The organism is Kribbella sp. NPDC026596 (genome assembly GCF_040638415.1).
Taxonomy (GTDB): domain Bacteria; phylum Actinomycetota; class Actinomycetes; order Propionibacteriales; family Kribbellaceae; genus Kribbella.
On record NZ_JBEZYF010000038.1, the window covers coordinates 1 to 54,752 of the forward strand.

At 67.5% G+C, this 54,752-nt stretch carries 53 protein-coding genes, 1 tRNA gene and 1 pseudogene (1 of these 55 running past the window's edge); 33 read left to right on the plus strand and 22 right to left on the minus strand.

Going from position 1 to position 54,752, the window contains the following annotated elements; genetic code table 11:
• Positions 1 to 56 precede the first annotated feature (56 nt).
• The 5 genes and pseudogenes from AB0E63_RS27730 to AB0E63_RS27750 all read left to right on the plus strand — a co-directional run bounded on the left by AB0E63_RS27730 (position 57) and on the right by AB0E63_RS27750 (position 5,357).
• Positions 57 to 2,156: a penicillin acylase family protein gene (locus AB0E63_RS27730; RefSeq protein WP_360372350.1), complete on the plus strand. Its 2,100-nt coding sequence runs from the start codon at positions 57 to 59 to the stop codon at positions 2,154 to 2,156.
• 7 nt (positions 2,157 to 2,163) lie between these two features.
• Complete coding sequence (locus AB0E63_RS27735) at positions 2,164 to 2,760, plus strand: heavy metal-binding domain-containing protein (RefSeq protein WP_360372353.1); 597 nt, start codon at positions 2,164 to 2,166, stop codon at positions 2,758 to 2,760.
• On the plus strand, positions 2,750 to 3,484 hold the full coding sequence (locus AB0E63_RS27740; protein ID WP_360372356.1) for a family 1 glycosylhydrolase: 735 nt from the start codon (positions 2,750 to 2,752) through the stop codon (positions 3,482 to 3,484). Before AB0E63_RS27735 ends, AB0E63_RS27740 begins: the two co-directional genes overlap by 11 nt.
• A pseudogene (locus tag AB0E63_RS27745) lies at positions 3,403 to 4,113 on the plus strand (family 1 glycosylhydrolase). Before AB0E63_RS27740 ends, AB0E63_RS27745 begins: the two are co-directional and overlap by 82 nt.
• Entirely contained in the window at positions 4,110 to 5,357 is a 1,248-nt protein-coding gene (locus AB0E63_RS27750) for an MFS transporter (protein WP_360372359.1), read from the plus strand. Before AB0E63_RS27745 ends, AB0E63_RS27750 begins: the two are co-directional and overlap by 4 nt.
• A 187-nt stretch (positions 5,358 to 5,544) precedes the next feature.
• On the opposite strand, the gene AB0E63_RS27755 is transcribed toward AB0E63_RS27750, so the two are convergent.
• The 3 genes from AB0E63_RS27755 to AB0E63_RS27765 form a co-directional block, all read right to left on the minus strand.
• On the minus strand, positions 5,545 to 6,207 hold the full coding sequence (locus AB0E63_RS27755) for an NYN domain-containing protein (protein ID WP_360372362.1): 663 nt from the start codon (positions 6,205 to 6,207) through the stop codon (positions 5,545 to 5,547).
• Positions 6,208 to 6,469: 262 nt separating this feature from the next.
• The gene (locus AB0E63_RS27760) at positions 6,470 to 7,759 is read right to left on the minus strand and encodes a crosslink repair DNA glycosylase YcaQ family protein (RefSeq protein ID WP_360372365.1); all 1,290 of its coding nucleotides are present in this window, start codon (positions 7,757 to 7,759) and stop codon (positions 6,470 to 6,472) included.
• Between the two features lie 9 nt (positions 7,760 to 7,768).
• Positions 7,769 to 7,957 carry a hypothetical protein gene (locus AB0E63_RS27765; protein WP_360372368.1) on the minus strand — a complete coding sequence of 63 codons (189 nt, stop codon included), beginning with the start codon at positions 7,955 to 7,957 and terminating at the stop codon, positions 7,769 to 7,771.
• 89 nt (positions 7,958 to 8,046) lie between these two features.
• On the opposite strand from AB0E63_RS27765, the gene AB0E63_RS27770 reads away from it, so the two are divergent.
• On the plus strand, positions 8,047 to 8,466 hold the full coding sequence (locus AB0E63_RS27770; RefSeq protein ID WP_360372371.1) for a TetR-like C-terminal domain-containing protein: 420 nt from the start codon (positions 8,047 to 8,049) through the stop codon (positions 8,464 to 8,466).
• 24 nt (positions 8,467 to 8,490) lie between these two features.
• On the plus strand, positions 8,491 to 9,702 hold the full coding sequence (locus AB0E63_RS27775; protein WP_360372373.1) for a pyridoxal phosphate-dependent aminotransferase: 1,212 nt from the start codon (positions 8,491 to 8,493) through the stop codon (positions 9,700 to 9,702).
• Here AB0E63_RS27775 and AB0E63_RS27780 read toward each other — a convergent pair.
• From AB0E63_RS27780 to AB0E63_RS27795, 4 genes are read right to left on the minus strand one after another with little or no spacing between them, the layout of a single operon-like run.
• Positions 9,693 to 10,133 (minus strand): EVE domain-containing protein, encoded by a 441-nt coding sequence (locus AB0E63_RS27780; RefSeq protein WP_360372376.1) that lies wholly within the window; start codon positions 10,131 to 10,133, stop codon positions 9,693 to 9,695. The two genes, AB0E63_RS27775 and AB0E63_RS27780, sit on opposite strands and share 10 nt — an antisense overlap.
• Before the next feature lie 4 nt (positions 10,134 to 10,137).
• On the minus strand, positions 10,138 to 11,652 hold the full coding sequence (locus AB0E63_RS27785; protein WP_360372379.1) for a tripartite tricarboxylate transporter permease: 1,515 nt from the start codon (positions 11,650 to 11,652) through the stop codon (positions 10,138 to 10,140).
• Positions 11,652 to 12,164, minus strand: coding sequence for a tripartite tricarboxylate transporter TctB family protein (locus AB0E63_RS27790; protein WP_360372382.1), 513 nt, complete (start codon positions 12,162 to 12,164; stop codon positions 11,652 to 11,654). Before AB0E63_RS27790 ends, AB0E63_RS27785 begins: the two co-directional genes overlap by 1 nt.
• A complete protein-coding gene (locus AB0E63_RS27795) occupies positions 12,161 to 13,153 on the minus strand; it encodes a tripartite tricarboxylate transporter substrate binding protein (RefSeq protein WP_360372385.1) in 993 nt (330 codons plus the stop codon). Before AB0E63_RS27795 ends, AB0E63_RS27790 begins: the two co-directional genes overlap by 4 nt.
• A gap of 179 nt (positions 13,154 to 13,332) precedes the next feature.
• On the opposite strand from AB0E63_RS27795, the gene AB0E63_RS27800 reads away from it, so the two are divergent.
• The 6 genes from AB0E63_RS27800 to AB0E63_RS27825 all read left to right on the plus strand — a co-directional run bounded on the left by AB0E63_RS27800 (position 13,333) and on the right by AB0E63_RS27825 (position 18,449).
• On the plus strand, positions 13,333 to 14,985 hold the full coding sequence (locus AB0E63_RS27800) for an ATP-binding protein (protein WP_360372388.1): 1,653 nt from the start codon (positions 13,333 to 13,335) through the stop codon (positions 14,983 to 14,985).
• A complete protein-coding gene (locus AB0E63_RS27805) occupies positions 14,982 to 15,647 on the plus strand; it encodes a response regulator (RefSeq protein WP_360372391.1) in 666 nt (221 codons plus the stop codon). The genes AB0E63_RS27800 and AB0E63_RS27805 overlap by 4 nt, the downstream gene beginning before the upstream one ends.
• 85 nt (positions 15,648 to 15,732) lie before the next feature.
• Positions 15,733 to 16,179, plus strand: a complete 447-nt coding sequence (locus AB0E63_RS27810; RefSeq protein ID WP_360372394.1) for a gamma carbonic anhydrase family protein — start codon at positions 15,733 to 15,735, stop codon at positions 16,177 to 16,179.
• A complete protein-coding gene (locus AB0E63_RS27815; protein ID WP_360372397.1) occupies positions 16,176 to 16,904 on the plus strand; it encodes an HD domain-containing protein in 729 nt (242 codons plus the stop codon). Before AB0E63_RS27810 ends, AB0E63_RS27815 begins: the two co-directional genes overlap by 4 nt.
• A 10-nt stretch (positions 16,905 to 16,914) precedes the next feature.
• On the plus strand, positions 16,915 to 18,036 hold the full coding sequence (locus tag AB0E63_RS27820; protein ID WP_360372400.1) for an MFS transporter: 1,122 nt from the start codon (positions 16,915 to 16,917) through the stop codon (positions 18,034 to 18,036).
• Between the two features lie 50 nt (positions 18,037 to 18,086).
• Complete coding sequence (locus AB0E63_RS27825) at positions 18,087 to 18,449, plus strand: cupin domain-containing protein (RefSeq protein ID WP_360372403.1); 363 nt, start codon at positions 18,087 to 18,089, stop codon at positions 18,447 to 18,449.
• A gap of 3 nt (positions 18,450 to 18,452) precedes the next feature.
• On the opposite strand, the gene AB0E63_RS27830 is transcribed toward AB0E63_RS27825, so the two are convergent.
• Complete coding sequence (locus AB0E63_RS27830; protein ID WP_360372406.1) at positions 18,453 to 19,049, minus strand: TetR/AcrR family transcriptional regulator; 597 nt, start codon at positions 19,047 to 19,049, stop codon at positions 18,453 to 18,455.
• An 86-nt stretch (positions 19,050 to 19,135) separates the two neighbouring features.
• Here AB0E63_RS27830 and AB0E63_RS27835 point away from each other — a divergent pair, with 86 nt between their 5' ends.
• Together AB0E63_RS27835 and AB0E63_RS27840 are read left to right on the plus strand one after the other, a co-directional pair.
• Positions 19,136 to 20,515: an MFS transporter gene (locus tag AB0E63_RS27835; RefSeq protein ID WP_360372409.1), complete on the plus strand. Its 1,380-nt coding sequence runs from the start codon at positions 19,136 to 19,138 to the stop codon at positions 20,513 to 20,515.
• Positions 20,505 to 20,972, plus strand: coding sequence for a GNAT family N-acetyltransferase (locus AB0E63_RS27840; RefSeq protein WP_360372412.1), 468 nt, complete (start codon positions 20,505 to 20,507; stop codon positions 20,970 to 20,972). The genes AB0E63_RS27835 and AB0E63_RS27840 overlap by 11 nt, the downstream gene beginning before the upstream one ends.
• A gap of 9 nt (positions 20,973 to 20,981) precedes the next feature.
• On the opposite strand, the gene AB0E63_RS27845 is transcribed toward AB0E63_RS27840, so the two are convergent.
• Positions 20,982 to 21,797 (minus strand): SDR family NAD(P)-dependent oxidoreductase, encoded by an 816-nt coding sequence (locus AB0E63_RS27845; RefSeq protein WP_360372415.1) that lies wholly within the window; start codon positions 21,795 to 21,797, stop codon positions 20,982 to 20,984.
• Between the two features lie 14 nt (positions 21,798 to 21,811).
• Positions 21,812 to 23,155: an FAD-binding oxidoreductase gene (locus AB0E63_RS27850; RefSeq protein ID WP_360372418.1), complete on the minus strand. Its 1,344-nt coding sequence runs from the start codon at positions 23,153 to 23,155 to the stop codon at positions 21,812 to 21,814.
• Between the two features lie 161 nt (positions 23,156 to 23,316).
• Between AB0E63_RS27850 and AB0E63_RS27855 the strand changes: the two genes are divergently transcribed.
• On the plus strand, positions 23,317 to 24,252 hold the full coding sequence (locus AB0E63_RS27855; RefSeq protein ID WP_360372421.1) for an NAD(P)-dependent oxidoreductase: 936 nt from the start codon (positions 23,317 to 23,319) through the stop codon (positions 24,250 to 24,252).
• A 73-nt stretch (positions 24,253 to 24,325) separates the two neighbouring features.
• A complete protein-coding gene (locus tag AB0E63_RS27860; RefSeq protein ID WP_360372424.1) occupies positions 24,326 to 24,982 on the plus strand; it encodes a DUF998 domain-containing protein in 657 nt (218 codons plus the stop codon).
• Positions 24,983 to 24,989: 7 nt separating this feature from the next.
• Here the strand turns inward: AB0E63_RS27860 and AB0E63_RS27865 are convergent, their stop codons facing one another.
• Positions 24,990 to 25,994, minus strand: coding sequence for a DUF5937 family protein (locus AB0E63_RS27865; RefSeq protein ID WP_360372427.1), 1,005 nt, complete (start codon positions 25,992 to 25,994; stop codon positions 24,990 to 24,992).
• Between the two features lie 129 nt (positions 25,995 to 26,123).
• On the opposite strand from AB0E63_RS27865, the gene AB0E63_RS27870 reads away from it, so the two are divergent.
• Entirely contained in the window at positions 26,124 to 26,702 is a 579-nt protein-coding gene (locus tag AB0E63_RS27870) for a dihydrofolate reductase family protein (RefSeq protein WP_360372430.1), read from the plus strand.
• An 83-nt stretch (positions 26,703 to 26,785) separates the two neighbouring features.
• Positions 26,786 to 28,012: a DUF4142 domain-containing protein gene (locus tag AB0E63_RS27875; protein WP_360372433.1), complete on the plus strand. Its 1,227-nt coding sequence runs from the start codon at positions 26,786 to 26,788 to the stop codon at positions 28,010 to 28,012.
• On the opposite strand, the gene AB0E63_RS27880 is transcribed toward AB0E63_RS27875, so the two are convergent.
• Complete coding sequence (locus AB0E63_RS27880) at positions 27,994 to 28,548, minus strand: hypothetical protein (RefSeq protein ID WP_360372436.1); 555 nt, start codon at positions 28,546 to 28,548, stop codon at positions 27,994 to 27,996. The two genes, AB0E63_RS27875 and AB0E63_RS27880, sit on opposite strands and share 19 nt — an antisense overlap.
• Before the next feature lie 126 nt (positions 28,549 to 28,674).
• Between AB0E63_RS27880 and AB0E63_RS27885 the strand changes: the two genes are divergently transcribed.
• A complete protein-coding gene (locus tag AB0E63_RS27885; RefSeq protein WP_360372439.1) occupies positions 28,675 to 29,511 on the plus strand; it encodes a DUF1028 domain-containing protein in 837 nt (278 codons plus the stop codon).
• Position 29,512: 1 nt separating this feature from the next.
• Here AB0E63_RS27885 and AB0E63_RS27890 read toward each other — a convergent pair whose 3' ends face one another.
• On the minus strand, positions 29,513 to 30,259 hold the full coding sequence (locus AB0E63_RS27890) for an AraC family transcriptional regulator (RefSeq protein WP_360372442.1): 747 nt from the start codon (positions 30,257 to 30,259) through the stop codon (positions 29,513 to 29,515).
• Between the two features lie 86 nt (positions 30,260 to 30,345).
• Here AB0E63_RS27890 and AB0E63_RS27895 point away from each other — a divergent pair, with 86 nt between their 5' ends.
• On the plus strand, positions 30,346 to 31,113 hold the full coding sequence (locus AB0E63_RS27895; RefSeq protein WP_360372445.1) for a phytanoyl-CoA dioxygenase family protein: 768 nt from the start codon (positions 30,346 to 30,348) through the stop codon (positions 31,111 to 31,113).
• Between the two features lie 44 nt (positions 31,114 to 31,157).
• Here the strand turns inward: AB0E63_RS27895 and AB0E63_RS27900 are convergent, their stop codons facing one another.
• The 3 genes from AB0E63_RS27900 to AB0E63_RS27910 form a co-directional block, all read right to left on the minus strand.
• On the minus strand, positions 31,158 to 32,477 hold the full coding sequence (locus AB0E63_RS27900) for an esterase-like activity of phytase family protein (RefSeq protein ID WP_360372448.1): 1,320 nt from the start codon (positions 32,475 to 32,477) through the stop codon (positions 31,158 to 31,160).
• 294 nt (positions 32,478 to 32,771) lie between these two features.
• Complete coding sequence (locus AB0E63_RS27905; RefSeq protein WP_360372451.1) at positions 32,772 to 33,899, minus strand: serine hydrolase domain-containing protein; 1,128 nt, start codon at positions 33,897 to 33,899, stop codon at positions 32,772 to 32,774.
• Positions 33,900 to 33,964: 65 nt separating this feature from the next.
• Positions 33,965 to 36,988: a ricin-type beta-trefoil lectin domain protein gene (locus AB0E63_RS27910; RefSeq protein WP_360372454.1), complete on the minus strand. Its 3,024-nt coding sequence runs from the start codon at positions 36,986 to 36,988 to the stop codon at positions 33,965 to 33,967.
• 174 nt (positions 36,989 to 37,162) lie between these two features.
• Here AB0E63_RS27910 and AB0E63_RS27915 point away from each other — a divergent pair, with 174 nt between their 5' ends.
• Entirely contained in the window at positions 37,163 to 38,068 is a 906-nt protein-coding gene (locus AB0E63_RS27915; protein ID WP_360372457.1) for a GIY-YIG nuclease family protein, read from the plus strand.
• Between the two features lie 97 nt (positions 38,069 to 38,165).
• Here the strand turns inward: AB0E63_RS27915 and AB0E63_RS27920 are convergent, their stop codons facing one another.
• On the minus strand, positions 38,166 to 38,906 hold the full coding sequence (locus tag AB0E63_RS27920; protein WP_360372460.1) for an RNA methyltransferase: 741 nt from the start codon (positions 38,904 to 38,906) through the stop codon (positions 38,166 to 38,168).
• 73 nt (positions 38,907 to 38,979) lie between these two features.
• On the opposite strand from AB0E63_RS27920, the gene AB0E63_RS27925 reads away from it, so the two are divergent.
• The gene (locus AB0E63_RS27925) at positions 38,980 to 39,789 is read left to right on the plus strand and encodes an ACT domain-containing protein (RefSeq protein ID WP_360372463.1); all 810 of its coding nucleotides are present in this window, start codon (positions 38,980 to 38,982) and stop codon (positions 39,787 to 39,789) included.
• Here AB0E63_RS27925 and AB0E63_RS27930 read toward each other — a convergent pair.
• Positions 39,779 to 40,075: a DUF4287 domain-containing protein gene (locus AB0E63_RS27930; RefSeq protein ID WP_360372466.1), complete on the minus strand. Its 297-nt coding sequence runs from the start codon at positions 40,073 to 40,075 to the stop codon at positions 39,779 to 39,781. The two genes, AB0E63_RS27925 and AB0E63_RS27930, sit on opposite strands and share 11 nt — an antisense overlap.
• A gap of 94 nt (positions 40,076 to 40,169) precedes the next feature.
• Between AB0E63_RS27930 and AB0E63_RS27935 the strand changes: the two genes are divergently transcribed.
• The gene (locus AB0E63_RS27935; RefSeq protein WP_360372469.1) at positions 40,170 to 40,763 is read left to right on the plus strand and encodes a TetR/AcrR family transcriptional regulator; all 594 of its coding nucleotides are present in this window, start codon (positions 40,170 to 40,172) and stop codon (positions 40,761 to 40,763) included.
• On the opposite strand, the gene AB0E63_RS27940 is transcribed toward AB0E63_RS27935, so the two are convergent.
• Positions 40,734 to 42,125 carry an aminotransferase class V-fold PLP-dependent enzyme gene (locus AB0E63_RS27940; RefSeq protein ID WP_360372472.1) on the minus strand — a complete coding sequence of 464 codons (1,392 nt, stop codon included), beginning with the start codon at positions 42,123 to 42,125 and terminating at the stop codon, positions 40,734 to 40,736. The genes AB0E63_RS27935 and AB0E63_RS27940 overlap by 30 nt on opposite strands.
• 58 nt (positions 42,126 to 42,183) lie before the next feature.
• Here AB0E63_RS27940 and AB0E63_RS27945 point away from each other — a divergent pair, with 58 nt between their 5' ends.
• On the plus strand, positions 42,184 to 43,377 hold the full coding sequence (locus AB0E63_RS27945; protein WP_360372475.1) for an MFS transporter: 1,194 nt from the start codon (positions 42,184 to 42,186) through the stop codon (positions 43,375 to 43,377).
• On the opposite strand, the gene AB0E63_RS27950 is transcribed toward AB0E63_RS27945, so the two are convergent.
• On the minus strand, positions 43,307 to 44,515 hold the full coding sequence (locus AB0E63_RS27950) for an MFS transporter (protein WP_360372478.1): 1,209 nt from the start codon (positions 44,513 to 44,515) through the stop codon (positions 43,307 to 43,309). The two genes, AB0E63_RS27945 and AB0E63_RS27950, sit on opposite strands and share 71 nt — an antisense overlap.
• 30 nt (positions 44,516 to 44,545) lie before the next feature.
• Between AB0E63_RS27950 and AB0E63_RS27955 the strand changes: the two genes are divergently transcribed.
• The 4 genes from AB0E63_RS27955 to AB0E63_RS27970 all read left to right on the plus strand — a co-directional run bounded on the left by AB0E63_RS27955 (position 44,546) and on the right by AB0E63_RS27970 (position 48,456).
• Positions 44,546 to 44,618: transfer RNA gene (locus AB0E63_RS27955), tRNA-Thr, on the plus strand.
• 534 nt (positions 44,619 to 45,152) lie between these two features.
• Positions 45,153 to 45,650, plus strand: coding sequence for a hypothetical protein (locus AB0E63_RS27960; protein WP_360372480.1), 498 nt, complete (start codon positions 45,153 to 45,155; stop codon positions 45,648 to 45,650).
• Positions 45,631 to 46,047: a tyrosine-type recombinase/integrase gene (locus AB0E63_RS27965; protein ID WP_360372483.1), complete on the plus strand. Its 417-nt coding sequence runs from the start codon at positions 45,631 to 45,633 to the stop codon at positions 46,045 to 46,047. Before AB0E63_RS27960 ends, AB0E63_RS27965 begins: the two co-directional genes overlap by 20 nt.
• A gap of 294 nt (positions 46,048 to 46,341) precedes the next feature.
• Complete coding sequence (locus tag AB0E63_RS27970) at positions 46,342 to 48,456, plus strand: hypothetical protein (RefSeq protein ID WP_360372486.1); 2,115 nt, start codon at positions 46,342 to 46,344, stop codon at positions 48,454 to 48,456.
• A gap of 760 nt (positions 48,457 to 49,216) precedes the next feature.
• Here the strand turns inward: AB0E63_RS27970 and AB0E63_RS27975 are convergent.
• Both AB0E63_RS27975 and AB0E63_RS27980 read right to left on the minus strand, forming a co-directional pair.
• Positions 49,217 to 50,179, minus strand: a complete 963-nt coding sequence (locus AB0E63_RS27975; RefSeq protein WP_360372489.1) for an NAD(P)-dependent oxidoreductase — start codon at positions 50,177 to 50,179, stop codon at positions 49,217 to 49,219.
• Complete coding sequence (locus AB0E63_RS27980; RefSeq protein ID WP_360372492.1) at positions 50,127 to 50,978, minus strand: hypothetical protein; 852 nt, start codon at positions 50,976 to 50,978, stop codon at positions 50,127 to 50,129. Before AB0E63_RS27980 ends, AB0E63_RS27975 begins: the two co-directional genes overlap by 53 nt.
• 143 nt (positions 50,979 to 51,121) lie before the next feature.
• Here AB0E63_RS27980 and AB0E63_RS27985 point away from each other — a divergent pair, with 143 nt between their 5' ends.
• The 4 genes from AB0E63_RS27985 to AB0E63_RS28000 all read left to right on the plus strand — a co-directional run.
• Positions 51,122 to 51,496, plus strand: coding sequence for a helix-turn-helix domain-containing protein (locus AB0E63_RS27985; RefSeq protein ID WP_360372495.1), 375 nt, complete (start codon positions 51,122 to 51,124; stop codon positions 51,494 to 51,496).
• Between the two features lie 98 nt (positions 51,497 to 51,594).
• Positions 51,595 to 52,008, plus strand: a complete 414-nt coding sequence (locus AB0E63_RS27990; RefSeq protein WP_360372498.1) for a hypothetical protein — start codon at positions 51,595 to 51,597, stop codon at positions 52,006 to 52,008.
• Positions 52,005 to 52,520 carry a Pycsar system effector family protein gene (locus tag AB0E63_RS27995; RefSeq protein WP_360372501.1) on the plus strand — a complete coding sequence of 172 codons (516 nt, stop codon included), beginning with the start codon at positions 52,005 to 52,007 and terminating at the stop codon, positions 52,518 to 52,520. The genes AB0E63_RS27990 and AB0E63_RS27995 overlap by 4 nt, the downstream gene beginning before the upstream one ends.
• On the plus strand, positions 52,520 to 54,752 hold the 5' portion of the coding sequence (locus tag AB0E63_RS28000) for a type IV secretory system conjugative DNA transfer family protein (RefSeq protein WP_360372504.1). Its footprint extends 20 nt past the window's final position; only the first 2,233 of its 2,253 coding nucleotides appear in the window; the start codon lies at positions 52,520 to 52,522; its stop codon lies off the right edge, out of view. The genes AB0E63_RS27995 and AB0E63_RS28000 overlap by 1 nt, the downstream gene beginning before the upstream one ends.

Genomic DNA, 54,752 nt, shown 5'->3' on the forward strand with positions numbered 1-54,752 from the left:
CTACTCCAACGAATCGACCAGCACCAGACCGCCACACCGGCCCTCGCACAAGCCGCATGAACAACCCCGACGAACTTACGGCGCGGACCACTAAGCCAGCGCCGAGGGGCTCCGAGTCGCTGAAGGGCATCTTCGATGGCGGTCTGTTCCCCGAGGGCTTCGGCAAGAAGGGCATGTCGAACGCGCTGCTCGTCTCCGGCGCCCACACCGAGAGCGGCAACCCGGTTGCCGTCTACGGCCCGCAGACCGGGTACTTCGCTCCACAGCTGCTCATGCGGCAAGAGCTCCAGGGACCGGGCGTCAGCTCACGCGGGATCGCCTTCGCCGGACTCAACTTCTACACACTGATCGGCCGCGGCCCCGACTACTCGTGGAGCGCGACGTCGGCCGGGCAGGACATCACCGACACCTTCGCCGTACCGCTGTGTGAGCCGGGTGGCGGGACGCCGACGAAGAACTCGCAGTACTACGAGTTCCGCGGGGAATGTGTCCCGATCGAGCGGCTCGAACGGCACAACGAGTGGTACTCCAGCCTGGGTTCGTCCGAGCCGGCGGGGTCGTACACGTTGGTTGCCCTGCGCACCAAGTACGGGATCGTCACGCATCGCGGGACGGTCGGCGGAAAGCCGGTGCTGTTCACCAAGAACCGGTCAACCTACGGCAACGAGGCCGGATCGGCGCTCGGGTTCATGCAGTTCAACGACCCGGACCGGATCCACTCGGCGGCAGACTTCCAGAGGGCCGCGGCCAACATCGGCTACACGTTCAACTGGTTCTACACCGACAAGTCGTCGATCGCGTACTTCAACTCCGGTGACAACCCGGTCCGCGCGGCCGGTGCCGACCCGAACCTGCCGACCTGGAGCTCGTACGAGTGGCAGGGCTGGAACACCGACACCAACCGGGCCACCTACACGCCGGCCGCACAACATCCGCAGGTAGTGAATCAGGACTACCTGACCAGCTGGAACAACAAGCAGGCGCCCGGGTTCTCCGCGTCGGACGGGCAGTGGGGTTACAACGCGGTCTACCGCAGCCAGCCGCTCGACGACCGGATCAAGGCGGTCATCGACAGCGGGCAGAAGTTCACCCGCGGCAAGCTGGTCGAGGCGATGGAGGACGCGGCCACGGTTGACCTCCGCGGCGCTCAGGTGCTGCCGTACCTGCTCCGTGTCCTGAAGAGTGCGCCGATCACCGATCCGGCCGTGGCCGACGCCGTCGCCAAACTGACCGCGTGGCAGCAAGCCGGCGCCCATCGCAGGACACCGAACGCGTCGTCGACGACGTACGATCACGCCGACGCGATCCGGATCCTCGACGCCTGGTGGCCGCTGCTGGTGCCGGCCGAGTTCAAGGCCCTCGGCCCCGACCTGTACGCCGCACTGGTCGCGAACCTGAAGATCGACGAGCGGCCGAGTGCGCAGGGCTCCGCGTTCCAGAGCGGGTGGTGGGGCTTCGTTCAGCGCGACCTGCGCAAGGTGCTCGGCGATCCTGTCAAGACACCGCAGCCGGTCACGTTCTGCGGCGCTGGTTCGCTCGCCACCTGCCGGTCGGTACTCACGGACTCTTTGCTAGCAGCAACCAAGGTGCCGGCGGCGACGACGTACCCGGCGACCGCGGACTGCGCGGCGGGGAACCAGTTCTGCGCGGACCAGATCGTGCACCAGCCGATGGGCGGGATCACCCAGGACCGCATGGCGTGGGTCAACCGGCCGACGTACCAGCAGGTGGTCGAGTTCCCGGCGCGGCGGGGTGACGATGTCAGCAACCTCGCGGCGGGGAAGACCGCGACCGCGAGCAGCTACGAGAAAGGATGGTACAACTCGCCGCCGGCCCAGGCGGTCGACGGGAAGCTGGACACCCGATGGGCCAGCGACTGGTCCGATCCGCAGTGGCTGAAGGTTGACCTCGGCAACGAGCAGACGATCCGGCGGGTGGTGCTGAACTGGGAGACGGCGTACGGGAAGTCGTACCGGGTGGAGGTCTCGCGGGACGGGACGAACTGGCAGCAGGTGTTCGCGACGACGACCGGGAACGGGGGCGAGGATGTGGTCCGGTTCGGGGCCGTCTCGGCGCGGTATGTGCGGGTTACCGGGACTGTCCGGGCTACGTCGTACGGGTACTCCCTCTACGAACTCCGAGTCTTGAGGCAATGATTAGGGCATGACGCAGAACTATCCTCCGAACCCGAACCAGCCGTACCCGCCGCAGCAGGGTTATCAGCAGGGTCCGCCCCCGGGCTACGGGCCGCCGCCGCAGCAGGGGTACCAGCAGGGTCCGGCGCCGCAGGGCTACGCGCAGCCCGGGTACGGACAGGCTCCGGGCAACTATCAGCCGGCGCAGCAGAACGCGCCGCATGTCGCTCCGCAGGGTTCGCCGTACCCGGTGCTCGTGTCGACGATGAACGACCTGCCCGGGTACACCGCGGAGAAGGTGTTCGGCGAGGTCTTCGGGCTGACCGTGCGGAGCCGCGACTTCGGGTCGAACTTCACCGCGAGTTTCCGCTCACTGGGTGGCGGCGAGGTGCCGGAGTACACCCAGATGCTGGCGGAGTCGCGGCACGTCGCGGTGATGCGGATGTGCCAGATGGCCCAGCAGATGGGCGCCAACGCGATCCTCGCGATGCGGTTCGACTGCAACGAGATCGCGCAGACGATGAGTGAGGTGGCGGCGTACGGCACGGCCGTGATCGTGCGGAAGGTCGAGCCGCCGCGGGTCCAGGACAACAAACCCGATGAGGATGATGCGAATGGAAGCTGAGCTCTCGTTTCCGCTTGGATTTCGGTGGGGGGTCTCGACGTCGGCGTACCAGATCGAGGGAGCCGTGGCCGAAGGTGGCCGCGGTCCCTCCACCTGGGACACGTTCTGCGCCGAGCCGGGCCGGATCCTCGACGGCGACACCGGCACGGTCGCGTGCGACCACTTCCATCGGTACGCCGAGGACGTCGCGCTGATGCGTGAGCTGGGGGTGGACACCTACCGGTTCTCGTTCTCCTGGCCGCGGATCCAGCCGTCGGGGACCGGTCCAGGGAACGCCGCCGGCCTGGATTTCTACGACCGGTTGATCGACACGCTGCTCGGCGCCGGGATTCAGCCGACGCCGACGCTGTACCACTGGGACACCCCGCAGCCGCTGGAAGACGAGGGCGGCTGGCTTTCACGCTCGATTGCGGATCGTTTCGCCGACTACGCGGCACTGCTGGCTGCGCGGTTCGCGGATCGGGTGCCGCAGTGGATCACGATCAACGAGCCGATGGTGCTCACGTTGATGGGGTATTCGCTCGGTGCGCACGCGCCGGGCAAGGAACTGCTGTTCGACGCGTTGCCGGTCGCGCATCATCAACTGCTCGCCCACGGTCGCGCGGTGCAGGCGTTACGGGCGGGGGGGCGACCGAGATTGGCATCGCGTCCAACCACGCGCCGACCTGGCCGGCCAGCGACAGCGTCGAGGACAAGGAAGCGGCCGGGTTGTACGACAACCTGATCAACTGGATGTTCGCCGATCCGGTCCTGCTCGGGACTTACCCATCGGGCTTCGAAGCCGCGATGCCCGGCCCCGTCGAGGACGACCTGGCGATCATCTCGACACCGCTCGACTTCTTCGGCATCAATCACTACGCACCCGTGTCCGTCGGCGCCGCGACCGGACAGGCGGACACCGCCGCGACCGACGGCATCCAGCTGCCTCCCGGCTTGCCCTTCGAGCCCCGCCGGCTCGCGGGTTTCCCCACCACGGACTTCGGCTGGCCGGTGGTGCCCTCGGCGTTCGGCGAGATCCTGCGGATCTTCAAGGATCGGTACGGCGATCGGCTGCCGCCCCTCTACATCACCGAGAACGGGTGCGCGATCAACGACGAGCCCGTCGACGGGGTCGTCGACGATCAGCGGCGGATCGACTACCTGGACGGGTACCTGCGCTCGTTGCGCGCTGCGATGGACGACGGGATCGACGTTCGCGGGTACTAGCAGTGGTCGTTGCTGGACAACTTCGAGTGGGCCGCCGGGTACTCGCAGCGGTTCGGGTTGGTGCACGTCGACTTCGACACGCTGGTGCGGACCCCGAAAGCGTCGTACCACTGGTTCCGTGACCTGATTGCGCAGAACCGCGGATGATTCCCGAACCGGGGGTGGTGCCGGCGGCGTTCGCCGAGCCCACTGTTCGGGTCCGGCCGGGCTGGACGGCCGCCGTCGTACTGGCCAACGTCGGGGTATTCGCCGCTTGGCTCGGTCCGATCCAGGTGGTGCTCGCCAAGCAGTCCGAGGCGGTTGCTCCTGACAACAAGGAGTTCATCTACGGGTTGGTCACCGGGGTCGGCGCGGCGGTCTCGGTGTTCGCGAATCCGGCGTTCGGCGCGATCTCGGACCGGACCACGTCTCGCCGCGGTCGCCGGGCACCTTGGGTACTCGCGGGCGCGGTCGGGGGTGCCGTTGGTCTGCTGATCCTGGCCGGGGCGACCGCGGTGGCGTTGATGATTGTCGGCTGGTGCCTGATGCAACTGTTCGGCAACGCGTTGCTGGCCGCCGTGACCGCGACCGTGCCGGACCGGGTGCCGGTCGACCAGCGCGGAGTCGTCGGCGGCTGGGTCGCGATCTCACAGGTGCTGGGTGCGCTGGTCGGCACCGCGCTCGCGACTGTTGCCGGTGGCATCGGACTTGGGTACGTCGCGTGTGCCGGGTTCCTGCTGCTGTCCGTCGTACCGTATCTGCTGCGCAGTCACGACACCCCGCTGGTCACACCGCCGCCACCGCTGGTGCTGCGGGAGTTCCTTCGTGGGTTCTGGATCAGTCCGCGGCGGTATCCGGACTTCGGGTGGGCTTGGCTGACGCGGTTCCTGTTCAACGTCGGGAACGCGCTCGGCACGCTGTACCTCTTCTACTACCTGCAGGACGAGGTCGGGATCGACGACGCGGACACCGGCGTACTGATCCTGACCGCGATCTACAGCGTCTGTGTCCTGGCCACCGCGATCGGGTTCGGCCGGTGGTCGGACCGGAGCGCGCGGCGAAAGGTCTTCGTCACCTGCTCCGGCGTGGTGATGGCCGTCGCCGGCGTGATCCTCGCCCTCTGGCCGACCTGGCCCGGCGCCATCCTCGGCGCGATCGTCCTCGGCACCGGCTTCGGCGTCTACCTGTCGGTCGACTTCGCCCTCCTCACCGAAGTCCTCCCCAGCGCCCGCGACCGCGCCAAGGACCTCGGCGTCATCAACATCGCCAACTCCCTCCCCCAGGTCCTGGCCCCCGCCATCGCCGCCCCCATCGTCAAACACGCCGGCGGCTACCCCGTCCTCTACCTCCTAGCCGCCACCGTCACAGCCCTGGCCGGCCTCCTCGTCCGACAGATCAGGTCAGTCAGCTAGTAGCTTCCCCTCGCAGCCGGCACGCGCGCTCCTGCGTCGCGTGCTCCGCCGTCTGCCCCACCCACCCTGCGGGCGCGGACTCCTATCGTCGCCCGCTTGGCGACCACTCCGTGCGTACTGTCCTGCGTGCGGCTGCTGTGGTTGGGGGATGTTCGTGACAGTCGCCGCATCACGGCTCGTCGGGCGATCACTCGGCTCCACTCATGGACCAGTGGTCCGGTCGATTGAAGCCTGGATGCCTGGCATGCGGCCCTTCGATGCAGTCAGGGAGTTGGCTGCCTCTGAGGAAGGACTCCGAGATAGGGAACGCAGTGACGGCTGGGTTGAGCAATCGGGGGCTAACACGCCCGGGCGGACACGCGATGAGCACTGGGCGGTTCGGGGCGATCCGGACAGCTGCATCGATTGCGGGAGTGAAGTCGCTGTCCGTGGAGACAACCACAGACAGGTCTCTGAAGCCGGTGGCGGTGTCCTCGAGGAGGTGGCTGGCCAGTGCGACGTCGGTCAGCTTCTCCTCAAAGGTCTTGTAGCGGATCGGTGGATCGCAGCGGCAGTGCCAGGGGTGTCCGCACTTGCGGCACGGGGCTGGAGTCTTGGCCTTGAAGTGGCCGCGGTGCACCGTCACCGCTGGGCAGTGCCGAGCGAGGGCGCCGAGATACGTCTCCTGACGACGGGCGGCCTCGGGATCGCCTTTCACGATGGCAGTGAAGTAGCGGACGGCGAGAACGTCACTGTCGGCGCGCAGCTTGCCGGCAAGTGATTCCAGGTCGAGCCAGAGATAGCGGCGCCCGTACTTGCTGCGCAGGCCGTGGTACAGGTTGAACCCGTCCACGTAGAACACGGCCTGCATTCGCACTGCCTTCCTGCACTCGTCGACCTGCTGGTCACCCCAACCGACTGGGCGGACCGCCTGGATCTTGCTAACCTGTGGTTAGACAAAGTTGGTCAAGGCCAACAAGGCGGCCCCCGAAAGGGGGCCGCATTCTTTTGTCCGGGGACTTGCCAACGACGGTTCGCCAACCTTTCAGGGTTGGAGCATAATCGAACACGTGCACGAGTGCTAACTCGCTGTGAGCGAGACGTGGTTCTCGGCACCTAGGAGGCGCGATGCGTCAGGCAGACAGTGCCTGAGCTAGGGCTCGGGCGGTCGGGCTGGTGGCGGTGATCTTGATGTGTTGGAGGTTTAGCCAGTCGGCGAGGAGCTGGAGTTCGGTGGCTAGGGAGTGGGTGAAGTCGGGGGTGTTGGGTTCGGGGGTGAGGGTGGGGACTTCGAGGGTGGAGGTGGCGCGGTTGGATTTCAGGTCTACTCGGGCTGCCAGGCGATCGCCTAGGAGGAAGGGAAGGACGTAGTAGCCGTGGATGCGTTGGGGGGCGGGGGTGTAGATGCTGATGCGGTAGAAGAAGTCGAAGAGGTGGTGGGTGCGGTCGCGGTTCCAGATCAGGGGGTCGAAGGGGGAGAGGAGGGCGCGGGCGTCGACCGCGCGGTCCTTGGCCTCGTGCCAGCGGTAGCTCTGATGGGTGACGCCTTCCACGCGGACGGGGATGAGGTCGCCGGACTCGACCAGTTCGGCGAGCACCTGGCGGGCGGTTGCGGTGGGCAACGAAAAGTGGCCCTGGCCGGCGCCGCAGAGGTCGCGGGCGGTGGCGACGCCCAGACCGCGGGCGGCGATCCGGACGAGCTCGCGGCGGGCCTCGTCGGCGGGTAGTTCGGGCGCGGACAGTACGTCGGCCGGCAGGACGCGCTCGGTGAGGTCGTAGACCCGCTCGAAGTTCCGGCGTCCCGCGATCGTCACGCGACCCGCGCAGAACAGGTACTCGATCGCGATCTTCGCGTCCTGCCAGTTCCACATCCGGCCGGTGGTCGGATCCGGATCCGGGTCGGACCGCTTCCGCCGTACGCCGTCCGGACTCGCCTGACCGGCCGTGAGTGGACCCTGCTCGGTGATCATGGCGAGCACCTGGTCGACGTACCCGGGTTTCTCGGCGTTCAGCCGCCGCATCCCCGCGACGACCGACCACGGCGCGGTCACGTCCGGGCCGAGCTCCTGGTCCCAGACCTGCTGTTCCGCCGCCCGCATTCGCCAACGCAGCAACGGGTAGTAGCTCAACGGCAGCAGCGCCGCCTTGTGTCCCCAGAAGTACTCGAAGAGCTCCCGCTCATCGCCCCAGCTCAGCCGGTCGAGCGTCGTACGCGCGTAGTCCCCGACCCGCGCGTACACCGGCAGATAGTGCGACCGGCACAACACATTCACCGAATCCAGCTGCAGCACCCCCGCTGCCCCGATCGCCTTCCGCACCTGGCGAACGTCCCCCCGCCGCGGCCGCCCCTCCCCAAACCCCTGCGCATTCAGGGCAATCCGCCGCGCGACGTCCACCGAGATCTCATCGCCAACAGCCACCATGGCCCGAACCTACCGCGCGGGGACCTGCGCCGTTGCGCGTTTGCGGAGCCACAGGCCTGCGCCGGCCAGCAGGGCGAGAGCGCCGACGTGTAGCGCCGGGGAGAGGCTGGCCATGACGTTGACGGGGAGCAGGCAGATGAGTACGAGGCGGACGGCGGCGTCGGCCAGGAGGAGGCCGCCCAGCACCGCGCTGAGCAATGTGAAGCGGTGACGGAACGCGGGCTCGGTCTTCCATCGGGTGTCCCACTCAGCAGCGTGCAGCCCTCTGCATCGCCGCCTACCGTCAGATGCTGCCGACCAGTCCCGAGGACACCCCGGACAGCGGCTCACTCCGCGAGGACGCGCTCGCTCTCCTGACCCGCGCCAACGACCGCATGTCCTCCCCGGTCGGACAGATCCTCCGCGAGCTCCTCGCCGACATCATGTCGGACCGTGAACGCATGCGTGACCTCAACGACCAGATCGCCCGCGCCGGCGTCACCCCCTGGCTGACCGTCCTGGCTCGTGCGGTCGCGCGCGGTGAGGTCGCCCCCACTGTGGTGACCCCGCGCGTCGCGACTGTCGCCGTGGCCCTCCTTCGCAACGAGTACGCGCTCAACGGCGCCACCAGCGTCCCCACCGAGGTCCTGGCAGAGATCGTCGACGAGGTGTTCCTCCCGCTGACGACGCGGCGTTCCTGTACGTCGGACAGGTCCGGCGATTGTTGACAAGCCGCGGATAAGGTTTTGGGCATGTCGGTGATGCAGTCTTCGAAGCTTGCGAATGTTTGTTACGAGATCCGGGGGCCGGTGCTGGAGGAGGCCCAGCGGCTGGAGGCGGCGGGACACCGGATCCTCAAGCTGAACACGGGGAACCCGGCGCCGTTCGGGTTCGAGTGTCCGCCGGAGATCCTCGAGGACATCGTCCGTAATCTCGCCGACGCGCACGGTTACGGCGACGCGAAGGGCCTGCCGGCGGCGCGCCGGGCGATCGTGCAGCACTACCAGCCCGCGGGCGTCCACCTGGACATCGACGACATCTACATCGGCAACGGCGTCTCCGAGCTGATCCAGATGGCCGTGCAGGCCCTGCTCGAGGATGGCGACGAGGTCCTCATTCCGGCGCCCGACTACCCGTTGTGGACCGCGGCCGTCGCACTCGCGGGCGGTACGCCGGTGCACTACCGCTGCGATGAGCAATCCGACTGGATGCCCGACCCGGCCGACATCGAGGCGAAGATCACCGACCGCACCAAGGCGCTGGTGATCATCAACCCCAACAACCCGACCGGCGCGGTGTACGACCACGACCTGCTGGTGACGCTGGTCGACATCGCCCGCCGGCACGGCCTGCTGATCTACGCCGATGAGATCTACGACAAGATCCTGTACGACGACGCCGTCCACACCCCGGTCGCGTCACTGGCTCCCGACGTACTGACGCTCACCTTCAACGGACTGTCGAAGGCGTACCGGGTGGCCGGCTACCGCTGTGGATGGCTCGCGGTCAGCGGTCCCAAGCATCAGGCGTCGAGCTATCTCGAGGGCCTGACGATCCTGTCGAACATGCGGTTGTGCGCCAATATGCCCGCGCAGCACGCCATCGCGACCGCGCTCGGCGGCAAGCAGTCGATCAAGGATCTGGTGCTGCCGGGCGGGCGGTTGGTTGCTCAGCGCGACACGGCGTACGAACTGCTGACCCAGATCCCCGGGGTGACGTGTGTGAAGCCGAAGGGCGCGCTGTACGTCTTCCCGCGGCTCGACCCGAAGGTCTTCGGCATCTCCGACGACCGTCAGTTCGTGCTGGATCTGCTCCGCGCCGAGAAGATCATGATCGTCCAGGGCACCGGCTTCAACTGGCCCGAGCCGGACCACGTCCGCATCGTCACGCTGCCGCACAAGGACCAGCTCCACGATGCGGTGACCCGCATCGCGACGTTCCTGGACGGCTACCGTCAACGCTGAGCCATCGCGTTCCGCAGCAGCTGGAAGTCCTCGGCGGTGAGTGACACCAGCCCTCGGCGAAGCTGATAACCCCAATTGGGATCGTCGGTCAGCGCCAGCTCAGCGGTGATCTCGGCGAGCGGGACCGGGTGTACGGCGTCGAACTCGACCCGGCGCCGCCACGGACGAACGATGCCGTGGGCACCCATCGACATCGGCTCCGCCTGGTACGGCTCGGCATCGGCGACCACTCCGAGCGCGGTGAACGCCCGGAGCGGTGCCTTCTCGCCCAACCGCTCGGTCGGGGAGTAGATCGCGAAGCCGTCGCCGGCCCGCAGCCGGGCGACGCCGTACCGCTTGCCGTGGTTGAGCTGGATGAAGCCCCCTTCGGCAGCGCGCCGTGCGTGTTCCGCGGACACGACACCGAGCCAGGCTCGTTGCTGAGTAGTCATGTCTCTACTGTCCAGCGGTATATACGACATCTTTCGTCATGTTTTTGCGGCGGAGCCGGTTGATCAGCGGCCAGGCGAGCATGGCCAGGATGACGGCGTAGATGACGTACGCGATGGGGCCGCCGATCAGGCCGGAGGCGTCGCCGTTCGAGAGTTGCAGGGACATCCGGGCCTGGCGTTCGGCGATCGGTCCGAGGATGACGCCGATGATCAGCGGGAGCACCGGCAGACCGAAGCGGCGCATCGCGAAACCGAGCAGGCCCAGCAGCAGGAGGAGCAGGAGGTCGAGCGGCTGCGCGTTGACGGCGTACGCGCCCATCGAGGCGAAGAAGATGATCCCGGCGTACAGGTAAGGACGGGGGATCTGCAGGAGCTTCGCCCAGGCCGGCGCGAGCGGCAGGTTGAGCAGGAGCAGCATCAGGTTGCCGATGAACAGGCTGGCGATCAGCGCCCAGACCAGCTTCGGCTCGCGCTGGAACAGCAGGGGACCGGGCTGGATCCCGTACGACGTGAACGCGGCGAGCATCACCGCCGCAGTCGCGTTGGTCGGCAGCCCGAGCGCGAGCATCGGCACCAAGGTCCCCGCGGCCGACGCGTTGTTGGCGGCCTCCGGCCCGGCCACGCCCTCGATCGCACCGTGCCCGAACTCCTCCGGGTGCTTGGAGAGCTTCTTCTCCGTCGCGTAGGACAGGAACGTCGGGATCTCCGCCCCACCGGCAGGCAGTGCCCCGATCGGGAACCCGTACGCCGTCCCGCGCAGCCACGGCTTCCACGAACGACGCCAGTCCGAGCGCCCCATCCACGGCCGCCCGACCGGGATCACCGTGCCCGGGTTGCGCCGCAGGTGCGCGGCCACCCAGAGCGCCTCGCCGACCGCGAAGATGCCGACGGCAACCACCACGACATCGATGCCGTCGGCAAGCTGGGGGATTCCGAAGGTGAGTCGCTCCTGGCCGGTCACCTTGTCGATCCCGACGAGGCCGATCACGAGCCCGAGCAGCAGCGCAGCGAAACCGCGGATCCGGGAGGAGCCGAGGACGGACGTCGCGCCGGCGAACGCGAGCAACATGATCGCCAGGTAGTCGGGTGCGCCAAGGCTGATCGCGAACTTCACCACCTGCGGCGCTACGAGCACCAGCAGCACGGTCCCGATCGTGCCGGCCACGAAGGATCCGATCGCGGCCGTGGCCAGTGCCTGGGCGGCTCGGCCGGCCCGGGCCATCTTGTTGCCCTCGATCGCGGTCACGACCGACGACGATTCGCCGGGGGTGTTGAGCAGGATCGACGTCGTGGAACCGCCGTACATGCCGCCGTAGAAGATGCCGGCGAACATGATGAACGCCTGCACCGGCTCCAGGCCGTAGGTGATCGGCAGCAGCAGCGCGACCGTCATCGCCGGCCCGATGCCGGGCAGGACGCCGACCGCCGTACCGACCGTGACACCGAGCAGGGCGAGCAGGAGGTTGAGCGGGGTCAGTACGTCGCCGAACCCGGTCAGCAGGTTCGTCAGGTTGTCCATCACAAGATCCCTTGCAGTACGCCGGCCGGGAGGTTCACGCCGAGCCCGATCGCGAACGCGTAGAACGTCGTCAACGACAACGCGGCGGCGATGAACAGATTGCGGATGTGGTGCCGGCTGCCGAGAGCGAACGCCGAACCCCAGAACAGCAGGCCTCCGCTGATCACCCAGCCCAGCGGCTCGATCAGCGCCAGGTTGACCACGAACGCGCCGATCAGCAGCAGCACCGTACGCCAGTCCACCGGCGAGGTCACGTCGATGTCCTCACCGCCTTCGGCCTCCCCGGTTCCACCGCGGGCGACGTCGACGGCGTACAGGATCGCGATCAGCAGCAGGAGCGCGCCGAGCACCATCGGGACCGGCTTCGGCCCGATCGGGTCGTTGCTGTTGGCAATGTGCCGGAGCCGGGCGGCGTCGGTGATCACCAGAACACCGACGACCGCCAGGAATGCACACACTCCGTACTGCGCCCGATCCCGCCGAGTCTCGACCTGAGGCTCGGCGGTGGTCATGCCGCCAACCCCAACTTGGTCAGGATGTCCGCGACCGCCTTGTCCTGGTCGGTCAGGAAGGTCCCGAACTCGTCGCCGGTGACGAACGCGTCGGTCCAGCCGTGCTTGGTCAGTTCTGCCTTCCACTCCGCAGAGTCGTGCATCTTGGTCAGTGCGTCGATCCAGACCTTCTTGTCCTCGGCGCTGATCTCCGGCGGCGCGACGATTCCCCGCCAGTTGGTGAACACCAGGTCGATCCCGGACGACTTCAGCGTCGGCACGTCCTTCAGCGCCTCGACCGGCTTCTCGCTGGTCACCGCGAGAACGCGGACCTGACCGCTCTGCACCTGGTCCAGGAACTCGCCGAACCCGCTGGCCCCGAAGGCGATCTTGCTGCCGAGCAACGCGGGCAGCAGTTCGCCGCCGCCGTCGTACGAGACGAAGTTGACGTCCTTCGGGTTGATGCCGACCGCCTGCGCGAGCTGCATCGGCAGCAGGTGGTCCGGGCCGCCGGGCGACGAGCCGCCGCCGACCGCGAGCCCCTTCGGGTTCGCCTTCCAGGCGGTGACCAGGTCGCCGATCGTCTTGTACGGGGAGTTCTTCGGTACCACGATCGCCCCGGCCTCCTCGATCAGTTTGGCCAGCGGGGTGGTCTGGGTCAGCGTCGCCTTCGACTTCGAGGTGTACGTCGCCCCGACCACGCCGAGGCCCATCTGCAGGGCGAGCTTGCCGTTGCCCTTCTCGTTCACGGTCCGCTGCAGCCCGACCGTGCCGCCGGCGCCGGGCAGGTTGAAGACCTGTACGCCGGTCGCGATCTTGGCGTCCTCCATCACCTTCGCGGCGACCCGTGCGGTGGTGTCGTACCCGCCGCCGGCAGTGTTCGGCACCATCAGTCGCAGTCCGGTGGCGGGTTTGCCGTTACCGGCGTCGGCGGAGTCCTTCTTGTCCGCGGTCGCGCCGCAGGCGGTCGTACTCACCAGGGCGAGTATCGCCGTGGTGACCAAGAGCATCGGCCTAGACCTCATCGGCGGAGTCCTTTCGGAGACGGGGGTTCAGGTGGCGACGATCGTGGCCCCGTCTCGAGTGGGTCGTCTGCATTGTGGCCGCAGCGGAGGTTGAGTTCATTGTGGTCATGGGACGATTCCGGTTGAACTGTGGCCCTGGAGCGTTCGAGCGGTGATCATGCGGCATGGCGTTGAGACTGGGTAGGCGGCCGACGTTGGCCGGCCAGCTGCTGGTGCTGCAGCTGGCGATCGTGGTGGTGGTGCTGGTCGCCGTCGCCGCGGTCTCGCTCGCCCAGTCCGCCGCCACCTTCAACCGGGTCGAGGGTCGCCGGGTGACCGCGCTGGCCGAGCAGCTGTCCGGTAACCAGACGCTGCGGTTCGGCATCCGGAAACCGGCGCCCGCGGAGATGCTCGCACCTTCGCTCCAAACCAGCCTGACCCAGTCCGGCGTCACCTCGATCACGGTCGCGGACGCCGGTGGTCGGGTGATCGCGGCAACCAATCCGACCCTGATCGGGAGCGCTCTCATGCTCGGCGATCCGCGCGTCGCGGACGGCCGCGGCTGGTCCGGTGAGCTGCAGGTGGACGGTTCCAAGGAGCTGGTCTCGCAGATCCCGGTGCTGAGTGACGGTCGCGACGCGGACGGTCGGCCGGACGGGTCGCTCGGTCGCCACATCGGCACCGTGATGGTCGGGGAGCGGGCTCCGTCGGTCTGGCAGCGGCTTCGCGGCGCATCGTCGTACCTGGCGATCTATCTCGGCATCGCGTGCGTACTCGGGCTGCTCGGGTCGTGGTTGCTCGCTCGCCGGATCAAGCGGCAGACGCTCGGACTCGAGCCGCGCGAGATCGCCGGGCTGGCCGAGCACCGCGAGGCGATGCTGTACGGGCTGGCCGAAGGTGTGGTCGCCCTGGATCCGCACCTGCGCGTCACGTTGGTGAACGATGTCGGCCGGCGGCTGCTCGACCTGCCCGAGAACGCGGTCGGCAAGAGCCTGCAGGAGTTGGGGATCGAGGGCCGGCTGCGGGACGTGCTGGCTGGGGATGACGATGCGCGCGACGCTGTCGTCGTACGGCGTGGTCGGGTGCTGGTGATGAACCGGATGGACGTGCTGAAGGACGGGCGGTCGCTCGGCTCGGTGACCACGTTGCGGGATCGGACCGAGCTGGCGCAGTTGGAGCGGGAGCTGGGGTCGTTCCGCAGTTCGGCCGAGTTGCTGCGGGCCCAGACCCATGAGTTCGCGAACCAGTTGCACACGATCTCGGGGCTGATCCAGATCGGGGAGTACGACGAGGTCGTCACGTACGTCGGCGCGCTCAACCGCTACCGTGAGTCGCTCGACCTGACCGTTACCCGGCGGGTCCACGACACCGCGGTCGCCGCCTTGCTGATGGCGAAGTCCTCGGTCGCGGCCGAACGTCGCGTCGAGCTCCGGGTGTCCGAACGGACGACGCTGCTCCGGCTCGATCCATCGCTGTCCGCCGATGTCGCGACCGTGGTCGGCAACCTGGTCGACAATGCGATCGACGCCGCCGCGCAGTCGGGGACGCCGCTGTCGCCGGCGTGGGTCGAGGTCGAACTGCGGCAGGACGCCAGCAGTGTCGAGATCGTGGTCCGTGACTCCGGTCCCGGTGTCGCTCCCGAGCTCGCGCAGGAGGTGTTCGCGCACGGGTTCACCACCAAAGCCGCGGCCGAGGGCGAACGCGGGATCGGGCTGGCGATGACGCGCCTGGTCTGTCGCCGGCGTGGCGGCGAGGTCGCGGTCACCAACCTCGAGGACGGCGGCGCCGCGTTCGTCGCCCGGATGTCCGTCCAGCGCCTGCCCGAAGGAGCCCGATGATCACGGTCCTGGTGGTCGACGACGACTTCATGGTCGCGCGGATCCACCGCGGTTTCGTCGAGCGGGTGGACGGCTTCGAAGTCGTCGGTACGGCGAACTCCGGCTCGCAGGCGCTGGATGCGATTCGGGAGCTGCGACCGGATCTCGTGCTGCTGGATCTCTATCTGCCGGATGTGTTCGGGCTCGACCTGATCGCGCGGATGCGGGCCGAGCAGCCGGACTGCGACATCCTGGTGATCACGGCCGCGCGTGAGGCCGACGCCGTACGGGGTGCTGTCCGGCAAGGGGTGGTGAACTACCTGCTGAAGCCCTTTGGTTTCGAGGATCTGCGGTCGCGGTTGCAGGAGTACGCGCGACGGCGGGCGAGCGTCCCGGATCAGGTCACCAGCCAGGCCGACGTGGACCGCGTACTCGCCCCGGCCCGGTCTTCGGTGAGCCGGTTGCCGAAGGGGCTGAGTCAGGAGACCGCGGACCTGGTGGCCGCGGCCCTCCGTACGGCCGAACGCAACCTCTCCGCCGCCGAGTGCGCCGAAAAGGTCGGCATCTCCCGCGTCAGCGCCCGCCGCTACCTCGAGTTCTTCTGCACCCGAGGCCAAGCCTCAGTAGCCCTCCGCTACGGCACCACCGGCCGCCCCGAACGCCGCTACCACTGGCGCGGTTAGGGTGCGGGGTATGCCGCTGTTTTCGTTTGAGGGGAAGAGTCCTACGGTGCACCCGGAGGCGTGGGTTGCGCCTACTGCCACGTTGGTGGGGGATGTGGTGGTGGAGGCGGGGGTGTCGATCTGGTACGGCGCGGTGATCCGGGCTGACCTCGGGACGATCACGATCCGGGCGGGCGCGAACATCCAGGACAACACCGTGATCCACGTGGGGCACAACGGGTGCGAGATCGGGCCGAACGCGACCGTCGGGCACCAGTGCCTCGTGCACGACTGCACGATCGGCGAGCAAGCCCTGGTCGGGAACGGTGCGATCGTGCTCGACGGCGCGGTGGTCGGGAAGCGCTCATTGGTCGCGGCCGGCTCGACCGTGACGCCCGGCACGGTAATTCCGCCGGAATCGGTCGCCATGGGCAGCCCGGCCAAGAAGATCATTCCACTCGAGGGCACCGCCAAGCTCTTCGTCGACCACAACGCCGCCGTCTACCACAACCTGGCCGAACGCCACGCGGCATCGGTCGAACAAGTCGGATGAAGCCCGGAGAGCTCGACCGGCGGGCCAAACTGCACTTCGCGAGGCAGGCGGTCCTGGCCCAGCTGACCGGGCTGCCCAGCCTGGTCCGGGCGCACCTGACGAGCGGTCCGCGTACGCCGGCCCTTCTGACAGACCGCGAGCCGCCCGACACCCCACTGAGCCGTGACGTGCTCGAGCTCGCCGCATCGTCGTACCCGGAACCCCTGCTCGGCCACTGCCTGCGGACGTGGTTGTGGGGCGACCTGCTCGGCGCGCGCGACGGCGTCGTACCCGACGGAGAACTTCTCTACATCAGCGCACTGATGCACGACCTCGCGCTGACCGACCGCTTCCGACCGGACGAATCGGTCGGGTGTTTCGCGGTCCACGGCAGCGAAGTCGCCCGTACGACGCTGACGTCACTCGGTGCGGGCCCGTCGTACGCCGATGCGGTCGCCACAGCGATCGCGCTGCACATGGACATCCGGCCCAGCGGCGGACCCGAGGCCCGTCTGCTGCAGGCCGGCGCTCACCTCGACGTCGCCGGCACCCGAGCAGCCGATATCCCGCGCGACGTGATCCGCTCAACCGTCGCCCGATACCCGCGCAACGGGTTCCCCGCCTGCTTCGCGACCGCCATGCGCCGCGAAGCCGCCGAGCGCCCCAACTCGCGAGCGGCCCTCCTCTGGCGCCTCGGTATGCGCCTGCCTATGAATCACAACCCGCTGGACCGCAACGGATCCTAGGGTTGAGCGCATGCTCAGACCACTCGCTGGATTCGGCGCGTTCGGACTGTTCTGGGGAGCATGGGGCGCGATCCTGCCCGCGATCCGCGCCGAGGCCGGGATCAACGACGGCGAGCTCGGTGTCGCTCTGTTGATGATCGGGCTCGGGGCACTCGTGTCGATGCGCTTCACCGGCTACCTGATCGATCGGTACGGCGGAGTCGTGCTGCCCGTGGTCGTCGTACTCTTCGGGCTTTGCGGCGTGCTGCCCGCGCTGGCGGGATCTGTGGTCACGCTCAGCGCAGCGCTTCTCCTGCTCGGCGCGACGTCCGGCGCCACCGACGTCGCCATCAACGCGACCGGATCCCACGCCGAGGCCGTCACCGGGCGACCGCTGATGAACCTCGCCCACGGTGTCTTCTCCCTTGCGGTCGTCGCCGCCAGCCTCGGTACGGCGGGACTGCGCGCGACCGGTGTGGACGCGTTGCCGGTGCTCGGCGGGGTCGGGTTACTCATCGTCGCCGTGGCGGCCGTCGTGCTCGCGCCGGGCTCGACGCAGACCGGGATCGGCTCGGCGCAGCCCGGCGTACGGCGGCGGCTCGAACCGGCTCTGCTGATCTTCGGCGGATTATGCGCGCTCGCCTACCTTGTCGAGAACGCCTGGCAGAGCTGGAGCGCGGTTCATCTCGACACCTCGCTGAACGCACCGCCCGGGCTTGCGTCCAGCGCCGCGGCCGTGTTCGCCGCCGCGGCCGCCACCGGACGGATCGCCGGCAACGTGCTGCTGAAACGGCTCCGGCCCGTCCAGCTCCTGGTGACCGGAGGCGCCATCGCCGCCGCGGGATCGCTGTGCGCCGCCGTGGCGGGCAACGCCGTACTCGCGCTGGTCGGGATCGGCGTAGCCGGCCTCGGTACGTCGGTCTGCGCGCCGACGATCATCGGGATGGCCGGCGCGTGGGCCGGTCCGGACCGGCGGGCGGGAGCGATTTCGACGGTGACGACGATTGCCTACCTGGGATTCCTGCTCGGTCCACCTGCGGTCGGCGCGGCGTCCTCGGCGTGGTCGTTGCCGGTCGCGCTGGGCAGCGTCGCCGTACTGGCTGTCGTCGTCGCCCTCCTCGCCCCGATCGCCGGGCGACTGAAAGGAATGTGAAAGGACCCTTTGCGAGGCTACGGTGACAAGCAGACCGAGGGAGGGTGCTCATGACCGAGATCGCGAACTCCGGCGCCGCGGTGATCAACCGGGCCGACGGGCGGAACGATGGCGAGGAGTGGACCGAGAACTACACCGAGCTCCCGGGTGGTGCGGGCGTCTCGCTGATCCTCGAGTCCACCACGCAGGAGGGCGTCGGCCCCCGGCTGCACAAACATCCGTACGCCGAGACCTTCATCATCCGGCGCGGTACGGCGACGTTCACCGTCGGCACCGAGGAGATCGTCGGCAAGGCCGGCCAGATCCTCGTCGTCCCCGCCGACACCCCGCACAAGTTCCGCACCGGCCCGGGCGGCTACGAAGCCGTCCACATCCACGCCAACCCGACGTTCGAAACCATCTGGCTGGAGTAGCCGCTATCTCACCGGCTCACCCGGCGGGGTGAAGGCGGCGAGCAGGGTCGCGGTGATGTAGCCGGCGGCCTTGTCGGGGGTCAGGCGTCCACCGTGGATCTCGCCGGCGGCGCCGTGCATCACGTTGTGCATCACGCTGACCAGCCACGAGGTGGGCAGGTCGGTCCGGAACGCTCCGTCCTTCCGGCCGCGCTCGAGCAGCCGCTCCACGCGCGCCATCGGATCGGCGTGCAGCTCTTGCACCCGGCCCGGCGGGAGCGTGTCCTGGGCCGCGAGCAGGAGTGACCGGTACCGGTCGACCAGATGCCAGCTGGACTCGATCAGCCGGGCCAGCGCGTCCCGCGGATCACCGCTCAGATCGACCTGACCGAGCGTGTCCTCGCCGCCCTCGATGGCGTGCACGAACACCGCGTCGACCAGTTCGGCCCGGGACGGGAAATGACCGTAGAGCGTGACCCGTCCGACGCCGGCCGCTTTCGCGATCTCGCTCGTACTCGCGGCCGGATCGCGGCTCAGGCATTCCGTCGCGGCATCCAGGATCGCCGCGATGTTGCGCTGCGCGTCCGCCCGCTTGCCGGCCTTGGCGGTCGTCCCGGCCATCCAGCCCTCCTCTTGTCGAACACTGGTGTACGAGTTATGGTACCCGAGATAACTTGAACAGCAGTGTTCGACTTAAGGACTTGACCATGGAAGAACGAAACCCTCAGCGGTGGCGACTGCTGGGGCTGCTCGCCGTCGCGCAGTTCATGCTGATCCTGGATGTGACCGTGGTGGCGATCGCGCTGCCGAACATCGAGACCGATCTCGGGCTGCGGCGCGAGACGCTGACCTGGGTGGTCAGCGCGTACACGCTGATGTTCGGCGGCCTGATGCTGCTCGGCGGCCGGGCCTCCGACCTGTTCGGCTCCCGCCGGGTCGTGCTGACCGGCCTGACAGTGTTCACCTTGGCTTCGCTGGCGACCGGCTTGGCGACCGGCCCGGAGCTGCTGCTCGCCGGCCGGGTTGCGCAAGGCATCGGCGCCGCGATGCTGTCCCCGGCCGCGCTCTCGGTGGTGACCAAGATCTTCGACGCCGAGGAGCGCAACAAGGCGCTCGGTATCTGGTCGGCGATGGGTGGTGGCGGCTCGGCGATCGGCGTACTGCTCGGTGGTCTGCTCACGGCCGGCCCGGGCTGGCAATGGGTGTTCTACGTGAACGTGCCGATCGGCGTGATCGTCTTCGTGATGCTGCTCCGGATGCTGCCGGTCGATCGTCCGGGCGAGGATCTCGGGCGGCTCGACGTACCGGGCGCTCTGTTGGTCACGGCCGGCACGGGTACGGCGATCTACGCGCTGATCAACGCGGGTGACCGAGGCTGGCTTTCGGCCGCGACGCTTGGAACCCTGGCCGGCGCAATCGTTTTGTACGGCGTGTTCGCGCTCGTGCAAAGGAGCGTCCGGTCACCGCTCATGGACCTGCGGATCCTGACCCGCCGACCGGTTGCCGCAGGCATCTTCATGATCCTGGTCGCGACCGCGTTGATGATCGCGACGTTCTTCCTCGGGTCGTTCTATCTGCAGCACTTCAAGGGGTACGGCGCACTCCGCACCGGATTGTTGTTCCTGCCGGTCGCGCTCGCCGCGATCGTCGGGGCTCAGGTGGCCGGGCAGATCGTGGGGCATGTTGGCGCTCGTGTCGTCGCCTTGATCGGGTTCGTAATCTCTGCGGTGGGGATGGTTGTCCCCGCTCTCTGGGATGGTGCTGCTGTGGTCGTGATCGGGATGACTGTCGGCACGGTCGGGCTCGGTGCCGCCTTTGTTGCGGCGTCGACGACGACGTTCGCGCAGGTCGATCATCGGGAGGCTGGGCTGGCGTCGGGGCTCCTGTCGACGTTCCATGAGTTCGGTGCGTCGTTGGGTGTTGCCGTGGTCTCGAGTGTTGCGGCGGCGAGTTTGGCCGGCACGGTCAGCACTGGGTTCACTCGGGGGTTCACGTTCGCCGCGATCACTGCCGGTGTTGCGGCCGTCCTCGCGCTGGTCGTCGTACCCGTCTTCAAGCCTTCGACAGGAGTGGTCCATGCCCACTGAGATCCGCCGTGCTCGGCCCGCGGATGCCGAGACTGTGCTGACCATGCTGCAGGAGTTGGCGGCGTATCAGGATCAGCTCGCGTATGTGACGGCGACCGTCGACCACTGGCGAGGCTTCCTCGGCCGCGACGACGTGATCGTCCTGATCGCCGTCGTCGACGGAACGCCTGCCGGCTACGTCTCGTCCCTTCGGCGCCCGTACCTGTGGGTCGGTGGAGACCAGCTGGCGTTGGATGACCTCTACGTCCGCGAACAGTTCCGCGACGCCGGCGTCGGCCGCCAGCTCATGCTCGAACTCGCCCGGCATGCCCTCCCCGACCGCCTGGTGATCAGCTGGGGCCTACGCCTCGAAAACCAATCCGGATACCGCTTCTACCACCGCCTGGGCGCCACCCTCACCACCAAGACCACAGCCAGCTGGTCCCCAGACATCTACGCGGACCAGCTGGCCGACTAACTCACGGGGTCAGACGCCGTGGGCCTCCAGCGCCAGGTCTTGCCAGTCGGACCAGGTTTTCAGACGGTCTGTGTAGGCCTGTTGGACGATGGGCAGGCCTTGGGAGCCGAAGAAGACTCGTAGTGGTGGGTTGTCGGTGTCGGCCAGGGTCAGGAGGGCGCGGCCGGCGGCAGCTGGGTCACCGTAGTCCAGGGTCTTCGCGTATTCCATGAAGGCCTCGCGGAGTCCGTCGTACCGGGGGTCAGGGCCGGCGAGGACAGCGCCGGTGGCGCCTTCGGTTGCGTAGCCGCCGGGCTCGACGACGGTGACCTTGACGCCGAACCCGGCGACCTCGTGGGCCAAGGACTCGCTCAGTCCTTCGAGGGCCCACTTGGACGCGCAGTAGGCGCCGCCGGTCGGGAACCCGGTGAGGCCGGCGACCGACGAGATCTGGATGACGTGACCGCTCCCCTGCGCGCACAGGTAGGGGAGCGCGGCCTGGACGACCCACACCGGACCGAAGAAGTTGGTCTCCAACTGGTCGCGCAGATCTTGCTCGGTCAGCTCCTCGACCGCACCGGACAGGCCGTACCCCGCGTTGTTCACGATCACGTCGAGCCGGCCGAAGTAGTCGTTTGCCTGCTTCACGCTGTCGAAGACCGCGGCCTTGTCGGTCACGTCCAACGCGAGTGGCAGTACGGCGTCGCCGTACGTCGCAACCAACTCGTCGAGGCGCTCGGTGGTCCGGGCGGTGGCGGCCACCCTATCGCCGCGGGACAGGGCGGCCTCGACGAAGCTCCGGCCCAGGCCGCGCGACGAACCGGTGACGAACCAAACCTTGCTCACTATGTTTCTCCGTTCTAGGCCGCGGGCCGGACGTTGTGGTTGAGGGCGAACAAGTTGCCGGGGTCGTACTGACGCTTGACCGCAGCCAGCCGCTGATACGTCTCCGCCGGGTAGATCGCCGCCACGTCCTCGTCGGTCGCGGTGGACAGGAAGTTCGCGTACGCGCCGTTGACATGCGGCGCGAGCCTCGTCCAGATCGCCTCCAGCCCCGGACGACCGGCCGCGATCACGGGCTCCGGGCCGATGGCGGTGATCGCGAACATCAACTCCGCCTGACGATGCGCGTACGCCGTGGCGTCGTCAGCGACTCGTGACACCGCGCCGCCGATGCTGCGGATGGCGATGACCGGTGACCGTTCCGACGTCGCGATCTCGGTGAGAATCCGAAGGACGTCGGGGACGGATTCCTTGTCGGCAAAGGCGTTTCGGGTGACGAGCTTGATGCCGGGCGGCGGGATCATGCCATCCACGAGGATGTCCGCGTACGGCTTCAGCGCGATGTCGTCGTCGATCACGGTGCCGAGCCGGCGAATCGGGTCGATCGCCTGGGCCGCGAGTACTGCGTCATCGCCGTCGAACGCGACGTGGATCTCGACCGGCGCTTCGTGGCCGCCGGCGAAGGGGTTGGCGAGGGCCGCGATCGAGGTGAGCTCCTCGGGAGCGGTCCGGAAGTACTCCGCCCAGCCCTGGAGCACGGTCGATGCCTCCGCCGCCGGGAACCTGACCTTGCCGAAGAAGACGTCGGTCGTCGGGTGGGCCACGAACTCGAACGCGGTCACGATCCCGAAGTTGCCGCCACCACCGCGAAGCGCCCAGAACAACTCCGGGTTCTCGTCGGCACTCGCGCGTACGACGTCTCCGTCGGCGGTGACCACCTCCGCGGCGACCAGGTTGTCCAGCGCCAGGCCGTACTTGCGGACCTTCCAGCCGATGCCGCCGGACAACGTCAGTCCGCCGACGCCGACGCTCCGGGTGTCGCCCGAGGAGATCGCGAGGCCGTGCGGGGCGAGGGCGGCGGTGACCTGGCCCCAAGTGGCGCCGCCGCCGATCCGGACGAGGTGGCGATCTTTGTCAACAATCAGAATGTCCGCGAGTTGACCGAGGTCGATGACCACGCCGCCGTCGTTCGTACTGAACCCTTGGAAGGCGTGGCCGCCGCCTCGCACGGACAGCGGGAGTCCGATGTCGGCGGTGAACGCGACGGCCGCTCGGACGTCGGCGACGCTCGTGGGGCGCAGTACATATGTCGGCGTACCGAACGCCAGAACCGAGCGGCTGGCCGCCTCGTACTCCGCCGCGCCGGGTTCGATGATGTCGCCGCCGAAGTCGCGGCGAAGGTTTTCGAATGCTGAAGACATGGTGTTCCTTCCACAGGGGATGCCGGTGAACGAACACGAGATGCCGGACCCGCGGTTCTTGTGACAGCGCTGTTTCGTGACCTGCGCCATACGGCTCGATGTCACACGACGACCGGACCGCGTGTCTGAGGGGTGACGACGAGATCGGAGAGGTGATCGGTATGCGCGTGTTCGTGGCTGGTGGAACCGGAGTTCTGGGACGGCGGTTGGTGCCGCAGTTGGTGGCCCGGGGGCATGAGGTGACGGCAACGACGACAAGCTCGGCCAAGGTGGGGTTGGTGGAGCAGTTGGGGGCCGAGGGGCTCGTGATGGACGGCCTGGATGCGGCGTCGGTCGACGCGGCTGTGGGCAAGGCGCAGCCGGACGCGATCGTGCACCAGATGACCGCGATTGCTGTCGGGCACGCGGGCAAGCCCGACATGAAGCACATGGATCGGTGGTTCGCCGGCACCAACCGGCTGCGCACCGAAGGCACGGACAACCTGCTGGCCGCTGCGACGGCGTACGGGGTGACGAACTTCGTCGCGCAGGGGTACGGCGCCTGGAACGGCATCCGTACGGGCGACTGGATCAAGACCGAGCAGGACCCGGTGGATCCGATGACGGGTACGCCGGCTGAGCCCGGGATGGCCGCTCTGCGTTACGTCGAGGATGTGGTCGTCAAGGCCGGCGGGGCGGTTCTGCGGTACGGCTGGTTCTACGGGCCTGGGGCGATGGATGATCTGGTCGAGCCGGTGCGGAAGCGGCAGTTCCCGGTGGTCGGGAGCGGCGCCGGCCGCTGTTCGTGGATCCATCTGGATGACGCGGCGAGCGCGACGGTCCTCGCGGTGGAGCAGCAGGCGAAGGGCGTCTTCGACATCGTCGACGACGAGCCGGCACCGGCGTCCGAATGGGTGCCGTACCTGGCGTCGGTCGCCGGGGCGAAGCGCCCGATGCGGGTCCCTGTCTGGCTGGCCCGGCCGCTGGCGGGAGAAGTCGCGATCACGGTGATGACCGCCGGCCGCGGCTTCTCCAACGCCAAAGCCAAACGAGAACTCGGCTGGAACCTCCGCTACCCCACCTGGCGCCAAGGCTTCAAAGCCGAACTAGCCAACTGACGCCTGTCGATTTTGGGTGGGGGTGATCGACGCAGGGGTGATGGAACACTCAAACCCCTGGAAGGACCGCATCATGACTACCAACGACGTGACGATCCCGGCCGCCGGCGTGTCCACTCGTGCTTTGCTGACCGCCGGCGTCGTCGCCGGGCCGCTGTATGTCGCGGTGTGGCTCGGGCAGGCGTTCACCCGCGACGGATTCGACATCACCCGCCACCCGGCCAGCCTGCTCGCGAACGGCGGTCCGGGATGGATCCAGACCACGAACTTCGTCGTCAGCGGATTGTTGTCGATCGCAGCCGCCGTCGGACTACGTCGTACCCTCACAGGCCGTGGCCGGACCTGGGCGCCTCGACTGGTCACGGCGTACGGCGTCGGGCTTCTGCTTGCGGCGATCTTACCCGCCGACCCGGCGGCAGGCTTCCCGGTCGGTACGCCCGCCGACTACGCCGAGATCAGCACCCGCGGCATGGGTCACTTCGTTGCCGGAAGCATCGGATTCAGCGGCCTCATCGCCGCCTGCCTGGTCGTCGCCGCCCACTACCGCAGCATCGGCAACCGAGCCCTTGCCCGCTTCTCCACGATCACCGGCATCCTGTTCTTCGCAGCCTTCGCCGGCCTCAGCGCGGGCGCCGGCTCCCGCCCCACCATCATCGCCTTCGACCTGGCGGTCACCCTCGCCTGGACCTGGCTCACCATCATCTGCGCCAACAAACGCCGTACGGCGTGACCCCGAACTACTCGGTCAGGACGTCGCCTCGGGGGGTTCTGCGGTAGAGGACTGTTCCTGCGACTCGGGTCCGGGAGACGAGGCCGCTCGCGTTCAGGACCGAGAGGTGTTGGCTGATAGCTCCCGGGGTGAGTCGCATCCGGCGGGCGAGGGCGGTGGTGGTGGCGGGCTCGGCCAGGGTGGTGAGGATGCTGGCGCGAGTACGGCCGATCAGCGCTGCAAGTGCATCGGGCGGAGGCGGTGGGGTGGTCTCCCACAAGGTGGCGATGCCGCGGACGGGATAGGCGATCATCGGCTGGTACCGGGCATGAGGGAACCCTGGTTTCACGCGACCGGTCATCGTGCGGACCCACGGCCACCCCATCGCGTACGGCACCAGGGTCAGCCCGCTGCCCGACAGCTCGCCGGTCCAGTCGAAGGGCTCCGCGACGAGCAAACGATCCCCGTCGAGGGTGACGGTCTCGTGCAAATCGTCGAACAACGCCTGCAAGCCGCCGGCGGCGAGTCGTTGGGACCGCCACAGCACGTCGGCCTCGAGAAGCCGCCGAATCCGGGGCCAATGCTGGGCCAGCGCCACGTCCCAGTACGCCCGGAGCACGTCGACGATGCGGATGATGGCGGCCTCGGGGTCCGCACGGATCCGCTCCGCGACCGCTGCGGGCATGTTCGGCACTTCTTCGGCGATATCGGTCAGGACTCGCTGCGCGTCCGTACGGCGGATCTTGTCGAGCTCGCTGACGATGTCGGGCTGTGGCTCGGTCGGCGTGAACGAGATGAAGTCGGCGATGAATCCGCGGACCGGCGCGAGCGCGAACACCTCGGTCAGATCGAGATCGGCGACCGACGGCCGGGTTGCGCGCACCCAGGGCAGATGCAGCGAGTGTTCACCCGGTGCACGCAGCGCGACCGTACTGAACACCAGCTCCATCAGCGGCGAGAACGCGAACCTGATCCGGGCCACGTCCTCGGGTCGCAACCGCCACTCGATCACGCGGACCTCCTCGCCGCACATTTAGCTCAGGCTAAAAGTATCGCCGCCCCTCGGCGCCCCGGCCAGAGTCAGGTCAAGCCGGTTCAGCCGGCTCCGACCTACTCACGACAGGGCCGGACGGCCGCCCGATGCAGCGAAAGGAACCCCGTGATGAGCAAGGTAGTGCTGGATGTGTCAGTGTCCCTGGATGGATTCTCGGCCGGACCGAACGTCCGGCCGGACGAGCCGATGGGCGACGGCGGCGAAGGGCTGCACGACTGGGTTGCCGGGACGGGGCCGAACGGCGAGGTCGACGCCGGCGTCCGCCGGGAGCTGGACGCGTCGGTGGGGGCCACCATCGTCGGACGGCATACCTTCGAGCTCGGTCTGAAACCGTGGGGCGGCACCCCGTGGCCCGGCGTACCGAGTTTCGTGGTCACCCACCGGATCAGGGAGGACCTGCTCGGCGACAACGGCGGTACGTTCGCCTTCGACGGGCTGGAGTCCGCGGCCCGGCGTGCCAAGGAAGCCGCGGGGGACAAGGACGTCGTGGTGCTGGGTGCGGAGGTTGCCCGGAGCCTGCTCAGGGCGGGCCTGCTCGACGAGGTGTGGATCCATGTCGTCCCCCGGCTGATGGGGGAGGGCACGCGGCTGTTCTTCGGGGAGCGGGCCGAGCTGATCCCGGAGGGAAAGCCCGTCGCGGGAGCCGCCACCCACCTGCGGTACCGCGTGTCCAAGAACGCGGACTAGTCGTACGCCGCAACGATCTTTAGTGTCATCGGTACGACGCATGACACTCGAGGGGAGGTCAGGGGGTGCCTCGGCGGCAGGATATGGGGACGGCTCCTTCCCGGCAGTGGGCGATTGCCCGGCTGTCGGCGTTCCTGCTTCTCGTCGTGGCGGGGGTGCTGGGAACGGCGCAGCCGGGCTACGCGGCCGCAACGCAGCAAGATGTCAGCTACCTCAACGCCGCCCACCAGCTCAATCTGACGATCATCCAGGCCGGCCTGGATGCCAAGACCCACGGTCAGAGTTCGTGCGTGAAGAGCGTGGGCGCCCAGCTGGAACGTGACCATCGCAAGCTGGCCGCGCAGGAGCTCGAGGCCGCCAGCCAACTCGGCGTCGGGCTGGTCCCCATTCCATCGCAGGCACAGCGTGAGCAGCTCAAAGCCGTTGCGGACAAAGCCGGGACCTCTGGGTACGACGCCGCCTGGCTGGCGGTGCAGCGGCAGGCGCACCAGCAGTACCTGACGCTGATCAAAGGCGAGTTGGCGAACGGCACCCAGCCCGCCGTCAAGTCAGTGGCCAAAGGTGCCCAGACCGTGATCCAGATGCATCTGGACATGGTGGAACCCACCTGCCATGTCGGAACCGACACCCCGACAGTGCCGACTGGCGACGGCGGCCAGATGGCGGACGTCCAGCGGGTCCGCTCGCAGATTGGGTTGGTTCTGTTCGTCCTCGGCGTACTTCTGCTCGCCGGCAAAGCAGCCCGAGCGCGGCGACGCCTCATCGGCCTTTCAGCGTTGGCGCTAGGAGTCGCTCTGGTGTTCGGAGGGCCGCTCGGTGATGCCGGTAAGGTTCCGGAGGCCGGTGCTGCGGTGACGGATCCGGAAGCCGCTATTCCGCCGACCCGGCTGTCGGTGCCCGGCTTCGTGGACGCCTCGGTGAATCCGGTCGCGGCCGGCACCGACGGTCAACTGCAGGTGCCGAAGTCGTCGGCCGACGTGGGCTGGTGGGCGGCCGGTGCGGCGCCGGGCTCGGCCGGTGGCACCGTGCTCCTCGTCGGTCATGTGGACACCGCCCGGAGCGGGCGCGGGGTGTTCGCCGCGTTGTGGGACGTACCCGTCGGCACCAAGGTTGTTGTGACAGCCGGGGATGGCCGCGTGCATCGGTACCGCATCGTGGCTCGCCGGATCTACCTGCAGGAAAAACTGCCGGCTGACCTGTTCCGCGGTGCTTCGAAGCCGCGGTTGGCGCTGGTGACCTGCATCGGCTCGTACAACCACGCTGCACACCGCTACACCCACAACCTGGTGCTCTACGGCGTCCCGTCCTGACCGGTGGCCTGCGCCCCCTTGTGGGAACGGAACCTCGAGCGGAACTTCGAGTCGTACTCCAGGTGCACGTATCCCGAGGAGTGCACGCCGACCGCGACGAATCCCACGGCCAGGAACACGATCCCCGCCACCAGGGAGATGTGCCAGAAGGCCGCCGTCAGGCCGGCGAACGCCGAGCCCTGTGCGACCGCCTTGGCCAGCCCGACGAACCGTGAGGTGCTCGTCCGATGACGAAACGCCTCCTGCCGGTTCAGCACCAGGAGCGCGGCGAGCAAGGGGATCGAGACGGCGAACGCGACGACGCAGATCTTCGCCGATAGATCGAGCGAGTCCTCGGTCAGGAACGGCTGCACCACCACGAGGCCGGCGGCCGCCAGTCCGCCATAGATCAAGTTGGACTGACGGATCGATTCGTCCTGCGCAGCCGGGTCGGCGACGGCGTCCTGGGCCTCCTGCCGGATGGCTTCGGCCTGGGCTTCCGCCTCGGCTTCGGCTTCGGCCTCCATGAAGTCCGCCTGGTCCCTGTCCTCGTTCATGGGCTCAATCTTCCCGAACTCCGTTGGTCCCTGTGATCCGGGCTTGGCGATCTACACTGCTTGGCGGCCGCCTCGCGCCTGAGCGCGTGGGCTGCGCTGATCCGATCCGGCTGGCTGGAGAGTGCGATGACCTTTTCGATCGTGGCGTTCGACCCGGACTCCGGCTCCTCGGGGATCGCGGTCGCATCGAAGTTTCTGGCGGTAGGCGCGGTGGTGCCCTGGGGACGCGCCGGCGCGGGTGCGGTCGCCACCCAGGCCATGGCGAACCTCTCGTACGGGCCACAGGGCCTCGATCTGCTAGCCAACGGTCTATCCGCTGATCACGCGGTGGCCCAGCTGACAGACGCCGACGACGAGCGCGAGCACCGCCAGGTCGGCATGGTCGACACCCAAGGCCGAGGCGCCACCTTCACGGGCGGGTCCTGCCTGGACTGGGCCGGCGGCCAGGCCGGTGACGGCTTCGCGATCCAGGGCAACATCTTGGCCGGCCCGCAGGTGGTGGCGGCCATGGCCGATACCTGGAAGGAGCGCGCCGGTGAGGCATTCGAGCGGCGACTGGTGGCGGCGCTGGCGGCCGGCGACCAGGCCGGCGGAGACCGCCGCGGCCGGCAGAGCGCGGCGCTCCGCGTGTGGCGCGAAGGAGCCGCGTACGGCGGTGTGCTCGACATCGCCATCGACCTGCGCGTCGACGACCATCGGACGCCCATCGACGAACTGGGCCGCCTGCTGGACCTCCACGAGTTGTACTTCGGCAGACCGGATCCGGCGAGCTTGCTCCCATTGGAAGGGCCGCTGGCCGTTGAGGTGGCCGCCCGCCTGGAAACGCTCGGCTATCTCACCGGGGCCGGGTTGGTCGAGGCGCTCGACACCTGGGCGAGCACGGAGAACTTCGAGGAGCGCCTGGTGCCCGGCAAACTCGACCCGGTGATCCTCGAGCAACTCCGCCACCAGGCAGCCTCCTGACTCATTCTGGGGTGCGCAGGGCGCCTGGGGGTGAGCCGGTTGCGGTCTTGATGTGGCGGCTGAGGTGGCTGACCGAGTCGTAGCCGGTGAGCTCGGCGATTGCCTGGAGCGGCAGTGTGGAGTTGCGGATGTGGCCTAGCGCGTGTCGCAGTCGTACGTTCTGCAGCGCCGTACGCGGGCTCGTGCCGCGCAGTCGCGTGAAGTACGCGCGCAGCCCGGACGGCGAGATGCCGAGCTCGGCGGCGACCGTGGCGATCCGGATCCTGGTGGCGAAGCGTTCCTCGAAGATCCGCTCGGCTTGTGCGACGAGTTGTTCGGCCGAGGTGACTGGCTCGGCCGCCGCGGCGCGGCGGAGCAGGACGTCGAGTTCGCCGAGCAGTAGCGAACTCAACTGGTCGCTGTCGTGGCCGGGCTGTGCGTTCTCGCGGACGATTGCGTCGAAGACCCGGCCGAGGCTGCGGTCGCCGTCGTCGAAGCAGACGCGTGGCCAGGGCCAGCCGGCGGCGGCGTCGACTTGCAGGAAGCGGTTGGCGTAGCCAGTGCGGCTGAGCTCGGCGTGCCAGGTCCGGGGTGGCGTCAGCAGTACTGTCCCCGGCGTGGCGGCGTACGTCTCGTCGCCGACCGGGCAGGTGATCCGTCCGCGCACGTAGTAGACCAGCTCCCACGACGTGTGCGCGTGCAACGGATAGTCCTTGCCCGGCCCGGCGGTGTGTACGCCGGCGCCGAGCAGTCGAAGCGATTTGTGCATAACCGCAGTCGCCTTCTGCATTGTTTCCCGTGCAGGTCCGATCGATGCTGACATCGATTCGTGCAACCTGTAAAGGAGCGCTTGTGATGGATATGGCGACAGCACTCGGCGATCTCGGCGTGACTGACGATGTACTCACGCAGGACGAGAAGGACCAGCTCGACCGAGACGGATTCCTTCCGCTGGAGGGAATCCTCACGCCGGAGGAGGTGTCCGGGCTCAACAAGCGGATGGCGGAGCTCACCGCCGCCGAGGGCGACCGGGCGGGCCTGGAAGTGCACCAGGAGCAGGGCACCGACCGGCTCGCCGACCTGGTCAACAAGGACCCGAAGTTCGAGGTGTGCTTCAGCCATCCGCGCGTCCTGGCCGCGATGAAGCACGTACTCGGCGAGTTCAAGTTGTCGTCCCTCAACAGCCGCGCGGCACTTCCGGGTCAGGGTCACCAGGCCCTGCACGCCGACTCCGGCCATCCGGTCGAGTCAGGCCAGTACGAGGTGTGCAACTCGATTTGGCTGCTCGACGACTTCACACCGGAGAACGGCGCGACACGCGTCGTACCGGGGTCACACCGACGCGGAACCATGCCTGGCGACGAGATGGCCAACCCGGGCGACGAGCATCCCGACCAGATCCAGCTAACCGGCAAGGCCGGAACAGTCGTGGTCTTCAACAGCCACCTCTGGCACGGCGGCACCCAGAACCGCACCGACAAGCCACGCAGGGCCATGCACTCCTACTTCGCGCTGCGCCACCTACCGCAACAACTCGACCAGCAGACCTACCTCCGAGTCGAAACCTACAACCGCCTAACCCCCGCCCAACACTTCATCCTCGACGTAACCGGCACCAACTGAACACCCGCTGAGCCGAGGCCTCCTCGGCGCAGTATGGCCCGGTGTTAGTGGAGGCGGATGGTGACGAGGGTGGTTTCTATGTTGCTGTCTACGAGGTTGCCGGCGGTGTCGAAGGCGGTTGGGCCGTCGGTCATGCCGAAGTCGTTGTCGTTGATGACGACGAGGGTGTTGTGCGGGAGGAGGGCGACGCCCTCGATCTTCTTGGGGGCGCCGGGGACGGTGTTGAGGTCGATGAAGAGCTTCTTCGGCAACACGGGTACGCCGGCGGACGTCGGGTCAGCCAACGACTCCAGGGACGGTGTGGTGGCGGTTGAGTCCCAGGGGGTGCCGAGGATGTTGTTCGAAGGACGGAGTACGACGCGGTGGAGGCGGGCGGCGTTGTCGGTGCGCTCCTGGACCAGGAGGGTTTCGAGGCCGGCGGCAACGATTGAGGAGATCTTGAGTTCGCTGGTGTCGTCCTCGCCGGGGTCGACCACGCCGACCGGGTCGAACTGGTAGGCGTACTCGCCGGTGACCTTGCCGCGGTGGGGCGAGAAGCGGAGCAGGCGGGTGGTGCGGGAGGCCTCGCCGATCTTCTTGCTGGGGTTGAGGAGCGGGCTCTGCAGAGCGAGTACCAGGTCGCCACCGGGCAGCTCGGCGAGGCCTTCGAAGCCGCGGTTGCCCTTGCGGGTCAGGAAGATCGACGGGAGGGCCTCGATCACCGGGTAGTCCGCGCCGGTCAGGGCGAGACCCTTCGGGACGTAGCGGGCGAGGACCTTGCCGCGGCTGGAGACGTGTACGAGGGACGGGCTGTACTCGTCGACCAGCCAGAAGCTGCCGTCGTGCACGCGGACGATGCCCTCGGTGTCGAGGCCGTTCGGGTTCAGGGGGAGCTGGGTGGAGGCGTCGTACGTGTACGGGATCTCGTCACGGCTCGCCTGGTTGGAGAGACCGGTCACGGGCTTGCCGTGCCGGGTGGTGATCGGGATCGCCTGCAGGACCTTCAGCTTCTTGCCGTCGACCTTGATCTTGACGATCGCGGGGTCGAAGCCGGGAACCGGGAACGTACGGCCGTTGACGCCGTCGATCTTGATCTGGCCGTTCGGTCCGCGGTCGGTGACGGTCCAGAACTCACCGGGCCGCTCGGCGGGGTAGATGTCGCTGCCGATGCCACCGAGGTCGACGCGCCGGTCGTTCGTGACGGAGCCGGGCAGGAGCGCGTTGGAGAACTTGCCCAGCGAGATGTCGGGGAGCGTCGCCGTCCCGATCACCCGCGGGCCGTGCTGCGCGCTGTCCCCAGTTGTTGCTTGTGCCGTCAGCGCCGAAGCCGCCAGCGCCGAGACCGCGACCACCGAAGCCGCCACCACCCACGTGCCACGAGACATGTACGTTCTCCCCTCCGCCGGACGTCATCGCGACATTCGTCCGAAGGGGTGAACACCCGCTGTCGTCCCCATGAACCCCACTACAAGCAGTCGCGTACGCCGAGGTGGCATCGGCCAGAGTTGGCATGGCGAGGCGAGCCGGACGTGTGCCACTCACCAAGTGAGCGGCGCCCGCCCACGCACCGCTCAGCCGCAGGCTCGCGGCGCCCCGTCGCTCGGCTTGGTGAGTGGCACAGGACCGCCTCCCGCGGAGTGCGGTGCTCGTCCGGCGACGATGTTCCGCGCGCTGGTTGGTTAGGTCAGGGTGTTGCGGACTGCTGTGATTAGGCGGTTGGCTCGGGGGTCGCCGTGGCCGATCATGCGGTTGGTGACGTAGGCGAAGCCGATGCCGTGCTCGTCGTCGCCGAAGGCGAACTGGCCGCCGGCGCCGTCGTTGCCGAAGCTTCGGGGGCCAAGGAGGGGGCGGAAGCTCGCGGAGTCCAGCAGGAAGCCGGAACCCCAGCGGGCGCCGGCGTCGAAGCCGAGGAAGCCCTGGCCGGATGAGACCTCGCGGACCGCGTCGGAAACGGTCTCCTCCGACAACAGACGAGGACCACCCTCAATGCCCGTGACGGCGGCTGCGTAGAGACCGGCCAGGCCGGTTGCCGACGCGACCGCACCCGCACCCGGCAACTCCATCCCCAGCAGCGCGGGATCGTTCCAGCCGTGCGGTACGGCGAGACCCGGGAACACCAGCGCCCCGTTCATCGTCACGATCCGCGTGAGCAGGTGCTCCGGCCCCGGCATCGCCGGCCGCCCCTCGGCCGCGGTCAGCCGCGCCAGCGTACCCAGCTCAGACGCAGGCAGCCCGATCCACGCCCGCAACCCGAGCGGATCACCAACCACAGAACGGAAGTACGCACCCGGCAACTGTCCGGTGATCCGCCGAACCACCTCACCGAGCACGAACCCGAACACGTGCCCATGATACTCGTACGACGTACCCGGCTCCCACAGCGGCTTCTGCTGCTCGATCGCCTCAACCACCGGCGTCCAGGCCGCAATCTCGTCGAAGGTCAGCGTCTTGTCCAGCACCGGAATGCCAGCCCGATGCCCGAGCACCATCCGGCAAGTGATCGCTTCCTTGCCGCCAGCAACAAACCCCGGCCAGTAAGAACCGATCGGCGCATCCAGTGAGAGCCGCCCATCCTGCGCCAGCAGGTGTACGACGAGGCTCACCAGCCCTTTGGCACAAGAGAAAACGGGTACGACGGTCTCGCGACCCCACTGCCGCGCGGGAGCGGCCTCGCCGTCCCAGAGCTCCACCACTTTGCGACCATCGAAGTACACGGTGACCGCGGCACCGAGCTCGGGAAACAAGGAGAAGTTCTCCGCGAAGGTGTCCGCGACAGCGCCGAACCCCTCGTCCACCCAGCCGTCCATGGTCTCCCGTCCTCAATCGATCAGCCGGGCAACCTTACGTCCGACAGCTCACGACCACGACTGATTTAGGGCAGCACCCACTTCTGACTCGTCCCACCAGTGCAGGTGTTGATGATCAGTTTGGTGCCGTTGGCACTCAACCCACCGGACGTGTCAAGGCACAGCCCGGACGCGGCATTGAGTAGCGTGCCGTCCGCACGCGGTGTCCACTTCTGACCAGCACTGCCGTTGCAGGTCCACAACACCGCGGCAGTCGTGATCGCCGTACCCCGAGCATCAAGGCACTTGCCCAGCGACCGCACCGTGCCGTCATCCGACGATGACGTCCACTGCTGGTTCGTCGCGCCCTTGCAGGTGTACAGCGTGGTCGGCGTCCCGTCGGCGGTCGCGGCTTGGTAGATATCGACGCACTTCCCGGCGATCCCGGTGATCGGCCCGGTGTCCTGGAACACCCCGAACTCCCACAGCGAGTAGTAGCTCCCCGCCACACCACGAGCCGTCGCGTTGATCCGTACGTACCTGGCGAAGTTCGGCGTGAACGCGATGCTGTCCGTGCCACCGTCTCCGGCAGTCGTCGAGGACACCGTCTTCCACGTCCGGCCGCTGGTGGACACCTGGATCTGATACGCCTTCGCGTAGGAGGTCGTCAGCCAGTTGAGCAGCACCCGATTGACCACCTGGACGGATCCGAGATCGACCCGGAACCACTGTGGATCCTGACGAGCACTCGACCATGCCGTCGACATCGACCCGTCTACTGCCTTCGACGCCTCCCGCCCCGCGAGGTAGACGCTCGAGGCCGACGTCGCGCGCCCACGGGCGAGATTGCGCTTCGGTACGTACGTCGCCGTGTAAGTCGCAGCCGTCGCCGGCGCGACGAAGTTGTGGTTGCGCGCTCCGCCATCGGACCAGCTCGCGAACCGGTACAGCTGGTTCGCGACCGGCTGTGTCGGCTCCGCGGACAGCGATCCGCTCGACCCGACGATCGTCGTACCGGTCGAAGGAGTCTTCGCGGTCTTGCCGAGATACGTGAGCTGCAACCCCGACGGTTGCGAAGCGAAGCTCAGCCCGACCGTCTTCGGATCCAGCCGGACGCTCTTGACGTCGGTCAGTCCACCGGCATCCGTCGCGGTCAGCTTGAGTTCCAGGTACGAGGGATACTCGTGATCCGGCGCGGTGAACGTGCCGCTGGCCGCGGTCATGCTCGTGATCGTGTGCGAGTGGCAGTCGCTCGGGCAGTGGTGCATGATCAGCGTCCAGGTCAGCGCCGAACCCGGGAGCGTGCCCTGCTCGGGATCGGTGGCCGAGCCGGCGAAGCTGATCGTGTCGCCGACCTTCCACGTCGTCGCCGGACCGGGCGCGGTGATCAGGGCTGTCGGAGCGGTGTTCGCTACGTTGATCTGTGTCGACGTCGTCCCGGTGGTGTGGCCGTCCGACACTCTGAGGCGCGCAGTCACACTGCCGCTGGTCGTGTACGTCTTCTGTACGGTCGCAGCCGTCGAGTCGTCGTACTGGCCGTCGCCGTCAAGGTCCCACGCATAGGTCAACGGATCGCCGTCGGCGTCGTTGGAGGCGGTCCCGTCGAACGTCACGGTCAGCGGGGTCGGACCGCTGGACGGGTCGGCGTGGATCACCGCGGTCGGCGGGTTGTTCGTAGCGTCGTAGACGTAGCGCAGGATCCGGCCGTTGTCGTAGTCGACGGAGAACAGGTCGCCGCCGGGTCCCGTCTGCAGCCGGGTGGATCCGTAACCGGAGGCGAACGACACGATGTGCGCCGGGTCCGGCAGGCCGTTGGTGCCGGGCATCATCGCCCACACGCAGTGGCGGCTGTAGTCGGCGAAGAAGAGTGCGCCGTCGTACTCCGGCGGGTAGTTGCCACCCTCGTAGAACGACATGCCGGAGATCGACGAACTGCCGGTGGTGCAGGGCTCGCCGGCCACCAGGTGCTGGGCGTGATCGTAGGAGTAGTACGGCGTGGCCACCGCGGACGGACCGGCGGCGTACAGGTTCTCGCAGATGTTGACGTTGAGGGAGTCGTACCCGGACTGCCGGCCCGGACCGTCGTAGCAGGGCCAGCCGAAGTTGGTGACGCCGGCGGTCGGGTTGACGATCCGGTCGATCTCTTCCCACTTCTGGTAACCGACGTCGCCGATCCAGATCTCGTTCGTCCCCGGGCGGAAGTCGAACCGCATCGGGTTGCGCAGACCGTGCGCCACGATCCGGCGGGCGTTGAGGTCGGAGCTGCCCAGCGCGGGGTTGCCCGGCGCGGCCTGGCCGGTGTCGGGGTCGATGCGGATCAGCGATCCGTCGAGACCCGCCGGATCGCCGCTGGTACGGACGTCCTGGGCCCGCAGCGCACCACCTTCGGCGGTCGGCGGGGCGAGCGCCGTACCGACGGGTGCGGGCCCATCTCCACACGGGTTGTCGGGTGTCACATCGGAGGTGGGGAAGCTGTCCTGGCCGTAGTCGATGTAGTTGAAGCTGGCGCCGTCACCACCGCCCGCGTAGAGCATCCCGTCCGGCCCGAACTCGATCGAGCCGATCGAGTGGCTCGGGTAGACCTGGCACCAGTCCTCGACGAGCACCTGTTCGGCGCCGTTTCCGTTGATCACCGAAAGTCGTGCACTGGCCTGGCAGCCGTCACCGGTCGGACCGGGCGGCGACGGGCACGGATCGTCCGTGGTGTCGGGGGTTCCCCACTTCGGGGTCGGTCCGCCGATCAGGCCGTCATGTGTGTACAGCACGTAAATGCGTGGATCCGCGGGGAAATCGGGGTGCAAGGCGAGACCGAGCAGGCCACGATCCCAGTAGTTGTAGACCTGCGTGCGGAGATCGGCGTACACACTCGGCGTCGGGTCGTCGAGCGAGTCGAACACCTTGATCAGGCCGCTCTTCTCGGCGACGAAGACCCGGCCGTCCGGCGAGAACGCGACGTTCGTCGGATTGACCAGGCCGCTGAACACGATCTGCTCGCTGAATCCGGTCGGCGTGACCGCGGCTCGTGCCGGTTCGATCACCACGAGTGGCGTCAACAGGAGTACACAGACCGCGGACAGGACGCGACGCACCCACTTGGCGGAAAACCTCATGAAGCCCCCAGGCCTACAATCCCGGTGCCCGGCCTCACAACCCCCTGCGAGCACTCGAGATGCGGGTCAGCATGACTGCCGCGCGGGCCGCTGCGCAATACCAGTTCGGCATTCGTTTCAAACACTCAACCGATCTGTCGACACGCAGTCAGCTTCTGCATGCACACTGTGGTGATGAGGCGTGATGTGCGGCAGTTACCGGGAGAGCCGGGTGTGTACCGGTTCCGTGACGAGACCGGAAAAGTGCTGTACATCGGGCGGGCGCGCAATTTGCGCTGCCGCGTGCAGTCGTACTGGAACCACCTCGGCGACCGTCCGCGACTGGCCCGGATGGTACGGCGGATCGCCCGGGTAGAAGGGGTTTGGTGCGACTCCGAGCACGAAGCGGCCTTTCTGGAACGCAATCTGCTCGAGCACTCCAAGCCGCGGTGGAACCGGGTCGAGGGCGGCGCGGAGGTGGTCGGCTACATCCGGTTCGACGACGTGCCCAACCGGCCGGGCCTGCGGTTCGAGCACACGGTCACCGGGACCGCGCCCCACTACGGTCCGTATCTCGGTGGTCTACGGATCCGGCAGGCGATCTCGGGTCTGCATCGGGTCCTGCCGTTGGAGTACACGGTCGAGGGGGACGGGTCGGCGCGTGAGTTCGGGCAGTTGTTCGGGATCGGTCCGGAGGATCGTGACGCGCTGACCCGGACGGCGATCGCCGTACTGGAGCGCGATCCGGCCGCGGTCGCCGCACTGCGGGACGAGTTGGTACGGCGGCGGGACCGGGCGGCCGGCGAACTGCGGTTCGAGTTCGCGGCGAAGGTGCAGGACGAGCTCGCGGCCCTCGAGTGGATCGTCGCGGAGCAGAAGGTCGCGTGGCTCGAACCTCGGGACGCGGACGTGTACGGGTGGGCGGACGGCGTACTCGTGCATTTCGAGATCCGCGCCGGGCGGATGTGCACTTGGACGCAACGCGCGGTGTCTGAGCGGACGGCCCGCGATCGGGTGGCGGCGACTCCGGAGCTATGGCAGTTGTTTGCCCAACGCAACGCCGAACTCGCGGTCCGGCTGCGTGACTCGATCGCTGAATAGCATCGTCGTCATGGTGCAGCCCCGTTGCCGCCGTACGAACCGCAGTACCAGTCGCAGAAGCCCTCGACCCCAGCGGCCTGGCCGCCAAGATCACCGGCTAGCGGTTGGTAACCTCGAAGGCGACGATCGCGGCGGCTACCGCGACGTTCAGGGATTCGACGCCGGCGTGCAGGGGGATCTGCAGGTCGGAGTCGGTGGAGACGGTGATGCCGTTGGTCTCGCCGCCGAGCACGTAGACGGCGCGCGGTGCCAGATCGGCCTTGAAGAGTGACTGCGGGGAGCGGGCCGAGAGACCGTACACGTGATAGCCCGCTGAGCGGAGCAGATCGACTGCTGTCTTCGCGGTCGACGTGTTCACGATCGGCGCCTGGAACGCGATCCCGGCCGACGCCTTGATCACCAGCGGCCCGACATGCGGCGTACCGGCTCGGGGCAGGATCACGCCGTCGAACCCGGCGCCGGTCGCGGTCCGCAGGATCATGCCGACGTTGCCGGGGTTGGTGACGCCGTCGAGCAGGAACACGTTCGTCGGCCGCCTGCCGCGCGTACGGACGAACTCCTCCAGCGGCGTCATCCGCGGCGCGTCGACATCCGCGACGACGCCCTGATCGTGCTTCCCGTTCCCCGCCAGCCACTTCACCCGGCTGGCCGTCGCCCGCTCCACCGGCGTCCCGTACTTCTCGGCCGCCCGCAGGATCTCCTGCATCGACGACCCGGTCGCGTTGTCGGCCAGGACCACCTTCGCCACCGACAACGCCGGGTCGTGCAACGCCTCGAGCACGGGTTTCCGCCCGTAGACGGTGATCCACTTGTCCCGCGGCGACTTTCTCGATTCCACCCGCCTACGGTACGCCGGACAACTTCACACCAGCGCAACAGCCGGGCAACGTCGGTCCGTCACGCTCAGTGGCATGGAACAGTTGCGTACGGCGCTGATCGGCGGAACCGCCTGTGAGGTGTGTGGGCGACTCCCGCATCCCCGGCGACTCCGGTTGACCCTGGCCAAGCTGCTGGCGATCTTCCCCGTCGAGTTCGCCCTCCACGCGGTGGTGCTGTGGCTGCATCCGGCGTACGTCGTGGCCGTCAGTGTGCTGGTGGTCGCGACCACGGCCTTGGTGATCTGGGTGATCGAACCGTCGACCATGCGGCTGCTGCGGTCGTGGTTGCACGCGCCGCGAACCCGACCGGTTTCCGGGCTCGGCGCGCTGTGGCGACTCCGGGTGACGCTCGACGACCGGGCCGGCGCGCTGGAACGGCTGACGCACGCCCTGGCCGACCTGGACGCGAACATCCTCGGCCTGCACGTCCATCCGCTGGACGCCGGCGTCCGCGACGAGCTCGTCGTCTCGACCCCGGACCCGATCGACGCCGGATTGTTGCTGGCGGCAATCGAGGACGCGGGCGGCCGGGACGCTCACGTATGGCCGACCACCACCCTCGCCTTGGTCGACGGCCAGACGAAGGCGCTCAGCTTGTCGGCGCGAGTGGTCAGCGACCCGGGTGAACTCCCGCACGCGGTCGCCGAACTGCTCGGCGCGCGCCTCGTCACCGACCGCGCCACCCTGTCCGCGCGTCTACCCGCGGACGGCACCGTCTTGAAGATCCCGTCGCCGTGGACCGGTCTGTTCGCGTTCACCCGTCCGAACGAGCCGTTCACGCCGGCGGAGTCCGCCCGGGCGCATCGGCTGGCGGAGCTGGCCGAGCTCGGGGTCAGGCGTTGAGTGGGTTGGTGGCCTTCCCATCGAGCCAGAGGACGTTGGTCGGGTCGCCGTGTGGGCCTTTCCGGCCGACGTGCTTGTCGCTGATCTCCGGGCCGTTCTTGATCACGTGGATGAGCGCCATCGCGTGCCCACGGCCGAGGTCGTAGTCCTCCTTCAGCCAGTCGATGATCACGCCGGCTTTCACGTCCGCGGCGTCGTACCCGCGTCCTTTCGCCACCTCGACGAGCTCGCGCGGAGTGCGCCCGGTCTTCTCCTCGATCTTGTCCAGGTACGCCTGAAACGACATGCTCGTCCGCCTCTCACCGCAGGCGCCTGGTGCGCCTTCACCCAGGCGTCGTACGGCGGGCGGCGAAATCGACACCCGGCGCTAAAGTCGATGGATGGGTGGCAATCGACTGACCGTGAAGGGGCGGGCGACGCGGGCGCGGATCCTCGCGGCCGCGGCGGAGTTGGTGCACCGGCAGGGCATCGCGCGTACGCAACTCGAGGACATCCGGCGGGCCGCCGGGGTGAGCGGTTCCCAGTTGACGCACTACTTCCACGACAAGGGGACGCTGATCGACGACGTCATCATCTGGCAGGCCGACACGTTGCTGGACCGCGAGCCGGTCCTCGACTCGTTCGACGCCTGGCACCGGTGGGCCGACCGGGTGGTCGCCCGCCAGACCGCCCGTAAGTTCCAGGGCGGCTGCGATTTCGGCTCTCTCGCCGGTCAGCTCGCGGAATCGAGTCCAGCGACCCGCGCCTTGCTGGCCGAGGGCTACGAGCGCTGGCTCGATCGCTTCCGTACGGGACTACGGTCCATGCGCGACAACGGCGTACTGCGCCCCGACGCCGACCCCGACGTCCTCGCCAACACGATCCTCGCCGCGATGCAAGGCGGCCTACTCCTCACCCAAACCCTCCGCCGCCCCGACCCCCTGCGGGCCTCCCTAACGGCAGCCCTAACCACCCTCGAGTCGTACGCCGGCTAGCTGTTGCAGAACTGCGGTGGCTGAGCGGTCGATGTCGGACTCGTTGGTGGTCCAGTTGGTGACGGAGATGCGCATGGCGGCCTTGCCTTGCCAGGTGGTGCCTGACATCCAGCAGGTGCCTTCCTGCTGGACCGCGCTGACCACCCGCCGGGTGAGCGCGTCGTCGTCGCCGAAGCGGACCAGGACCTGGTTGAGCACTACGTCGTTCAGTACTTCGACACCGTTGGCCGCCAGCGTGTCCGCGAAGCGGCGGGCCAGCGCGTGACAGCGGTCGACGATCTCGGCGATCCCCGAGCGCCCGAGTGCGCGGATGGCGGCGTACACGGCGAACCCGCGCGCCCGCCGGGAGAACTCGGGGTTGTAGTCGAGCGGATCGCGTTGGCCGTTCTCGTCCTGGATGAGGTACGCCGCTCTGATCGACATGGCGGCGCGGTGCGGTTCGGGGTGCGCGCAGAGGACGAGGCCGGAGTCGTACGGGACGTTGAGCCACTTGTGCGCGTCGGTCGCCCAGGAGTCGGCGCGGTCGATGCCGTCGACCAGCCTTTGGAGCGTCGGACTGACCGCGGCCCAGAGACCGAAGGCGCCGTCGACGTGAACCCATGCGCCGGCCGCATGAGCCAGGTCGCAGATCTCGCCGATCGCGTCGAAGGCGCCTGTATTCACGTTGCCGGCCTGTGCACAGACGATCGTGGGGTGCTCCTCGTCCTCGAGTGCTTTGGCGAGCGCGTCGGCGCGCATCCGGCCTTGCTCGTCCACCGCGATCGGCGTGATGCAGTTGGTCCCAAGACCCAGGAACCGCAGTGCACGGTCGATCGTGTCGTGCCGCTCGGCTCCGGCGAGGACCCGGATCGGCGGGGCACCGATCAGCCCGTCGTGCTCGACGTCCCAGCCTGCGCGCCGGAGAACCTCGTGACGGGCTGCCGCGAGGCCGGTGAAGTTCGCCATCTGGGCGCCGGTGACGAACCCGACGGACGTGGTTGACGGCAATCCGAACAGCTCGACCAGCCAGTTCGCCGCGACTTCTTCGACCACGGCCGCGGCGGGCGCAGCGGCGTACAGACCTGCGTTCTGGTCCCACGCCGTGGCAAGCCAGTCAGCCGCGAGTGCCGCCGGCGTCGCGCCGCCGAACACGAAGCCGAAGAATCGCCCGCTGCCACTGGGCAGCAGTCCGTCCTCGACCCCCTTCGCGAGGTGCGCAACCACCTCCCGGGCGTCGGTCGGCCCGGTGGGGAGCGCGCCGCCGAGAGCTTCGTGCAGCTCTGCCGCGGTCGCGCGCGGGCCGACCCGCCGCTCAGGGAGTCCGGTCAGGTACGTGTTCGCCCGCTCGAACGCTTCGGTGAGCGGTCCCTCCCAATCCACCATGCCTCTTTTGTACGCCGGGATCGTGTGATGCAGCGTGTGACGGCACTACAGTTCGGCCATGCGGATGGCTGGAGTCGTGACGGGGAGTCGCTGGATGGCGATCGCCGGTTATTCCCTGGTCGGCGCGGCCACCCAGCTGGTCTGGCTCAACTTCGCCGGCGTGACCACGGTCGCGGCCTCCCGGTACGGGGTTTCCGAGAGCGCGATCGGCTGGCTCGCCCAGGTGTTCCCGCTGCTGTACGTCGTACTCGCGATCCCTTGCGGTCTGATCCTGGACCGGTGGTTCCGGGCCGGGCTGATCGCTGGTGCTTTGCTGACCGCCGTGGGTGCCGGCGTCCGGTTGATCGGGGACGACTTCGGCTGGCTGCTGGCCGGGCAGATCATCGCGTCGGTCGCTCAGCCGCTGGTGCTGAACGCCGTGACCGGCATCACCGGGCGCTACCTGTCTCCTAAAGATCGTCCGACGGGTATCGCCGTCGGTACCGCCAGCATCTTCGCCGGCATGGTGATCGCGTTCCTGCTGTCCGCGGTCTTCACCACCGCCGCCGACCTGCCGATCATGCTCACCGTGACAGCCGCCTTCTGCGTCCTTGCAGCTCTCTTTTTGCTCTTCGCCCTCCGCAATCAGGGTCCTTTCGAGGTGGTTAGGCATGGCCCTGTTCGCGGTGCGTTGCGGATTGCCTGGGGCGATTCATTGATCCGTCGGCTTTGCGTGCTGGCGATCTTCCCCTTCGGCGTCTTCGTTGCCATGAGCACCTTCGCCCAGGCCCTGCTGGAGCCCGCCGGGGTCAGCGGTGGCACCGCGAGCACGATCCTGCTCGTCAACGTCGTTGCCGGGGTAGTGGGTAGCGCCGTGATCCCGATCCTGGTGGTACGGCGGAACGCGGAGTCGGCCCTGCTCGTCGTGAGCCTCACGGTCACCGCCGCTGCTTGCACCCTGCTGGCGTTCGCGCCGGGCGTGCTTGTTGGGTTCGTCGCGATCACCCTGATCGGCCTACTTCTGCTCCCGGCCCTCCCGATTGTGCTCGAGCTCGTAGAACGCCGTACGGGCGAGGCCGAGGGAACCGCCGCGGGCCTCATCTGGATGGCCGGCAACCTCGGCGGCCTGGTGGTGGCGGTCGTGGTCGGGCTGCTCGTCGATCACCCGACGGCCGCGTTCCTGGTGATGGCGGCGATCGCGCTCATCGCCGTACCGGGGGCTCGCGCTCTCCGTCGGCCGATCGCCGAACTCCGAGCGCAGTCGCCGCTGTAGCCAGCAGCCCACCGATGCCTGCGGCAACGAAGGTCACACGGGCGTTGGTGTGCTGGAGTAGCAGTCCGCCGAAGATGTACGACAACCCGGCGGCTAGGCCGATCGCGCCGTACAGGTTGCCGAAGACGCGGCTCCTCAGGTGTGCCGGGACGACGCGTTGCAGGTGCGTGTTGATCCCCACGTCGATGCCCGAGATCCCGAGACCGCGGATGATCTGGAGCGCGAGGGCGGCCCAGATCACCCAGGCCAGGCCGGTGAGGAGGTTGCCCACGCTGGCCACGGCGAACCCGACGAGCATGAGGACGGGCATCCGGAAGCGGCTCGCGTACTTGGCCAGTACGGCGAACCCGACGACGAGCCCGATTCCGACACCGGCGTACAAGGTCGCTGCCGCCGAGTCGCTGCCGTGGAGCTCGTCCTTCCCGAGGAACACCATCGCGACGTCGTCGACCCCACTGAACGCGACCACGCCGAAGAACCCGAGCCCGATCACCCGGACCTGCCTTGCCCGCCAGATGTAGCCGAGCCCGTCACGCGCGTCTTTGAACAGGCTGTGGCCGGACGGCTCTGTCTTGGGCAGCGTCGGCAGCCGGCTCAGCAGAACCGCCGAAACGAAGAACGTGGCCGCGTCGATCAGCAGAATCCCGCGGACGTCGGTGATCAAGAACAGGGTGGCCGCGATCAGCGGCCCGACAGCCTCCAGCCCGTTGGTCCCGGCGCCGAGCGCGGAGTTCGCCGTCTCTAGCTCCTCATCCTTGACCAGCCCCGGCATCGCACTCCGCGAACTCGCCTGGAATACCGTCGCCGTGATACTCCGCGCAGCAACCATGACCAGCAACACCGGCAACGGCGGCAGCACGGCAGCCATCACGATCGTCAGCGCCCCCTGCACCAGGTCACACGTCACCATGACCCGCTTGAGGTCGAACCGATCCCCGATCGCCCCCGCAAACGCCCCGAACAACCCCGGCGTGAAGTCCCCCGCCAGCAGCAGCAACGCCACCGCTAACGCCGCCCCCGTCGACGCCTCGACGTACAAGAGCAGCGCAACCAGCCCGAGCGCGTCGCCCAGAAACGACACCGACCGAGCCAGCCACAACCGCCGAAACCCAGGCGACCCCCGCAACAGCCCCCACACGATCCCTTAGTATGGACCGGCACAACACCCGCCGGTGTGGCGCAACTGGCAGCGCACCGCTCTTGTAAAGCGGTGGTTAGGGGTTCGAGTCCCCTCACCGGCTCTTGCTCTGACCAGGCACTACTACAGACAGTTACCGTGATCAACGACTGTCTGTCAATGGATCTGACAATGAGTACTCTCGGTTCATGGCTGGACGTCGCAGTACCGGCGGGCGTGAGCGCGGATACGTTCGCAAGCGTGGCAACTCCCACCAGGTGCTCGTCTATGCCGGCGTAGACCCTGTGACCGGGAAGGACTCTTACCTTAGCGAGTCCACACGCGACGAGAAGAAGATCCCAGAGATCCGATCGCGACTGCTCGCCAAGGTCGACCGCCAGCGAACGCCGCGACCAGATCGACGCTCTCGTACGCGCTCGACGCGTGGCTCGAAGTCCATGAAGCCGATGAGTCCACGCTCGATCGGTATCGCGAGCTCGCTGAGCGGACGATCGGCCCAGCGCTCGGAGACGTACCGATCTCCAAGCTCGGAGCGCGTGCACTGGAGCTGTTCTATGCGCAGCTGCGACGTTGCAGCGCGCGGTGCGACGGCAAGCCATTCGTGGAGCACCGAACCGCAGATGCACATGAATGCCGAGTGGTGGTGAAGCACCGGTGGCCCGCGGGCCGGCCTTCGGTGAAGTCGCGCGCCGAGCATGACTGCGATGTGGCCGGGTGCCGGGTGACTGAGTGCCGGTCGCATGTCTGCAAGCCGTTGTCCGCCGGAACGGTGCGGAAGGTTCACTTCGTCATCAGCGGAGCGCTGGCGGCTGCAGTCCGCTGGGAATGGATCGACAGCAATCCCGCGGCGGACGCAAAGAAGCCGAAGCAGGCCCCGCCGCAGCCGCAGCCGCCGACGTCAGATGAGGGTTCTCGGATCATCACGGCTGCGTGGACGCAGGACTTCGCCTGGGGCATGCTGATTTGGTTGAAGATGGTGACGGGAGCGCGACGCGGCGAGCTGCTCGCGCTGCGCTGGCATGACTTGCACCTGGACCAAGGCGTCCTCGAGATCCGCCGCAACTTTCACCCACCGAAACGGGAAGGCGCGAGAGAAGGACACCAAAACACATCAGATGCGCCGCATCAGCCTTGACCCGGGAACCGTCGAACTGCTCGCCACACACCGCCTCAACTGCCAGAGGCAGCTGACGAGGCTTGGTGTGGCGTTCGATGAGTCAGCGTTCGTCTTCTCCTACGAGGCGGACCACAGTCGACCGTGCAACCCGGACGGCGTAAGCCACCGGTACACGGAGATGTGCACAAGGCTGGGCATCAAGAGTCACCTCCACACCTTGCGGCACTATTCGGCAACTGAGCTGATCAGCTCCGGCGTAGATATTCGTACAGTCGCCGGCCGCCTCGGCCACGGCGGTGGCGGCACGACAACGCTTCGCGTCTACGCTGCGTGGGTTGCAGAATCAGACCGCCAAGCAGCGAATGTGCTCGCCGGCCGCCTGCCAAAGCCACGCCCCACCAGCCGATCCGACTGACCCATCGCGGTCGCTTGCGGTGCCCTGAGCGTCTCACATCCTGTGGTTGCCGGATCCTTGTGAACGCACGCGGATCCTGCAACTACGTATGCAACTATTGACGCCTATGTGCCAAACCGGCCGGTGGGGCGAGAAGGATCGGCAGAAGTGTCTGGCCATTGCAGTTGCCTGGACGTGGAAGAATGTGCCCGCCGATACAGGCCCGATCAAAGGGGAAACGTGGGTATCACTAGGACCACAGTGCCTGGTCTTGATGGCCTGTCACCGCGGGTAGGTTGGGAGGGGAGCGGCGCTATGCGAGACGAGTTCCTCGGCATGGATGCGCTGAAGGTTGCTGTTACACCAGCCCGAGTGGTGTACCTGTTTCCGAATGGCGACCGTAACGAGTTCCGGCGCGCAGTACAGGAGGCGAGTAGCCGATGGGCGGGCGTAACTGAGCCCATAGTGCCAGTTCTGAAGAATGGAAAACTGCGACCGGTTTGGGAGCAAGTGGTTGAGGTCTCCGGTGTCATTCATGCCGTCAATGTCGGTTGTTCTGACGATGATGCGACCAAGGCGGCAGAACGTCTAGGGCTGCCGTTGATTTCGATCACGCATATCGATCGAGGCATAAGTGGGCGCACTCTGCATTGGTCCGCAGTCGCAGATACGAGAGGAGTCGTCCCGACGGCAGCGCGACCTCAGGCTCCGCTCTGGGAGGTCGTAGCTGCGGGCGATCCACAGCCCCCCAGCGATGGTCCTTCCCTGGTGTCGGAATACCGTGGCCGGACTGAAGATGAGGCCGGTCGTGCCGGAATAGCTGGCACCACCATCCTGGACGCTGGCAGGGGAGGATTCGGCGACTATGTTGCCGTAGGCCCATTGCCAGCCCCTGCTTTGATCTGGTTAACAATTCCAAATGGCCTTCTTGATTGCCTGTGGTTCTGGAACATGCGAGCCCTCCAGTCCTGGAATCTGGACGCAGCACCCGTAGTCCTGTTACCCACAACCGCTGCATCGACCTGGGTAGGTCTTAACCAGGTGATTGATGGCCTTCTCGCGCGCCGCTATAGCGGCGCGCCAGACGCTATTATTCTGTCTCACGGCATCGCTGAGAAACGCCTCAGAGCGTTCGCGGACAAGATCGGGCTGCAAGCCTACGGCGGGAAATTCAAATATGGCTCCATCTCTTGGCCGGCGCCGGAGGTGCGCAACAGTCCATTTTCTTACATGATCAACGTGGACCCTCGCAATTGGAATTTGTTCGAGAGGTCACTTGGATACGCTGGACAAGTTCGAGTGCACAGATTTCGTCAAAGTACAGTCGTGCCGATTGGCGATGCGGTGCTGGACAGGATCGGTGTGCTGAATGCCGCCCCGATGCTGCCGACTCGGCTATCGGGTGGCTATCTTGATGAGCTGCCGCGACGGAACAGCGTTGCCAGGCTCGTGCACCGAGACGCGAGGTGGCGTCCAGAGGGTCTGGAGTTGGTGTGCAGCGTCTCGCGCGGCGCGGAGTTAACGATCACGAGCCCGGCTCCATCGGAGGTACTCGATGCCCTTCGGTCTGAATTAGCTGCTGAGACAGAGGCGAGCGACAAGGGCCGACTTGCGGCCGCGCTGCTCGAAGCTCGTGATTGCTCGTCGCTCTCCGAAGCTGGAGTCCTTGATGTCATCACTGCGTTGAAAACTCCGCGCTCGAAAGAGATGCGCAAACAGCTGATGGCCACGGCGCCAGGGACGCCTGAGTGGCGAGCGATCGAAATTGCTGCGGCATGGGGTGGACGGGCTGAGCGCACTTACAAGGACATAAGTGGGATCAAGAGTTCAAGGGCTCAGGTCAAGCCTGATGACATTGAACGGCTTGTCGCTGAGGGTTGGGCTGAGCGGGGTCTCCAGACTGACTGCCAGCGTTGTGGAACTAAGACATTCGTACCCTTGGCTGGTACGTCTGCCCAGGCCACCTGCCCTGGCTGCGGTGCGCCTGCGAAGTACGCCGGCACCCGAGGCCTAGATGTCATGTACCGCCTCGACAGTCTTGTTGACCGCGCATGTGATCAAGGCGTGTTGCCACATCTCGCCTGCCTGGCAGCATTGCGCCGACGGCAACCAGAGTCACATCTATACCTTGGCATGAACATCGCGTGGACCGATGGACCGCTCGAGGAGGTAGACCTCTACGGATACATGGGCGCGAGCGTCGTAAGCGGTGAGGTCAAGACTGCGGCGAGCGAATTCAATCGGGAGCAGTTGCAGCGAGATGTAGCCTTGTCCGCGCGCATACGCGCAGACGTGCACGTGCTGGCCGCCGCGACGGCCATGCCGACTACCGTCATAGAGACGGCCAAGCAGCTTGTCGCGACCACGGATCTGCGGCTTATGGTGGTCGCGCCCTCCGACAGCGGCGACTTGGTTGCCACGGTCATATGAGCCTGACCGAGCTACTCGGCGGTGTATCAGAACGACACCGACATGGCAGGCAGGCGGCCGGCCAGCCCTCCCGCATCGCCCCGATAGCTGCCGACCTCAGGTTCGGAGTGGTGCGGGTCGAGGGTCAAGCTCGCTAGCTATCGGGGCGATGCGGGAGCTCCGGTCAGACAGGTGCATGGATCAGCCGAGGGGTGTGGGGCAGCCGGCTGTTTCGGCGAGTACCACATTGGCAGCGTGTCGATCGTTGATGGCGAGTTGTGGTGTCTTCGACTCGGCACCTTGCTGGCACGTGCGCGCCAAGCCAAGGGACGCGCCCAGAACGTAGGGAAGCGGAGTGGCGGGCAGGCGGCCCGCCCTGCGGTGGCGGCGCGCGCCGGGCCCTGAACGCCTTCCACGCCGTCACTCAATCGTCAGCGAGTGCTAAGCCGTCTTCGACCCCGCTGGTTCCACTGCGCGTGTCTCTCCAGCCGATCCGAATCTCGTTCCCGCGGGAACCCGAGCGGACGCTCGAGATGTCCGCCTGAATGCCGCTACGGCGGGTGTGATGTTTGTAGGAGTTGGGGACAGCCACCGCGAGTCTGAGCGCCGGATCTGAGTTGACCACTGAGGCTTCAAGGTCGGCGCGATGCAGATTGTGCCCGCAGCAGAGGTCGTAAGCCCGGGCCGCGCTGTGCCCCGCTTGAGGCGCGCATTGCTGCTGTAAGAGCCTAATGCAGCAACGACTTTGCCTCCGTGAGGCAGTGCCGATCGCGGAACGACTTCAGTTATCAATCGCGGCGAGCCATGTATCTCTCAGGGACTGCTCAAGAGTGATCTGCGGTGACCAGTTCAGGCTGCGCCGGGCAAGCGAGATATCGGCGCACTGCCAGGAGACCTCAGATGCCGACGATTTGTGGGCTCTCTGAGGGTCGACGCCCACGACTGGCTCGGCTTTGGTTTCGCTGATCTCAATGAGGCGCTTCAGCCAGTCGCCGGTCCGGACCGCGTGACCTGAGCCAATGTTCACGAGCGGAGGGGTCTCCTGTGTGTACGTGGTCGCGACGGCCGCTGCCGCAACGTCCCGTACATCGACGTAGTCGCGCCAGCCATCCAGTGAGTCCACGATCAGCGGCTCACCGCTTCGCAGTCTCGCCACCGCGCCACCCAGCATCGTGCTCGTAGGCGAGAGAGGTCCGCTGACATTGAAGATCCGAAGCACTGTGATTGCCAGACCCTGGGATCGTGCGTGCAATGCGATCTGCGTAGCAGCAAGCTTCGAGTAGCCGTATGGACTACTCGGCCGCTCTTCAGCGCTCTCATCGATCGGGTGCTGCCCATCCGGCGCGCCATACTCCGCGGAGGACCCCAGTTGCACAATCTTCGCGGTGGGTGCGGCGCTCCATGCAGCTGACACGAGACTGTGAACGCTTGCGACATTGGTTCGCATCATCTCGCCGGCGGTACCGCGCACAGCACCCGCGCAGTTGATCACAGATGTTGGCTCGTACGACCGCAGCAGGTCGACCAGTTCCGCCCGCGCTGATCGAACAAGGTTAAGGCCAACATCCACATTCGTGCCAGCGGTCCGGCCGACGCGGAGATGATCGATTCCACGATCAGCCAGGATCTGCGCGCAGTGCTGACCCATGAACCCCGAGGCGCCCAAGACTACGACGCGCGTACCCGCCACGTCAGCGTTGGCGGAGACGCTCTCGGCGACGAACTGGGGCGACGAGCCTGGCATTGCTGATCTCCTGCGTCTTGGGGTCGTAGTCGCACTGGACGAGACACGACCACAGATGGTTGCGCGTCTCGCGATACAGCTTTGCAATGTTCTCAGCTAGATAGAGAGCCCCGCCCCGAGATCCCGGAGCGTGGATGCCGGCGCAGTAGAGCCACGTTCCTTTGCCGTCTGGGCGTGGAAGCGTGCCGAGATATGCCAGATCGCCACCCTCATCTCGGTGCCTCGGTGACCGCAGCTTTTCACCGGTTGCCTTGTCGAGCAGGTACCAGCTCTCGTCATCCCTCTCGAACCCGTAGGCGCTATCCGATGCGAGGATCTGGGTAAGCCACGGCGACTGTCGGGGTCCGCAGGTTACGACGAGCCCGTCGCGGTTGAGATCAACGTACTCACCCGCCGGCAGGTGCTCCGTCTTGGTCTCAAGGCCGAACTCCATTGCAAGACGCTGGATGTCGTCCCTGAACGCAATGTCGCTTTCGTGCACGACTGGCCGTTGTGGTCCCTCTGGATACGGAGCCTGCTCCACAGGCAGGACGACGTGGACCGTGTCCCCTGTACTGAGGACGACTCGCTCTGGTCGTCGTCGCGGAGCGCCGAGCTGCGACAGGCGAGCAACTGACAGGCCTACCCGGTCCGCGATCTGGGCGAGCGTCATGCCGTCTTGGCGCATCTTGTCCAGGGCTGCGCGCCGGACGTCGCCCACTTCAGTGATGGCCGCATCCAACGCGTTGAGGACATCGCCGGCGTAGATGAACTGCTCGACGGGGTCCTCGAGTGCCCGGAGACGCTCAAGTTCGTCCACGCAGCTCACCTCCTTGCATTGACCCATCCTAGTGCCTCTAAATCCATGCCTTAAGACCCCCTTGAATTTCCTATTCAAGGGGTGCTTAACTGATCCATACAGGGTAGCCAAACATGGCAGCCAGACTGCATGGGGAGCCAGAGATGACCAGCACGACAGATCTGCCAGCGCCGCAGCCAGACGAACGCACGGGAGTCCTCGTTAGCGCCCGAGCCGTTGGTTCCGCGGTTAGAGCCGCAGCTCGGCGACGCGCGCTCGACAGTGCCCTCGACAAGCGCAGTCGCGGCGTTCCGACGTACACCGTGCCGGAAGCCGCGGCGCTTCTGAGCATCTCGCCGGAGGCGCTCTACCGCTTGGTGCGTGCGGATGACTTTCCCGCAGTGCGCGTAGGTCAGAAGTACTGCGTGCCAGCAGCGGCGGTGAGCGACCTACTCGAATCCGGAACGTCAGCGGACATCACGGACTGGGGCTCGCAATGGAAGCAGCGGCATCGCCCTGCAAGTGACGGTGCCGCGTGACCAGCTCAGGCACATCGATGGACCGGCCCCGCACGGGCGCCAACCAGAACAGGGCCGGTTCTCCCATCACTCACGTACGAGTTCGAGAGGTCTACAGCATGACTGACGCAGTAGAGGGCGGCATGGAGTGGGTGCCGCGGTTCGGGATGTTGGAGGTGACGGCGGAGCGCGCGGCGATGATCCGTGGGTTGTTCGAACTGGCGGCGTGGGTGGCGGATCACCCCGAGATGCCGTTGCCGTACCTGACCGGAGGGATGTTTCCCGGGGGCGTGGACTTCGCTGCCGAGGCGGCCGAGGTCGATCGAATTGCGGCAGCGCTCGGAGCGCCGGCGGGGTTCCGTGCGGGCGGCGGGCATTACCAGGCGGAGCGGATGTTCGGTCCGGTGCGCGTGTACGCGTTGGCGACCACTCGTGAGTACGACGCGGCGTACCGGGCTCATATGTCCTATGCAGACAACGTGCAGCCTCACGAGTCCACAGAGGTTGTCGAGTCCGCGGGCGGTGCGCAATGAGCGAGCGCACGCGGATGGATTTGGCGTGGCGGATGCACGATGCGGCCGCTGCGGCGATCGACAAGGCGGATACGAAGGCCGGTTTCGCGGCGACCGTCGAGACGGCGCTCGCCGCGGTCGTGCTGACCCTGGTGTCGCAGTCGCACGGCGCGCCGCTGGTGTCGCGCGCGGCGTTCGGTGTGGCGCTGGTGGCGTTGGCGGTGGCGTTGGGTTCGGCGCTGCTGGTGGTGGTGCCGCGGTTGTACCGACCGGCTGACGCGTTGGTGCCGGGGGAGTTCTTGTACTTCGGTGCGGTGCGTCGTCGCTCGGTTGAGCAGTTGCTCGAGCGCCATATCGACCCGCAAATGATCCGGGACAAGGTGGCCGACCCGCTGGTGGCGGTGGCCCATCAGGCCAAGCGGCTGGCTAATATCGCGTGGGCGAAGCACCAGTGGTTGCGGGTGTCGTTCGCTGCGGCGGTTGTGGGTGCGGTGTTCGCGGTGGCTGGTGTGTTGATCGGTGGTGCGCGATGATGCGGCGGCCGACCCGGACCGAGGGCGTGATGGTTCCGCAGTTCACGCTCGCCATGGTGGCGCTGCTGGCCGCGGGCGTGGCCGCGGTCGCGTGGGACAAGACCCGGGCGCTGACCGAGCTGGGGTTCTGGGTCGCCGTGACCGGCGCGGTCGGGCTGTTCACGGCAGGCCTGTTGTTTTGGCGATTGATGCACGGCGCGCTGATCGCGGCCCCGTTGTGGGTTCTGCTGGCCGGGGCGATCGGGCTGCGGCTGGGAGCACCGGCTGGCGTGGCCGGGTGGATGATCGGCGGCGGTGTCCTGCTGCTGGTGACGCTGGCGGTGGTGGCGGTGAATCGACCAGTTGGCGCCGGTCTCGCGGTCGCGCTGTGGCTCGGCTACGCCGCCTTCGTGCTGCGGACCCTGCCGTCGACCGTGCACGTGTCGCAGCGGTGGTGGCAGCTGTTGCTGGCCGCTGGGGTGGTGGTGGTCGCCACGGCGGGGTTCACGCTGCGGTCGCGGTCCAGTTCGCGTGGGCTGCTGCGCCGTCTGGGTCGCGCTGGGCGTGTGACGGATGGGTTGGCGTCGGGGTGGGATGTGCGGCGGGTGTCGTCGGCGCGGATGCTGCGCAAGAAGGCGAAGATCGTCCGGCCGTCGCTGGCCGAGGTGCCGGCGTGGAAGCGGCGGTTCGTGCCGCTCACCGAGATCGGCGCGACGGTCGCGACGGTCGGCTGGGTCAAGGTCCGCTCGAGCGCGGAGGACCACACGCTGACCGTGGCCGGGCCGCGCGCGGGCAAGACCGGCCTGATGATGAACCACCTGCTGGACGCGCCGGGCGCGGTGATCGCCACCAGCACGAAGACCGACATCCTCGACATCACCCGCAGCCAGCGGGCCAAGCGCGGTCCGGTGTGGGTGTTCGACCCCGACGGCCTCACCGACGACGGATCCACGATCACCTTCGACCCGCTCACCGGGTGCACCGACCCGGGCGTGGTGATGGACCGCGCGTCGGACCTGCTCGACGGGGTCGGCGCCAAGAGTGACGACGCCGAGCACTGGCTGAACCTCGCTAGGCAGGCGCTCACGGCGCTGCTGCACGCCGCAGCCCTCGGCGGCTACACGATGGCCGACGTGCAGCGCTGGATCGCGCACCCCGACGACGCCGCGCAGTCCGACGTGCTGTGGGAGCTCCGGGTGGCCAACGCGACCGGGTTCGAGCAGCAGGCCACGCAGTTCTTCACCAACAACGACCGCACCCGCTCCAGCATCTCCACCACGATCATGCCCGCGCTGTCGTGGCTGTCGGTGCCGACCGCCGCGGCTGCGGCTGCACCTGGCGGGGTGCCGTTCGACGTGGAGCGGCTGCTGGCCGAGACCGGCACCGTGTACCTGCTCGGCGCGGAGGACAAGAAGACCGCGCCGCTCGTGACAGCGCTGACCGCGCAGATCGCCCGCCAGGCCAAGACGCTGGCGGTGAAGACGCCGGGCCGCCGGTTGGACCCGCAGCTGACGATGGTGCTGGACGAGGCCGCTCTGATCTGCCTGATCCCCCTGGACCGCTGGACCGGTGACTTCGGGTCCCGCGGGATCACGCTGCACATCTCCGCGCAGTCCCGCGCGCAGCTGCGCGACAGGTTCGGTGAGGCCGCGACCGGTGCGCTGCTGACCAACGTCACGACCAAGGTCGTACTGGCCGGCACCAGCGACGATGACGATCTGCAGTTCTGGTCCACGCTGTGCGGGGAACGGCTGGAGCAGGTCGCGACCCGCGACCGCACCACCGGCGGGATCTCGATCAGCGACCGCCGCGTCCCGGTCCTCACCCCGGGCCAGGTCGCCCAGCTGCGCGCCGGGCAGGCACTGATCATCACCCGCGGCATGCCGCCCGCGATCGGCCGCGTCCGTATGGCATGGAACCGGCGAGACCTGCGTATGGAGCGGTTCGGCAACCGTCGCAGCGTCCGGTGGGCCAGTCGCCAGGTGGCGGCACTCGAGAACTGGGCCGGTGCCCGGTTGCTCACCGATGCCGCCTGGCTGCGCGGCCAGCTCCTCGCGACAGTCGACACCGCAAGCACGACCCGTCGCCGCGTCACCGGGCCTGTTGCCCGCCGCGCCGTCGCCCTGCTCGATGCCGCGCTGACGTGGCTTGAGGTGAACGACCCCGCTCGCGAGCTGGTCGCCCGACTCCGCTTGGCCGGCGCGATGCGCAAGGCCCGCGCTGGGCTCGCCGGCCGCAGTCAGCGGCCGGTGG

What these genes read in the sequence shown, in the direction of transcription:
- AB0E63_RS27820 (WP_360372400.1), top strand. Translation starts at nt 16,915, where the DNA reads ATGCTCAGACCACTCGCTGGATTCGGCGCGTTCGGACTGTTCTGGGGA.
- AB0E63_RS27910 (WP_360372454.1), bottom strand. Translation starts at nt 36,988, where the DNA reads ATGAGGTTTTCCGCCAAGTGGGTGCGTCGCGTCCTGTCCGCGGTCTGT.
- AB0E63_RS27875 (WP_360372433.1), top strand. Translation starts at nt 26,786, where the DNA reads ATGGGGACGGCTCCTTCCCGGCAGTGGGCGATTGCCCGGCTGTCGGCG.
- AB0E63_RS27915 (WP_360372457.1), top strand. Translation starts at nt 37,163, where the DNA reads ATGAGGCGTGATGTGCGGCAGTTACCGGGAGAGCCGGGTGTGTACCGG.
- AB0E63_RS27880 (WP_360372436.1), bottom strand. Translation starts at nt 28,548, where the DNA reads ATGAACGAGGACAGGGACCAGGCGGACTTCATGGAGGCCGAAGCCGAA.
- AB0E63_RS27825 (WP_360372403.1), top strand. Translation starts at nt 18,087, where the DNA reads ATGACCGAGATCGCGAACTCCGGCGCCGCGGTGATCAACCGGGCCGAC.
- AB0E63_RS27990 (WP_360372498.1), top strand. Translation starts at nt 51,595, where the DNA reads ATGACTGACGCAGTAGAGGGCGGCATGGAGTGGGTGCCGCGGTTCGGG.
- AB0E63_RS27925 (WP_360372463.1), top strand. Translation starts at nt 38,980, where the DNA reads ATGGAACAGTTGCGTACGGCGCTGATCGGCGGAACCGCCTGTGAGGTG.
- AB0E63_RS27740 (WP_360372356.1), top strand. Translation starts at nt 2,750, where the DNA reads ATGGAAGCTGAGCTCTCGTTTCCGCTTGGATTTCGGTGGGGGGTCTCG.
- AB0E63_RS27755 (WP_360372362.1), bottom strand. Translation starts at nt 6,207, where the DNA reads ATGCAGGCCGTGTTCTACGTGGACGGGTTCAACCTGTACCACGGCCTG.
- AB0E63_RS27815 (WP_360372397.1), top strand. Translation starts at nt 16,176, where the DNA reads ATGAAGCCCGGAGAGCTCGACCGGCGGGCCAAACTGCACTTCGCGAGG.
- AB0E63_RS27785 (WP_360372379.1), bottom strand. Translation starts at nt 11,652, where the DNA reads ATGGACAACCTGACGAACCTGCTGACCGGGTTCGGCGACGTACTGACC.
- AB0E63_RS27945 (WP_360372475.1), top strand. Translation starts at nt 42,184, where the DNA reads ATGCGGATGGCTGGAGTCGTGACGGGGAGTCGCTGGATGGCGATCGCC.
- AB0E63_RS27975 (WP_360372489.1), bottom strand. Translation starts at nt 50,179, where the DNA reads ATGCCAGGCTCGTCGCCCCAGTTCGTCGCCGAGAGCGTCTCCGCCAAC.
- AB0E63_RS27905 (WP_360372451.1), bottom strand. Translation starts at nt 33,899, where the DNA reads ATGGACGGCTGGGTGGACGAGGGGTTCGGCGCTGTCGCGGACACCTTC.
- AB0E63_RS27930 (WP_360372466.1), bottom strand. Translation starts at nt 40,075, where the DNA reads ATGTCGTTTCAGGCGTACCTGGACAAGATCGAGGAGAAGACCGGGCGC.
- AB0E63_RS27735 (WP_360372353.1), top strand. Translation starts at nt 2,164, where the DNA reads ATGACGCAGAACTATCCTCCGAACCCGAACCAGCCGTACCCGCCGCAG.
- AB0E63_RS27965 (WP_360372483.1), top strand. Translation starts at nt 45,631, where the DNA reads ATGCGCCGCATCAGCCTTGACCCGGGAACCGTCGAACTGCTCGCCACA.
- AB0E63_RS27970 (WP_360372486.1), top strand. Translation starts at nt 46,342, where the DNA reads ATGCGAGACGAGTTCCTCGGCATGGATGCGCTGAAGGTTGCTGTTACA.
- AB0E63_RS27995 (WP_360372501.1), top strand. Translation starts at nt 52,005, where the DNA reads ATGAGCGAGCGCACGCGGATGGATTTGGCGTGGCGGATGCACGATGCG.
- AB0E63_RS27780 (WP_360372376.1), bottom strand. Translation starts at nt 10,133, where the DNA reads ATGACTACTCAGCAACGAGCCTGGCTCGGTGTCGTGTCCGCGGAACAC.
- AB0E63_RS27805 (WP_360372391.1), top strand. Translation starts at nt 14,982, where the DNA reads ATGATCACGGTCCTGGTGGTCGACGACGACTTCATGGTCGCGCGGATC.
- AB0E63_RS27835 (WP_360372409.1), top strand. Translation starts at nt 19,136, where the DNA reads ATGGAAGAACGAAACCCTCAGCGGTGGCGACTGCTGGGGCTGCTCGCC.
- AB0E63_RS27890 (WP_360372442.1), bottom strand. Translation starts at nt 30,259, where the DNA reads ATGCACAAATCGCTTCGACTGCTCGGCGCCGGCGTACACACCGCCGGG.
- AB0E63_RS27985 (WP_360372495.1), top strand. Translation starts at nt 51,122, where the DNA reads ATGACCAGCACGACAGATCTGCCAGCGCCGCAGCCAGACGAACGCACG.
- AB0E63_RS27790 (WP_360372382.1), bottom strand. Translation starts at nt 12,164, where the DNA reads ATGACCACCGCCGAGCCTCAGGTCGAGACTCGGCGGGATCGGGCGCAG.
- AB0E63_RS27940 (WP_360372472.1), bottom strand. Translation starts at nt 42,125, where the DNA reads ATGGTGGATTGGGAGGGACCGCTCACCGAAGCGTTCGAGCGGGCGAAC.
- AB0E63_RS27840 (WP_360372412.1), top strand. Translation starts at nt 20,505, where the DNA reads ATGCCCACTGAGATCCGCCGTGCTCGGCCCGCGGATGCCGAGACTGTG.
- AB0E63_RS27800 (WP_360372388.1), top strand. Translation starts at nt 13,333, where the DNA reads ATGGCGTTGAGACTGGGTAGGCGGCCGACGTTGGCCGGCCAGCTGCTG.
- AB0E63_RS27885 (WP_360372439.1), top strand. Translation starts at nt 28,675, where the DNA reads ATGACCTTTTCGATCGTGGCGTTCGACCCGGACTCCGGCTCCTCGGGG.
- AB0E63_RS27865 (WP_360372427.1), bottom strand. Translation starts at nt 25,994, where the DNA reads ATGTGCGGCGAGGAGGTCCGCGTGATCGAGTGGCGGTTGCGACCCGAG.
- AB0E63_RS27775 (WP_360372373.1), top strand. Translation starts at nt 8,491, where the DNA reads ATGTCGGTGATGCAGTCTTCGAAGCTTGCGAATGTTTGTTACGAGATC.
- AB0E63_RS27935 (WP_360372469.1), top strand. Translation starts at nt 40,170, where the DNA reads ATGGGTGGCAATCGACTGACCGTGAAGGGGCGGGCGACGCGGGCGCGG.
- AB0E63_RS27860 (WP_360372424.1), top strand. Translation starts at nt 24,326, where the DNA reads ATGACTACCAACGACGTGACGATCCCGGCCGCCGGCGTGTCCACTCGT.
- AB0E63_RS27850 (WP_360372418.1), bottom strand. Translation starts at nt 23,155, where the DNA reads ATGTCTTCAGCATTCGAAAACCTTCGCCGCGACTTCGGCGGCGACATC.
- AB0E63_RS27760 (WP_360372365.1), bottom strand. Translation starts at nt 7,759, where the DNA reads ATGGTGGCTGTTGGCGATGAGATCTCGGTGGACGTCGCGCGGCGGATT.
- AB0E63_RS27900 (WP_360372448.1), bottom strand. Translation starts at nt 32,477, where the DNA reads ATGTCTCGTGGCACGTGGGTGGTGGCGGCTTCGGTGGTCGCGGTCTCG.
- AB0E63_RS27750 (WP_360372359.1), top strand. Translation starts at nt 4,110, where the DNA reads ATGATTCCCGAACCGGGGGTGGTGCCGGCGGCGTTCGCCGAGCCCACT.
- AB0E63_RS27730 (WP_360372350.1), top strand. Translation starts at nt 57, where the DNA reads ATGAACAACCCCGACGAACTTACGGCGCGGACCACTAAGCCAGCGCCG.
- AB0E63_RS27830 (WP_360372406.1), bottom strand. Translation starts at nt 19,049, where the DNA reads ATGGCCGGGACGACCGCCAAGGCCGGCAAGCGGGCGGACGCGCAGCGC.
- AB0E63_RS27855 (WP_360372421.1), top strand. Translation starts at nt 23,317, where the DNA reads ATGCGCGTGTTCGTGGCTGGTGGAACCGGAGTTCTGGGACGGCGGTTG.
- AB0E63_RS27795 (WP_360372385.1), bottom strand. Translation starts at nt 13,153, where the DNA reads ATGCTCTTGGTCACCACGGCGATACTCGCCCTGGTGAGTACGACCGCC.
- AB0E63_RS27770 (WP_360372371.1), top strand. Translation starts at nt 8,047, where the DNA reads ATGCTGCCGACCAGTCCCGAGGACACCCCGGACAGCGGCTCACTCCGC.
- AB0E63_RS27870 (WP_360372430.1), top strand. Translation starts at nt 26,124, where the DNA reads ATGAGCAAGGTAGTGCTGGATGTGTCAGTGTCCCTGGATGGATTCTCG.
- AB0E63_RS27895 (WP_360372445.1), top strand. Translation starts at nt 30,346, where the DNA reads ATGGATATGGCGACAGCACTCGGCGATCTCGGCGTGACTGACGATGTA.